The sequence below is a fragment of the Acetobacterium wieringae genome, assembly GCF_001766835.1.
Classification (GTDB): Bacteria; Bacillota; Clostridia; order Eubacteriales; family Eubacteriaceae; genus Acetobacterium; species Acetobacterium wieringae.
The window spans coordinates 288356-346026 of the sequence record NZ_LKEU01000027.1 but is presented as its reverse complement, the minus strand read 5'-3'; the positions used below and the strand labels follow the sequence as shown (position 1 = coordinate 346026).

Below are 57671 nucleotides of genomic sequence, written 5' to 3'. Positions count from 1 at the left end.
ACTCATCAAAAATATAGGGCAGATAGTTTTCATCAATTCCGATGCCGGTGTCAGTAACCCGAATCTCTATGTTTTCGTCATCTTGACCAATGAATAACTCGACCTGACCCTGCTCGGTGAATTTAACCGCATTGCCAGCCAGGTTTTCCAGAATATGACGGCACTTATCGCTGTCACTGTTAATATAAACGGCCGTGTTGCCCGATCCGTTACGACAGATCACATTTTTCTCACGGGCCTGAGGTGCCAGCATTTCCACCACCTCATCGATCAATTGGTTAATATTAAAGGTGGTGATTTCAACCTCTTCACGACCCGCCTCGATCCGGGAAATGTCCAGAATATCATTTATCAGTGCCAACAGATTTTTACCATTCCGTTCGATGACTTCAAGATAGCTGTATTCTTCTTCGGGAATCTCATTTTTAAGGCGCCGGTTTAAAATTCCGGATAGGGCAATGACCGAGTTAAGCGGTGTCCGCAATTCATGACTCATATTGGATAAAAAGTTCGTTTTAAGTTGGTTCGCCTCATTGAGTTCTTTTTTCTGCATTTCCAACTCGATGTTCTGATGAATGAGTTCCACCGACTGTTCTTCCATTTCATTCTTCTGCGCATCCAGCTCCCGATTCTGATGTTCCAACTTCTGGGAAAAGGCTTTGATGGTACGATAGGCTAAAATCCCTTCAATTCGGGCACTCATGGTGCTAATGGTCTTTTCGATAAAATCAATGGCTTTTTGATTGTATTTTCCGATGGCGGCCAGGGACACCACAGCAATAACCTCACCGCCAAAAATAATCGGAATGGTGATAATTTCCCGGGGCATAAACTTCCCACTGACCGTATAAAAGACAAATCGAGAATCCTCCGGGATATCCTTGATATGGGTGTAATGACCACTGGCAAGCGATGCTCCGAATTCTCCTTCCAGGGTGTCTCCGGCAAACGCCGCCCGGCCTATTTCATCCAATCCGATTGATTCAAAATGCTCAAATTGATTCGTATCGGCGTTTCTCAGATAAACCGCCGCCACCTGGGAATCGGTATAGCGGGACAGGGTATTGAGGGTCTTTCTAAAGAAAATTTGGGCATCTTCTTCAGCTAGCATAATTTTAATAAAATTGGCTGTTCGTTCATTCAGCTCCAGGTTTTTTTGAATGTCATCAGCCAGCGTATTAAAAGAAGCCGATAGGATCCCAAATTCATTCGTGTAAGCATAAACACTTCGGGCATTGTGATTTCCGTTTTGAAATTCATCCGTTGTTCGGGTGAGCTCATTTAACGGTTCCTGAATATTTCGAAGTAAAAGAACGCTTATCAATACGGATAACACCATAATGATTAATACAATCATGACTAATTGCAGTTTTATTCGGCTATATAAGTCCGTTGTGCCCTGATAGAGTTCATCGGCTTTATTACTGGCGAAATTTTCTACCACTGCCATTTTTTCAGTTAAGGTCTCCCGATAGACTCCCACCTTTTCACCCGGCAGCAGACTTTTTCGGGCGGTTTCCAGGTCTCCGGCCAGAGCATTTGCCACGATATCGGCCCGGGCCGTTTCCCAGTTGATGTAAGCATTATAGGCCGCATCCACATCCTGTTTAGGCCCTAGATAAAGCTCCCGCAAAATATCAAATTGGATCTGGATATCGGCATCATATTGCTGCATCACTTCAATGGCGCTATTACGTTCTTCCTGGGTATTGGCCAAGAGCAGATCTCTAACGCCCACCCGCATACTCAAAATGTCCGCATCCAGCCGATCAATTGCCCGGGTAACCTTAAAGGGGTGGTCATACATGGTTTCTGCCTGATTTACAATGGTATTGGTTTGCATATAAACCAAAATCCCCAATAAAATAACAAAAAATATGATACTCACAAAACCAATCGCAAGCTGAGTCTTTACTTTTAAATTTTTAATGTTCATCTTTTCTCCCGGAACCATGACTATGAGGTGCAACAATTTTGACAACACCGCACAATGGTAGTTAGTCTTTCTTTTGTGCAAAAGAATTTTGGTATTATATTCTGTTCATCCCATTACCGACTGATCTGAAAAATAGGCACACTGGAAGACAGCATCTTTAAATCCTGATCTTTTGCCATAAAGATGGATTCAGCCTCGCCCGTGACCAAATAACCGCCTTTGGCCAGAGAGCGTTTTAGTTTTCTGATTATTGACCGTCTCACATCGGTGCTATAATAAAAAAGCAGATTACAACAAAATATGATGTCAAAATCACCAAAAATGCTATCTGGAGGATTGCTCGAATGGGAATCCAATAAATCATACTCCGAAAAATCGATTTTTTCTTTTAGTTCCGATCCAATGGCGTAAGCATCGCCCTGTTTTTCGAAATAATTTTTCAGCTGTTTCATACGAATATTTGCAATGTCATCGCCATCATAAAGGCCCGTTCTGGCGACGCTTAAGGCTTCCGATGAAAGATCGGTGGCAAAAATTCGAAATCGCCTCGGCTTTGACACAGACTTGATCCCTTCTTCTAACAAAATTCCGATCGAATAAGCTTCCTGGCCAGTGGAACAATCTGCCGACCATACTCTGATTTCCCCGTTTTCCGGTTTTTGACTGAAGAGCTGCGGCAAAATCAGCTTTTCGAGCACCGCAAAGGTCAATGCGTTTCTAAAGAACTGGCTGTAAGTGATCTGAAAAGATGCCATTAATAAATCGGCTTCCAAGCGATTTTGCTGTAAATACAAGGGGTATTCCGCAGCACTAAGCTTAATGCCTGCCATCCGCCGCTCCAGTGATTTAATCAGAAAAGCATCATCATAAATAGTCAGATCTTTTTTATAAATCTCTTTCATAATCCGAATCAGCTCAAAAATGGTTTTATTTGCCTGTATTCCCATCCGTATCCCCCTAGTATCCTACCTGATGTCCAAATCAGCAGGTGTCGCTAACGAATCATTTCCGAATGCACAACTTCAACCAGCATTTTGGCCACCAGGGGATCAAAATGGGTTCCGGCACAGCGTTTGATTTCCGTAATGGCCTCATCATAAGCCAGTGCTTTGCGATAGGCCCGATCACTGGTCATGGCATCAAAGGAATCGGCCACCGCCACAATTCTTCCCTGCAGCGAGATTTCTTCCCCCTTTAAACCTTTTGGATATCCATGCCCATCCCAGCGTTCATGATGTTCCAGGATACAATTGGCCATTTCCGAAAACTCATTTGCCGAGCTGAGAATCCGATAACCAATTTCAGGATGTCGCTTAATTTCCTGCCACTCTTCATCGCTCAGAGCGCCAGTTTTATTCAGGATTTTTTCATCAATTCCCATTTTTCCGATATCATGGATCAGTCCTGCTGTCCGGATCTGATTGATTTCATCCTGATCCAGCTTCATTCGCAAACCAATTTTTTCACAAATGTGACCAACCCGGCTTGAATGCATCATTTCCCGATTGCTTTTTTCATAAAGGGTGTTCATAATCAATTCGATGGTTTTATTGCGCATGCTGGCACTTTCGTAGAGCTTATGACGATACATATCATCTTCGGCATTTTTTAATATCTGCTGGATATTCTCTTCTTTTCTGGTTTTCGTGCGGCTACCAAAAGCAATGGAAAGTTTCAATCCGCGAATTTTTTCCCGGGCTGCCAACACTTCCAGTCTTTTGATAATCAGGGCCGCTGTTTCAGCATCCGTTTTAGTTAGAATAATAACAAATTCGTCACCACCCAGTCGGGCAATCACATCGTTCTCACGACAGCCGTTTTTGATGACATTGGACGCTTTCTGGAGCAATTCATCCCCAACAGCGTGGCCAAAGGAATCATTGATCATCTTTAAGCCATTGACATCAGCCATAACCAGGGTTAATGGGTAATTATTTTCCGTATCCAGTTTTATCAGGACTTCTTCATAAAAGCGCCGATTGAAGAGACCGGTCAGATAATCATGGTAACTCAAATACCTGATTTCTTCCTCCGTTTTTCTGATTCGGGTAATATCCTGAACGGTTCCAAAATTTCCAATATGGTTTTTCTCTTCGTCAAACTGGGGAATCATCCGCATATTGATAATTCGCTCTTCGCCATCCTGACGAAAGATCCGGAAAATAAAATCAGCCGTTGATTTTTCGACCATTACCTTATTGATATTTTCAAGAATAACAGGGATCTCTTCCGGCTGGGCAAACCGGAGAAATTGCTCTTTGGTATTTAATTCATCAACGGAAGCAACCCCAAAGATATTCAACACTTCTTCCGAACAATTGATTTTGTCATTTTTGAAATCAAACTCATAACTTCCCAGATGCGCCAGTTTTTGCGCTTCGACCAGCGCTTTCTCACTTTTTTTCCGGGCTTCATTTTCTTTTTCCAGCGATTTCAGCAGTTTGAGGGTTCGGGCATGGGCGGCCTTTAGGGCCACATTCTGCTTTCTGACCCGGTTGTTAAGCCGCTCTTTTTCATTGCGTTTTTGAAGATTGGCCCAGCGGATTTTTGCCATTGCCCGAAGCTGAGAAAGCAGTTCCTGTTCATCAATCGGCTTTGATATAAAACCTTCACCGCCGCATTCCAGCGCCAAAATCCGATGTTCCCGATCGCCTCGGGCAGCGGTCACAAAGACCACCGGAATATCGGCCAGATCGGGGCTGGCTTTTAATTGACGACACACCTCAAAACCATCCATCTCCGGCATGATAATATCCATGAGAATAATATCCGGGTCTTCCGACACCGCCATTTCAAACCCCGTTCGCCCAGTAAAAGCCATCAAAACAGTAGCATCTGAAAACACATCACGAATCATGGCTTTTAAGACAATCACATTATCCTGGTTGTCATCAATCACTAAAATCTTTAATTGTCTTGTTTCCACAGGTCACCTCGTCCATGATTTTTTATATTATTGATCACTACTGATATTCCACCCGGTTTTGCCCCTTCTCTTTCGCCCGGTTTCGGGCTGTATGGGCTCGCGAAATCAAGGTTGCCGGCAGTAAGTCTTTGCGATAGGCGGAAACCCCAAAACTGGCGGTAAGCTTGCCAACGGTATTGAAACGAGTATTTTCAAGTATTGTCCGGATTTTTTCTGCCAGTGTAACGGCACCTTTTTCATCGGTGTCGGGAAGGATCACTAAAAATTCCTCCCCGCTCCAGCGGCCCACAATATCCGTCACCCGAACGTTGTCCTTAAGCATTGCGGCCACTGCCACCAGCATCTCATCCCCAACCTGATGCCCGTAAGACTCGTTGATCGTACGGAGCGAGTCCACATCAACTAACATCACCGCAAAAGGCATTCTTGTCCGCTCGGAGCGTTCCAGTTCAAATTGCAGAAATTCATCGAGTTTTTGACGATTAAACACCTGGGTCAGTTTGTCCTTAATCGACAGCTTTTTGATTTCCTCTTCCAGTCTTTTGATTTCAGTAATGTCCCTGATGACACTCAAGATGTGCGGTTCACCCTCAATGCTGATGGCCTGGGCTGATACCAGTCCGACAAACATTTCACCATTGACATCATTTACCATGATTTCCATGTTCTCACTGACACCGGTTCGCTTCAATTCTTCAATTAGCTGATCCCGTTTATCCAATTCAAAGTATAAATCATGAATATTCGTCACACCAGTCATGATATTTTTCCCTCTGGTTGTTATCAATTTATGGAAGGCCCGGTTATAGGACACTAATTTTCCATCTTCCATGGTGGTGATAATGGTTGGGTCAGGAAATAAGTCAAAAATCATCTCAAAATGCTTTTTACAGGCACTGCGAATACCCCCGATCATCTCATTGAGCTCAATAAAATCCGGATCATTTCCGTATTTTTCTAAAACATCATTGTCCGGTTTTTCCTCCGCAACGATGCTTTTCAGGTATTTAATCAATTCTCTGATTTCAGCATTTAACATGATCTTCCCTTCACAACTTTCTGACTCATCATCGAAACGTTTTTTTGCCAATCTGTTCCCATTCATTTTATTCAGATAATAACATAGTAATACGAATCCAACAGGTAGGTTTGCTCATACTTAACCGTCATTTTCCACAGATTTTTCTTCACCTTTTTAATGGAGGCTTCCCCTTTTTCGTATTGATCCAGCAGTTTTAGAAAATACTTCTTCTCACTGGGCAAGGCAATCGTTCTGAAATACCCCCAGATATGTTGCGCCACATTAATTGAGTTGCCCATAGTGGTTTCTTTTTGAAAAGATGCTTCAATCAGATTATAAAACTCCATGCAGGGATAGCTGTCCTTATTGTTCAGCAGTTTTCGAATCTCCAGATAATCAAGGGGAGATCTTTCCAATACTGCATATTTATATTTACTCCACTCATGTTCCAAGCGATTAATTTCTTTCTTTGTGGTTATGCAATTAATGCACTTCATCGCCGATAAATTCTTGTCTTTCACTTCCAGCATGATATCCAGATCTCTGCCATCCAGCTCCTGATGAAAGGCCATAAATTCGTTTATTCCGATGGTCTTGGAATGCGAACCCGGTTTTTTATCGGGATGCTGCTGGGAGTAATGGATTTTTTGCTTACCATCCTGACTTTTCCAGGTAGTTTTGCAGATATCAATCCAATATGTATCCGGCTGCTTTTCATCACAGGGATTCACCTGATGATGCAGGTTGTCAAAAATTACCGGGATGTCCAGGGCTTTTCCAATGATTAAAACATCACTGATGGTGTATGATTTATCGTCGTTTTCAATCACCAAACGTTTTTTAACCGTTTCACTCAACCGCTGGTAATTTTTCAGAAAGCGTTTAATTGCCTGTTTTTTATCATTATATATTCCCCCGACGTGGAGGATAATCTTATTTTCCGGACCCAGTCCCAGGCTATCCATGACACAGGCATGATAGTCCAAATCGGCAATGGCATTCGCCACAATATTTTCGTCCGCCGAGTTTAAAACGGTATACTGTCCCGGGTGCATGGAAACGCGCATGCCACTTTTGGCAATTTTTTTGCTGATTTTTTTAAACTGTTTTTCAAAAACTTCCCACCAGACAATCCGGTTGACTGGATTTGATCCAAACGGAATCAGTGATGAGCTGATGCGAAACAACTCAATCTGATTTTCGATATTATAGTCAATCATCTTTTCCAGGGCGTTCAAATTGTGCTTAATCAATTCAGTCAATTTTTCTTCGGACGCATTTTTCAGCAAGCACGTTTTCAATTCCGTATTAAGCACACCCACCGTTAAACATGCATATCCTATCCTCATCATAACCTTCTTTCCTATCCGTTCCCACTACTTTAATCGCTTTTTACTTTCAAAGTGATTATTAAAGCCTAAAAAATAACCATTATCAAAAATCTCCATCCAACAGCCACTTATGTCGCATAAATAAACCCGTTCGATCCGATATCCCCAATGATTGCGTTCATTATATCAGAAATGATTGCGAAACTGAAGTGAAATGGTCGTTAAATCAATGATATTTCATTTATTTTCGACCTAAAAAAGAGCCAGATTTCAGGCTCTTTTTGCTTTTTTGTAGACAGGTAACTTTTACCTGCCGTTCTTTTTCTAATTCGGTATCCGTGATTTGCCAACAAATTATCATTTTTTAGTCAGCACTTTTTCAATAAAGATCCGTGTCACTTCCGGATCAAACTGCGTACCGGCATGCTTTTTTAGTTCATGAATGGCATCGGCCTGACTCAATCCGCTACGATAGGAGCGATCACAGGTCATGGCATCATAGGCATCCGCCACCCCAATAATTCTTGCCTGCATCGATATTTCTTCCTGCTTCAATTTTTTGGGGTAGCCTTTCCCATCCCAGCGTTCATGATGTTCATAGACATACCTTGCCATTTCGGAAAATTCACTGGAAGAACTCAAAATCCGATAACCAATTTCAGGATGCCGCTGCATTTCCTGCCACTCCTCGAAATTCAAATGGCCGACCTTGTTGAGGATTTTTTCATCAATCCCCATTTTGCCAATATCGTGCATCAGCCCAGCCGCCCCAATTTGGTTAACCGCATCCTTACTCAGGTTCATCTCGATCGCAATGGCTTTACAGATCTCGCTGACTCTCCGGGAATGAAGCATTTCCCGACAACTCTTTTCATAAAGAGTATTCATAATCAGTTCGATGGTTTTATTTTTGATGCTGGCACTTTCATAGAGCTTATGCCGATACATGTCATCTTCAGCCCGCTTATATATCTCCTGAATGTCCTGGTTTTCGCTTTCCTTTATTTCGCAACCAAATGAGATCGAAATATCAAAGGCGTCGATTTTTTCATTTGAGGTCTTTGCTTTCAGGTCATTGATCACCTCAACTGCCTGAAAAATATCCGTCTGTGGTAAAATCACAATAAATTCATCGCCCCCCAGTCTGGCAACAATACTGTTCTTTGGAACTGCTTCTGTAATCAATCGGGCGGATTTTTTTAACAACTCGTCTCCCATCGCATGACCAAAGGAGTCGTTTATCAGTTTAAGACCGTTGACATCGGCCATGATCATCGTAATAGGCAGATTATCCGGAACATCCAGCCGCTCCAGTTCCTCTTCATAAAACCGCCGGTTATGGAGACCCGTGAGATAATCATGGTAACTCAAATAGCGGATTTCCTGTTCCGCCTGTTTGCGCTCCGTAACATCTGTAATAATCACCGCAAATTGCTTGAATCGGGGTGAATAGGCAACAACTTCAAAATATTTACCCACAAACTGGTCATAAAACTCAAACCGCACTGGCTGACCGGTCATGGCTACCTGACCGTATTTTAAGATCCACTGCTTATCCATAGCCGGTGCCACTTCCAGGGCAGTCTTGCCGATAATCTCCTTCCGTTTCATACCAACCAGCTTTTCATAGCTTTCATTGGCATCCAGATATCTAAAATCCACAGGATTGCCGGTCTGATCAAAAATAACTTCGTGCACCGCCAGTCCCTGGGCCATTTGGGTGATCAGTAGCCGGTGTTTTTCTTCACTTTCTTTTAAAGCTATTTCTGCCTGATGACGATCGCTAAAATCCACCAGCATATAGCTGACCAGCTTTCGCTTAAGATCGAAATCATTTTTATTTACATAAAACCAGCGGATGGTTTCATCCGTTCTGACCTTTACCGGCGTGCGTTTATGATCCCCCCGATTTAGAATTCTCAGTATTTCAGAAACACTTTCCTTGTTTCCCGCAAAAAAAAGCCTGGCAGCGGGATTCATACAAATAATCTCCGCATCACCATTGATCAGAAAGGCGACCTCGCCGATATTCCAGAAGGTTTGTTTCCAACGATTGATTTCCAATTCAAATAAATCATTTTTTACTTCGTTTAAACCAATCATGGCTGAAATGTACAAAATCACCACTGGCGTCGGATCGACATATTTATCACCCCCCATCAGGATCACCAGTACCGCAAGCCATGACACCTGTATTGACACAAGGATGAAACGATAACTTTTTTTCAAACTTGGGGAATTCGTTTTTTGATATGCTTTGATCAATGTGACTATTAAAAACAGCAGAAAAACAATGTAGTAGGCAAGAATCAGATAATAGCCGATGTTTTTGGAGGTACTGGCAACCGAAAAACCATTAACTTTGATCAATTCCACCCAGTTAAACGCCAGATGATGAATCGGATTGGTAATATAGAGTATCCAGAGTCCCCCTGAGAGAGTTACCAGTAAATATTTAATTGGCTGGGAAATTTTGACTTTTGCAAATTGGGAAACAAATAAGATTCCAAACGTTGGAATAAATATCACACCCAGATTCGCAAGATCCCGGGCCAGGATCATCATTTCAATGTTTTGCGAGTTGAGCGACAGAAAGTACCCCAATGCATAAATTGCCGAAGAAAACATCAGGGCCGAAAAATAATTAAACTGGCCCTCGACTTTTTGCTTTAAGAGTTTTATTCCCACAACACTATAGCCGGCCGCAATGATCGGTAATGCATATACGATTAAATTTAAGAATACCTTTTGTAAATCCATCCACTTCCTCATTCCAGAACGCGTCCGAAAATTCTGCTGTTACCAATCAGCTGATAAAAAGCAGCATTATCAATCTTGACTGAACCTGTATAATACCAGACAAAGGTTAAACGAACCTTTGTCTGGTATTATTTTTTACATAAAAATATACCAAGTTTTACACCTGGTCATCCAGATATTTTATATGAATGTGGGTCGCATCACAAAAGGGCTTATTGACCGATTCGCCACAGCGACACAATACCAGGCGATTGCGCTTTTCATATAGGCTGCCATCTGCCGATTGAAGGGGAATCCCCCCCTTAACAAAAATACCACAACTGGCCCCCCGCTCCGGATCCTGAAGAATCACAATTTCGGGTTCATATTCCGGTTCAATGAATGCGCCACTTTTTTCTACTGCCACTAACCGCCCGGCCGGACACTCGCTGGCGGCTTTAATGGCTTCATTTTTGAGGGTGGGATTATCGGACTGCCTGATCAGCTCCCATGCGGTACCATCATTGCGGTGACAGAATCTGGCAAATGCACAGCGGTGGTCATCTCGCATATCCAGATCAGCCCCAATGAGCACTTCGGCCCGATCGACAAAATCGGCTTTTGATGCGGTTTCATCACCATGAAAATCACATTTTGAATGGGCGCCATCACAAAAAGGCGGATTCTTTGACTTTCCGCAACGGCACAGGGTATAGGTCTTCGCCTGCGGCAACTCCCGCCCCTCCCGATAAACATAGCCTTTTCCCTGGGACGTAATTATTTTCTCAGAAAGTTTAATATTCCCGGTAACCACATAGGGCCCGTCTTTTAAGATCTTTATTTTGCCTGTCATTTCATTTTTCATTCTTATCTCCGTGCTTATCCTTTGGTATTGAATCTAATCTTTACGATTTGTGCCCATTGGGTAATGAACGACCCTCTTAATAAAATACACACAGCCAGATACAGGGCGGATCTGTCGAGGTATAAGCGACCCGATGTTTCTGATGCGGCAGAATCAAAAGAGTATCCCCTTTTACCAACGTGACCTTCCGGTCATCTTCAAAGACTAACTGAGCCCTTCCTTCCAGCAAAACCACATATTCGTGCTCCTGCTGATCATACCAGTTTGATTGCTGCCCCGTACTGATAATCCGTTCGATCCGGATCGTCTGATTGTGCTCCAGCACCGAGATCAGTTCATCTTTGATGGGCAATTCGGGCATTTCATAAATGTTCATTACTACCTCATATAAATCATACCATAGAATCCAGTCAGAGAACAGTTCGGCTTAAAAATTCAAATTTTTTATACTCCCCAGTCTTTGCTTATTTACTGATTAGTTCTGCCATCTTTCCCGAATCACTGATATCCATCAGTTCTTCCGGAAACGGGGCCCAGATGGTCTGATCCAGAAGATAGGGATCGTTATATTTAATGACATAAGACTTAAGAACATTGATCGGTACACTGAGGGGGATTTTCCCACTTTTATATTTTTCAAAACTATCCAGTATAAAGTTTTTTTCACCGCTGGAAAGCTGTTCTGAAAAATAACCAAAAATATGCAGCATCACATTAATATAATTACTATACCGGGGAATTCTCAAAAAAGCAATGCCAAGATGGGCTTTATAGCTACTAAAGACCTGTTCGAGTGGTAGCTTATCATGATTGGCAACAATTCGGCCCAATTCTTTCTGCTCTTTCTGACTATAAGCCATCAGCAAATATTTGTTTTGGGCCTGAAATTTAACCAGCGCCGCCATTGTTTTGGCTTTTTCCACCTGGCGATAACGGCACAGCGTATAGAGTTTAGCCAGAAAATGCTCTCTAATTCTAAAATTAGTTAACCGGCCCTCTTCTTCGATGGCCAGATAAGGATAGCGTTTAAATACCTGACCCGCAAAAATGCCCTGACCTTTAATCGAACCCGTGGTCTTAGCTTTACCCAGATAAACTTTGACGTCTTTGGTACCGCAGGATGGTGAACGCCCTTTTAAAATGAAACCGTCCACGGCCTTCAGGCTGTCAAAAAAAGCATCACTAAAGGCAATCATTTCTCCGGTATATTCGGTATCCGAGGCCGGTTGATACAAAACAAGCTGCTCGTTTTCCATCACCAGGCGAACCGGGTTGCGGGGCACCCCCAGGCCAATTTCCACCTCGGCGCAAACCGGATGATAGTCCACATAGTCTTTTAGTTTTTCGACAAACTTATCCGGCAGTGTTTGTCCATTATATCGGCAGGCATCAAAGCCCATGCATTTACTGACCACAACCTGGGGTCTTAATTCCTTTTCCATTTTGGTCACCTCGTTTCTTTATCTCAAACCCTATTTACCCATTTGCCAAAAGCTTCAATCATCAAAGCTCTCAGTCCTGTTGCCGAAAAAAAACAGACACGCTCTGCGCATCTGTTTTTGGACTGCCCGGTTTAACTCAACAGGTAATTACTACCCGGTTTTTTCTTGCATTTCTTTTTAATTTTTGCGGCTGTTTCGGCCAGTTCAAAAATCGTTTTGCTGTGATCGCTGGCCACACCGGCAATTGAAACTGACAAAAAGGGGAAATTCTCCTCCACATCCTTGCGATCTTTGGAGGTGATATAGCCTTTGTCAATGTCTTCCTTACTGTAATATTTAATCACGGCCTCGTTAAAGGCATGCATGATACTGATACACAGCTGCTCGGTTTTCTTTTTGGGGACAATGGCAATAAAGTCATCCCCACCAATATGACCAATAAAATACTCGCTTGGAATCCGGGTTTTTAAGATCTCGGCAAACTCCTTCAATACCCGATCGCCATTTTCAAAGCCATACAGATCGTTATAGGCCTTAAAATTATCCAGATCAAAATATAGAATCGTTTTTTTGTCCTTGGATTTAAGGGCCTTTTCCAGCTGTTGTTCAATCATCAGGTTTCCCGGAAGTTCAGTCAGCGGATTCAGGTGTTTCGCATAGACAAACTCAATTTCGATCAGTTTTTCCATCAGGTCTTTAACCGTCACAATGCCCTGAAACTGATTATCCCGGGTTACCACAATAAAATCATAAATTTTATCAAAATCCCGCTGCATCGCATTTTTCCCGACAACATCAATGGTGGCCAGGCAATCCACGTCCATAAAATCGGTATCCATGATATTGCGAACCGGTTTATTGGCATAAAGAATGTAGCCGTATTGACCGCTAATCCGTTTATAAAGGGCGTTTCGGGTAATCACCCCGATCGGAAGCTGATCTTCAACCACACAAAAGCCGGAGCGGGTTTCATTTTCTTTAAACATTTCATGAACCTGTGAAACGAGGATATCCGGCGATATGGTTTTCTCCTGCTTACAGATGCTCTCAATCCGATCATCAAGAACCCGATTATCCAACAACTTTCTTTTCCTGGCATTCTCTTTCATAACAATTTCAAGCACATCCTTTGAGATTGAATTTAGAATTCCATTGGGCTTTTGAATAAAATAACCTTGTCCATACGAAACCCCAATTTCGATGAGTGTCAGCAGTTCTTCCTTCGTCTCGATCCCCTCGGCAATCAGTGCCGTTTCGGTATATTCTGAAAATTCGTTCAGACACCGTACCAGGGATTGTTTTGTCATGTCCTTATCAATATCCCGGATCAGTTTCATGTCCAGCTTAATATAGTTGGGATGAATATCTGAGATTAGATTCAGTCCCGAGTATCCGGCCCCGGCATCATCGATGGCAATCCGATAATCCTGTTCTTTATAATTGTCAATGGTTTTAATAAAGTCCGCCAGATGATTGATGGCCTCGCTCTCGGTAATCTCAAAAATAATGCGCTTGGGATCAATGTCAAATTTTTCCAGATACTCCCGGGTGAAGCCTTTCCTGAATTGGACATCCTGCATAATATTCGGATTTACATTTAAAAAAAGCTTAAATTCGCTCTCGATTTTAAACGCCGCCTCAAAGGCCTTTGAACGACACAAAAATTCCAACTCCCAGAGCTTATTAAATTTTTGGGCACATTTAAACAGCATATCCGGATTATGAAGCAACGAAGCAACCGGCCCCCGACTCAGCGCCTCGTAACCATGGACGGTTCCGTCTTGTAATGACACAATGGGCTGAAAAACGGTGCTGATTTTCTTCTGATAGAGTATTTCCAAGAGCTCTCCTCTCAACCGCTCTTCTTCTTTATTCTGATTGATATCCAAACACATTCCTCCCCATTGTTGATGTCACAAATTATAACCATGGGAGTTGGTCATTAATGTTATCATCCGGTTAAATTTACGTTAATTTTTATCGGATGCGGGTACCTATAATAGATAAACCTTTCTTTGATAATGATATTTTACATCAGCGAAATGTTTACAGAAAGAATTCCAACTGTTATACTTAAGTAACAGATTTTCAGACGAGAATGAGAGGTTATTGTTATGGCTGAAACCCTACTGGAACTAAGAAAATTTGTGATCCCGGAAATAATCATCGGTGTCGATGCCCGTTTGTTGATTGGTCGTTACATATCTCATTTTAATGCCAAAAAACCGCTGATTGTAACCGATAAAAATATTCATGACTTTGACTGGTATCACGAAACCATCGATCAGATCCGCCCCCATGTTGAAAAACTGTGTGTTTTCGATGAAACCACCCCTAATCCTAAGGATATCGAAGCGATGATCGGAGCAAAGCTTTTTTTATCGCTGGGTTGCGACCTGATCATTGCCATTGGCGGCGGCAGTGCCATCGATTGCGCAAAGTGCATCAGTATTGTGGCTACCAACGGCGGCAATGTCCTGGATTATGAAGGGGTCGATGAAGTTCAGATGCCCGGACCACCGCTGATCTGTATTCCCACCACTGCCGGATCCTCAGCCGATGTTTCTCAGTTTGCCATTATCAAGGATACTGCTGCCAATATTAAACGGGCGATCATCAGTAAAAAGGTGGTTCCCGATCTGGCCCTGATCGATCCGGTTCCGTTGATGTCCATGGATCCCTATTTAACTGCCTGTACTGCCATGGATGCCTTGACCCATGCCATCGAAGCCTATGTATCCAATACCCATTCAGCCCTGACTGACGTTCATGCTCTGGAGTCGATTGGTCTGATTAATCAAGCCGTCGAACAATCCGTTACCCCTACACGAAGCATTGAAACGATGTTTCAGCTGATGCTGGGTTCTCTCCAGGCCGGATTGGCCTTTTCCAATGCCAGTCTCGGTGCTGTCCATGCCATGTCCCATTCCATGGGCGGGCTTCTGGATTTACCCCATGGCGAATGTAACAGCATTCTGCTTGAGCACATTATCCGCATTAATTTTGAAACTGTACCTGACCGCTATCGGGATATCGCCAGACAACTTGGTCTGCTGGTAGATAATGTCAGTGATTATTTACTGCTTGAAATGATCACGACCCGGATCGCTTCGATGCGGCAAAACCTAAGTATTCCTGCCAGTATTATGGTGCCGAATCTCAAAGAAAGCACCCTTGACTATCTGGTAGAAAACGCTCTCAATGATCCCTGCATGGTGACCAATCCCAGAGTCTTGACAAAAGAAGAGGTGAGAATGATTTATGGACGAGTCTTGGAATCACAAAAATAAAAAAGAGATCACCCGGGAAACGATAATCGGCCTGGGGGAAAACTCTTTTAAAAAGAATTACTACTCTGAACTCCAAACAAAACTGCTGGATCTGGAACGAATCAACAGCCGAACCCGAGCTTTAATCGCCACCATCCCCGATATTCTGCTGATCAGCAATGGCGAAGGACAGATTACACCCCTTAATCCTTCGTTGAATACCGGATCGTATGCCCTTCTGGAAATCATGCGCAATCCGATTCTGATGGCCGATTTAAAGCAGGTGATTGACCTGGTTATGCGAACCCGGGTTTTATCGGATTATTATTTTTCGATGACCTTTAAAGATTCCCTTCATTATTTTGAAGTCCGGGTTCAGATTTCCAGCTTTGATGAAGTTCTGATTATGATCCGGGATATGACCGAACGGGTCATCATGGAAAAGAAACTCCGGGATCTGGTGGATAAAGATACCCTGACCCATATCGCTAACCGCCGCTTCTTTGAGGCTGAATTGGAACAGCTCAACAACCGGGACATCAAAAATTTAACCATTTTATTGCTGGATATAGACGGCCTCAAATTTGTCAATGATACACTGGGACATTTGCTGGGCGATCAGGTGATTGTCTCGGCCAGTCAGGTCATTGGCCGGAGTTTTCAACCATTGGGAATTGTGTCCCGAATTGGTGGTGATGAATTCGGGGTCATTGTCAAAAATCAGCCGTCGGATACCATCGAATCCGCACTGGAAAAAATGAATGCCCATTTAAAATGCTTAAATGAACTGCCGGATGCAACCTTTAAAATATCGCTTTCCTACGGTTATTCCTATCACCCTTGCGGTCTGGTTAATACCAACTTTCTGTTTCAGGAAGCCGACAATAATATGTATCAGAACAAACTGCTAAAAGAATCCAGCACCCGTAACAATCTGGTTAAAACCCTGATGAAGGCCCTGGAAGCCAAAGATTATATCACCGAAGGCCATACCAGTCGCATGGATACCCTGGCCACCCTTATCGGACAAGCGCTGCGGTTACCCCAAAATGTCATGGATCGGATTCAGTTGCTGACCAAATTCCATGATATCGGTAAAGTCGGCATTCCCGACAGTATCTTAAAAAAGCCCGGTGCTTTAACCCCAGATGAGTGGAAGGTGATGAAAACCCATTGCGCCATTGGCGAACGGATTGCCAATGAGTCCTCGGAACTGAAAGAAATATCCCATCTGATTTTAAAACATCAGGAGAAATGGGATGGTAGCGGCTACCCCCTGGGCCTCGCCGGTGAAGATATTCCAATTGAATGTCGGGTTTTATCAATAGTTGATTCCTACGACGCCATGACCAATGACCGCCCCTACCGGAGTGCCCTTTCCCCTGAAACAGCCATCCACGAGATTATCTCCTGTGCCGGATCCCAATTTGATCCCGGCATGGTAAAAATTTTCTGCAAAGTTATCGAGCAACATTTAAAGCCTCAGTAATAATTCATTACTGAGGCCTCTTTATGCCCTTAGCGGGTTATTTTCCTTGTATAGGTTTGCTCGTCACGAATCACTTGTTCCAGAGCGGCAACAACATCCGGATCATAATGGGTCCCTACATTCCGTTTCATTTCCTCCAGTGCATCATCAATGCTGATCGCTGGTCGATAGTCCGTTTCCGCTGTCATATCATCAAATCGTTCTCCGACTGCAATAATCCGGGCCAGCTTGGGTATTTCTTGACCCATGAGCCCCTGGGGATAACCGCTTCCATCCCAACGTTCATGGTGTCCCAAAACAATATTGGCCAAATCGACGGTATGATCAAAGGCATTAAGAATCCGAAAGCCAACCACCGGATGCATTTTCATCTCTTTATAGGTGTCATCAATCACATATTCATTTTTTCTGGCGATCTCTTTATCCAAGGCCACTTTTCCAATATCATGAAGATACGCAGCCTTTGACACCTTGTTAATCTCAGCTTCAGACAAATTCATTTTGCGGGCAATTTTTTTGCAAATCTCACTGGTTCTCCGGGCATGCTCAGCTTCGGCTGGCAATTCACCATACAGCTTATCGAGAATATTATTAAAGGTATCTTCCTTCTTTTTCCCCCGATTTATGGTTTTTTTCATATACATGTTGTCTTCAGCGCTGGCAATAATGACTTCAATATTTTCTTCCGGCTCATATTTTGTCGCAACACCCAGGGACACATTTCCCTGGATCGACTTAATTTTTTCTTTGCTGAAATTATCTTTAATTCGATCCGAAAGCCTTTGGGCATCTTTTTTTTCGGTTTGCGGCAGCAAAATGGCAAATTCGTCTCCGCCCCAGCGGGCAATAATATCATCGGCCCGACAGACCTTTTTAAATATTTCCGAAACCTTTTTGATCAATTCATCGCCAGCATCATGGCCAAAAATATCATTCGTTAGTTTTAACCCGTCCACATCACCAATAATAACTGACAGGGGCAGATTTCTTTCGGTATTGAGGCGAATCAGTTCTTCTTCAAAAAAGCGTCGATTATATAAACCAGTGAGGGCATCATGAAAACTGTTATACTCAATGGCCGCTCTTTTTTCTTTCTTTTCGGTAACATCTCTAAAGATGACAATGGCTCCGTCAATATGGCCCTCTTCGTCACTGATGGGGGCAACACTGTCTTCCAGGTGATATTTTCTTCCATCCCGGGAAACCAGCAGCACATGGGTGTCGAATTCTTTCATGGCGTTATCTCGAAAGGCTTCTGCAATATGATCCGGCACGAGATCCGCCTGTTTTTCGTCCTCCAGGACGAAAACCAGAGAATAGTGTTTCCCCAGCGCTTCTCTGACCGGCCAGCCGGTCATTTCCTCCGCCGTGTTATTAAGCATCTCAATCTTACCCAGGGGATCAACAATCATAACCCCATCACTGATTGACATCAATGTTTTTAGGTATTTTTCCCGATTCTTCTCCGACGCCGAGCGGATATAGGCCCCAACCCCAAACTTGCCGTTTAGCAGATCCACTGGAAATTTGGTGGTTTTAAAAATCTTACCCTTCCATAACATCTCATCGGTCACAAAGGTTTTGGTCGCTAAAACCTTTTTATCGGTTTCTCGCTCTTTGATCGCCATCTTTTCTTCCAGGATTTCGAAGTCATCCTGACCAATAATATCTTCGGAGTTGATCCCATAAAAATCTTCCATGGCCAGGTTGATAAAAATATAGTTTAATTGATCATCTTTTAGGGATACCGGAATCTCCTCAGACTCGATGAAGGTCTGAACCAGCTCATTAAACCGACGTATCTCCCGTTCTTTTTTTCGTTTTCTGCCTCTTTTAAGAATAAAATACAGCCCCAGACCAAATAAAAAAAGAATAATCAGGATAACTGCAATATTCAATACTGTTATATTCATATTTTTCCTTCTTCAATCATCAGGTTAACGTTTAACCGTGGTGATTTCTTCCTGTTATCTCTAATTTTATGAAAAGGTATGCTTTTGCGCAGAATATTTTACGATAATTGAATATTATATCAGTTTTACATTATGATCTGTTTAAAGAAATGGTTTTTCTTAATTATTTTTCGATTTTTGACGCAATCCAATCAGTTCTAGTATGCCATTTTTAGGCAATGATCGTCAATAGAATTAATAAAAATCAAGAAACATAACGCTGGTTTATCGATTTTTAACAACAAAAAACTGCCAATTAAGAATTGAAACCTCAATTAATTGGCAGTCAATACTGATATGCTTGAATTTTTCACCCTTCCAATTCTTCCACCATCCGATAACCGACGCCAACCTGGGTGACAATATAGCGGGGTTCGGCCGGATTATCTTCGATTTTTCGGCGAATGTTGGCCATATTCACCCGCAACGCCTGAATCTCATTGGTATAGGGACCCCAAACCTCCCTGATAATATAATCGTGGGTCAGCACTTTTCCGATATTTTTTGACAACAGCACGATAATCTTATATTCAATCGGCGTTAGATGAACCGACTTGTCACCCACCATCACGATGCGCTTATCGTAATCAATGGCCAGCTCACCGATCACCAGACTGGTACTTTCTAACGTGTTTTCGCTGCTGTTTTTAGGACTGTGCCGAATGCCAGTGCGGATTCTTGCCAGTAACTCGGCAGTGCCGAAGGGTTTGGTGATATAGTCATCGGCTCCCAGATCCAGGGCTTCGACTTTTTCCCGTTCGTGTCCCCGGGCCGATACGACGACGACTGGTATCGTTGACCATTCCCGGATGGTTTTCAACACATCCATACCGTCCATATCCGGCAAACCCAAATCCAGCAGAATCAGATCTGGCGAATAGGATGCTGTCATTGAAATCGCTTCTTTGCCAGTGACGGCCTTGATCATTTTATAATCATTTGCTTTTAATATGGCCGCAATGAAGTTGGAAATTCCTGCTTCATCCTCGACAATCAATATGACTGACTTATTATCCATTTTCCTGGCCCTCCTGCAATGGTAAGGTGAAGCGAAAAACAGCCCCGCCCTGCTCTTTATTTTCCGCTTCGATTTTGCCCTGATGGGCCTTAACGATGGAATGGCAAATGGATAAACCAATCCCCATTCCTCGGGATGAATCCGAGCTTCGTTTGCCATCCGGTACATAGGTCTCAAAGAGATAAGGGAAATCCTGGTCAGTGATCCCCTTTCCCTGATCGCATACTTCAAAGACCGCCTCATGGCTGGATTTTTTGACTTCAACCGCAATGATCGAATCTTCTGGCGAGTACTTGATCGCATTTTCCAGCAGGTTGATGAGCACCTGTTCAATCAGGGTGCCATCCATCGGGACGATCAACAGCTCCTCCGGCACCTTGACTGTAATCTTACGGCTTACAAAGCGTTTGCGAATCCGACTGATCGCTTCGGCCACAATTTCTTCGGCTGCCTCCGGTGTTTTGGTCACATTCATCGGACCCTCATTAATCCGGGTAACCGACAGCAGATTTTCCACCATCCGGATCAACCACTGGGAATCCTCCTTAATATTGCTGATTAAGGTTTCCTGGGTCTCCTGATCCATGATGTTACCGCTTTCTAGAATCGCTGAGCTTGCCCCTAAAATTCCCGTCAGTGGGGTTCTCAGATCATGAGATATCCCCCGAAGCAAATTGCTTCGCATTTTTTCTTTTTCCGATTCAACCAGTATTCGCCTTTGCTCATTGGAAAGATAGTGACGTTCCAGAGCCATCTCAACCTGTGAAGCAATCATCCTCAAAAACAGACGATTGTTCTGGTTAAGAACCCCGTTTTCGCAAGACAAGCCGATAACCCCCAACACCTTACTCCGGGCAATAATCGGCATATAAAAAGCCCTGGCTCCCATCAAAGTATCAGTTCCGGCTCCGGCACATTTTTTATTCATAAAGACCCAATGGGCTACCGCCCGCTCGCTTTCTGACTTAAGAAAAGTAGCATCGCCGTCGAGTGCCGATTGCAAAAATGTTTCGGAATCATGATCCTCCGGATCCTGACTGTAGAAAATCGCCGATCGACCAAAAATCTTGACCATATAGGCATTAATCAACCCGATGGTTTCTTCAAAATCCCGGGAGGCCAGCAATTTTTTATTGATTTCATAGAGCACTTCAGTGCGATGTTCCCGCTCCACCGCCAGCCGGGCCTGGGTTTTGATCCGAACCGTCAGGGCACTGGTAATCAATGCAACCAACAGCATAATCACAAAGGTAATCGGATACCCTTCCTGAATAGCGTGGAGGGTGTAATAAGGGATCGTAAAAAAATAATTAAATACCAGCACCGTCAGACAGGAGGCCAGAACCCCATAGAGATAGCCGACCGTGACCCGCGAAATAATCAGAACCGACAGAATATAAACCATGATAATATTCTGATCACTGATATTCAGCGCTTGAAGCATTAACGAAATTAAGGTTGCAGCCACAATGATCAGCAGGGTTTTTACGCTATCCTGCCAGGATAAGAACAGGTTCCGGCTGATCCGCAACCGCCGGTGTTGATAAAAGGTGCTCTTATTTGTCCCCAGGTTACCGGGAATGATATGAATTTCAATGCTGGGCAGCATCGCAATCAGTTTTTCTTCAAGGCTGGCTTTAAAATAACTAATCAGCGATTCTTTGTTTCGGCTTTTACCAATCACAATATTGGTAATCCCGGACAGCTTGGCGTATTCAGCAATCACCGTAGCTACATCATGTCCATTGAGGGTGACAATCTCAGCGCCCAGCCGTTCGGCAAGAGCCAGATGTTCACGAATCCTATTTTTTTCGCCATCGGTCATCGCATCGCTATCCAGATCTTCCACATAAACCGCTGTCCAGGGCGCCCGGAAGGCTTCGGCCGTGCGATCAGTCCAGCGAATACAGCGAGCTGATGAGGGTGACGCACTGATACAGACCATCAGCCTGATATTGGCCATTTTTTTTGATAGCCGGGGCTCATTCTGATTATCCGAACTGATCCGATTGGCGGCTTTTCGCATCGCAATTTCCCGGAGCAGCCGGAGATTTTCCCGGGTGAAAAAATTATCCAGGGCTTTCTGGGTCCGTTCTGGCCGGTAAATTTTGCCGCTTTCAAAGCGCCTTAGCAATTCATCCGGTTCAATATCAATCAGCCGGATCTTATCGGCCTGATTAAAGACATAATCCGGAATGGTTTCTTTGACACCGACGTGGGTAATTTTCTGAACCACATCGTTGAGGCTCTCCAAATGTTGCACATTAACCGTTGTAAAAACATCAATTCCGGCATTGAGCAGCTCTTCAATATCCTGGTATCTTTTTTTATTGCGCATTCCTGGGGCATTGGTGTGAGCCAGTTCGTCGACCAGAATCAATTCCGGCTTTCGTTCCAGGGCGGCATCCAGATCAAACTCTTTAAGATGAAGCTTGCGGTATTCCACCATTTTGGGTGCCAGAGTCGGCAGGCCACTCATGATCTGAATAGTTTCCGGGCGGGTATGTTCTTCCACATAGCCCACCAGGACATCAACGCCGCAGCGCAGCTGCTCCTGGGCATCATCGATCATCGCATAGGTTTTTCCTACCCCAGCAGCATACCCGAAAAAAATTTCCAGGCGCCCTTTCTTATTTTGTTCTTTGATAAACAAATCTTCTAGAATATCATCCGGATTGGGACGGGTATCACTGAAATCCACCATTTAATTCCCCACCTTCATCGCGTTATTTTACGGAATGCGTCCATCCAGAGCCAGATTCACCTTCAAGACATTGACTGCGTCTTCTCCCCAGAGGCCCAGCAGTTTCCTGGTTGTATAGCGGTCAATGATTTCACGGACGGCTGCTGCTGAGATGTTTCGCACCCGGGCAATCCGGTCAACCTGATATTCGGCTGCTTCCAGAGAGATATTGGGATCAACCCCGCTTCCCGAAGCCATTACCAGGTCACCGGGAATCGCCCTGCTATTTTCAGGATCAAGGGCCTGCCACCAGACCACCCGCTCCTTGATCAGCGCCTGTTGTTCTTCGCTGACCGGTGATAATTGCGATGTTCCCTGGGGTCTGCCAATCAGATATTGTGGCGCAGTAAAGGTCTGGCCAATCAGGGCTGAGCCCACATCAATGGTCGTTCCGTTTTCTTGTACTACTGTTATGATACTACCATTTGCCTGATTTGGAAATGCCATTTGTGCAATACTTGTTACGATAGCCGGATAAACCACACCACAAATCAGGGTAAGTACCACAAAACCAACCAATGCTGGCCGCAATTTTGATACGATCGATGCGCTTTTGTTTTTTTCCATCTTCTTTCACCTCACCCCAGACCCAGGACGGTTAATAGCATGTCCAATAATTTAATCGCCATAAACGGTGCCACTAAACCGCCCAAACCATAAATCAGCAGATTCCTTTGCAACAGTTTTCCCGCTGCTACCTCCCGATACTTGACCCCTTTTAAAGCCAGGGGAATCAAAGCGACAATAATCAAGGCGTTATAGATGATCGCCGATAGGATCGCACTTCTGGCGCTGGTCAGCCCCATTATGTTCAGTCCCATCAATTGTGGATAAATACTGAAAAACAAAACCGGAATGATGGCAAAATATTTGGCCACATCATTGGCCACACTAAAGGTTGTCAGGGCCCCTCTGGTCATCAGCAGCTGTTTGCCGATCCGGACAATGTCAATCAGTTTGGTGGGACTGGAATCCAGATCGACCATATTCCCGGCTTCTTTGGCGGCCTGGGTTCCGGTATTCATGGCCACCGCCACATCAGCCTGGGCCAGTGCCGGGGCATCATTGGTGCCGTCGCCGGTCATCGCAACCAGATGTCCCTTGGCCTGATAATCCCGGATCAGAGTCAGCTTGGCTTCCGGCGTTGCTTCAGCCAGAAAGTCATCCACGCCCGCCTCAGCGGCAATGGCCGCCGCTGTCATCGGATTGTCGCCGGTAATCATAATCGTTTTGATTCCCATCTTTCGCAAATCTTCAAATCGTTCCTTAACCCCATTTTTGACAATATCTTTGAGATAGATCACACCCAGCACCTGATTATTTCTGGCTACCACCAGTGGCGTTCCCCCGTCATTGGCAATCTTTTTGACAATCTCATCACATTCATCGGGAAATTCGCCGCCGTTAGCCAGGACGAAAGATTTCACTGCAGCGGCAGCCCCTTTGCGAATCTGATGGCCCTGAAAGTCAATCCCACTCATTCTGGTTTTGGCTGTAAATGGTACAAAGCTGGCTCCCAGGGCTTTGATGTCCCGACCCCGCAAATCAAACCGTTCCTTGGCCAGCACCACAATACTCCGCCCTTCCGCCGTTTCATCAGCCAACGATGACAATTGTGCCGCATCAGCCAGCTCTTTTTCGGAAACGCCGGTGATCGGGATAAACACACTGGCCTGACGATTTCCCAGGGTAATGGTTCCGGTTTTATCCAGCAATAGCACATCCACATCACCGGCTGCCTCAATGGCTCTGCCGCTCATAGCCAGCACATTGGCCTGATTGAGTCGACTCATCCCGGCAATCCCAATGGAAGAAAGCAGCGCCCCGATGGTTGTGGGTGCCAGACAGACCAACAATGCGATGACATTGGTGACCGAAATCCCAGTACCAATACCGGCCTGTTTACTGGCAAAGTAGGAAAAAGGAAGCAAGGTCGCACTCACCACCAAAAAGATGATTGTCAATGCGACCAGCAAAATCTGCAGGGCGACTTCATTAGGGGTTTTTTTTCGCGATGCCCCTTCAACCATGGCGATCATTTTATCCAGAAAGCTTTCACCTGCCGCTGCCGTCACCTGAATCACCAGCCAGTCTGATAGTAGCGTGGTGCCCCCAGTGACAGCACTGCGATCTCCGCCGGATTCCCGAATCACCGGTGCCGATTCTCCGGTAATGGCACTTTCATCTACTGACGCTGCCCCTTCAATCACATCGCCATCCATGGGAATCTGCTCTCCGGATTTGATATAAACGATATCACCCTTTTTCAGGCTACTTGACGGAACCTCACTGTAAAGGGCTATATCAGCGGGATCTTTTAGCTTGTGCGCCGTCACATCTTTGCGGGCCCGGCGCAAACTGTCAGCCTGGGCCCGACCACGACCTTCAGCAATGGCTTCAGCAAAATTTGCAAATAAAACCGTAAACCAGAGGATTAAGGCAATCGCCAGAGTATAGCTGGCCCCTTCATCATTAAGCTGGGCAAAGCTCAGAAAATAGAGGGCGGTCGTCATAATCGCCCCGACAAAAACCACAAACATTACCGGATTTTTAAGCTGTACCCGGGGTGATAATTTGATAACAGCTTGCCTGATGGCATCAATCATAATATTTTTCTTCAAATCATTATTATCCACATCATTCAACTCCCATCAGCCTCATGTTATAGCTGTAAAATAATCAGCAATCGGTCCCAGAGCCAGTGCCGGTAAAAAACTCAGCGCCCCAATTAACAACACAATCGCAATCAGCAAACCGACAAACAGGGCATTACTGGTCGACAGGGTTCCCTCGGTTTTGGCAACCAGCTTCTTATTCGCTAAATTTCCAGCCAGGAAAATCACTGCCACCAAGGGCACAAACCGCACAATCAGCATGATCAATCCACCAGCCACATTGCTAAACAGCGTGTTGGCCGCAAATCCGCCAAATGCACTGCCGTTGTTATTGCCCATTGAGCTAAAGGCATACAGAATTTCGGAAAACCCATGGGGGCCCGAGTTTGTCAACCAATCACTGGCCTGAGGTATTGTGACCGCCACTGCGGTTCCCAGTAGCGTGAAAACCGGTGGTACCAAAACAATCAGACAGACCATCTTCATGTCAAATGGTTCAACTTTTTTGCCCAGATATTCAGGCGTCCGTCCAACCATCAGTCCGGCAATAAAAACGGTCAGGATCACAAAGCCAAGCATACCATACAAACCACTACCAACGCCGCCGAAAACAACTTCGCCGATCTGCATTAAAAACATCAGAATCAAACCGGCCAGTGGGGTAAAGCTGTCGTGCATGGCATTCACCGAGCCATTGGACGCTGCCGTGGTGGCAGTTCCCCACAACGCCGAGGTTCCAACCCCGTGAATGATTTCTTTGCCTTCCAGATTACCAGAAGCCAGCACGCCCGGAACCAGTGGTGCCCCAATGGCTTCGCTGACAGTCACAGCCGCCAATGCGCCGACAAACAGAATCATCATAACCAGATAGATGGCCCGCCCCTGTTTATTGTCGCCCACTGCTTTGCCAAAGGCCACACAAAGCGATGCCGGAATCAGCAGAATGGCTAAAAGTTCTAAAAAGTTGGTGAGAGTGGTGGGGTTCTCCAACGGGAAAGCAGAGTTCATCCCGAAAAAACCACCGCCATTGGTACCCAACTGCTTGATCGCAATCTGACTGGCTGCCGGTCCCAACGGGATGCTTTGGGTGATCCCGGTTTCCAGTGCCACAATTTCATGATAGGGACCGATTGTCTGAACAACGCCCTGAGCTACCAGCACCAGTGAAAACATCAGCGACAAGGGAATCAGTAGATAAAAACTGATTCGAATTAAATCGACCCAAAAACTACCAATCGTCGTTTTTTTAGTCCGGACAAACCCTCTGATCAGGGCAAACAGGACTGCGATTCCAGTTGCCGCCGACAGAAAGTTCCATACCCCCAAAGCCAATGCCTGGGTCAGATAGGACATGCTTGACTCCCCGGAATAAGCCTGCCAATTGGTGTTTGATACAAAGCTGGCGGCGGTATTAAAGGCCAGATCCCAGGACGGGGCGGTCAAATTTTCGGGATTAAAAGGCAGTCCTCCTTGAAGCATTTGCAATGCATACACAAAAATCAGCCCCAAACTACTAAAAAAGATCACCGCCAGGGCATACTGTTTGGGACTCATCTCATCTTCCTCCCGGATGCCCATGATGCGATAAATCATTCTTTCAACGGGTCGCATCACTGCAGACAGAAATACCTGCTGTCCGGTCATCACTTTATCAATATAAAAACCCAGAGGAATCGAAAGCACCACCAGAATCACCAGATATAGGCTGTCTGCGATGATTATCTGATTCATCGTTCTTCCCCCTTAAATAATATCACTACCAAATAAATCAGTAACATCAATACAATGAGTCCTGAAATTACCAACACCACATTCATTCTGATCACTTCCTGTCTTTTTTTCGCAAATGCCCGACATGATTCCGGTTGTATTCAATAATATATACGTCTTCCCCGTCCTGTTCCGACGTATCTCCAAAATCAACATGAGCTTTTCTGGCATGTTCAGCGAAGGTCGAAATTCTTTCCAGATTCCGCATCGCTGGTGCATAGGCGGGATCGAGCGCAATGGCAGCCCGATAGTGTTTATGGGCCAAATTATCTTCATTCAACAATTCTTCCAGAATCCCATAAAGGTTATGTACCCCTGGAGAATGGGGATTCTCATTCATAGCTTGCTTTATTTTTGCTTCTGCCAAAATATAGTCGCCTTCTTTTAAAGCCTTTTTTGCTGAAGCACTATATTCTTCAAAGGCATTCATTTTATCCATCTTCTTTTCCTCCTGAATTCAAACATTCTTTGTAGTTTAATTATATTTATTTTGCAATTAATTTAGTATATTGAATCGCCGTCAGAAGATAAAGATTCCATTAAGATATTACCACTCCAATTCGAATGACTGCAGGATTTTTTTCTCGCGGTTATCGATAATCAGAACTCCCTCGTCTGATCGTGCCTCAACTGTCTTTACCTGGAGTGCGAACGTTCTGGTCAAAGTCACTTGCTGCAAAAAAAACAAGTGTTGTTTCTTAAACAACACCTGTTTTGTATTAATACCATTGATTTATTTAGTTATTCGTGATATTATAAATAATGCGCATACAAATATCCCATTTTATTTTTTATATAATCATAATAGCACATCTTGCCAGTTTTGTCAATAGTCAATCTATTTTTTTGTATGCCAGGGAGGTACCTCTATGTCGTTTGAACTGATGCTGTTTGATAATTTTTTGATCGAAAAACAGGCCGTTTCGGAAGTGTTGTTATGCAATAAAATTACGGCTGATTATGCGCTGGTATTATCCGAAGAGCAGGCGCTGGAACTGGTTGAAACTCGATCCGATTCACTGAAAAATGTTGGCCGGGTCGAGTTTGGCGGCGGAATTATTGAAAAAGTCATTCTGACCTTTGCCAATAGCCCCTACATCTCCCAACACTACTATGCCGAAATAATAAACGATCTGGTTGAAATCTTTTATTATTTCAAAAATGAAACCCTGGATTTAATGAGCGATGATGATCTGATTGGCACGATGAAAAAGTATTTCGACGGGGTCTGTCAGGGTTCTCTGGATCAACTAAAATTTCGGGAACTGGAGCGGGTGGCTAGAAACGTGCGGCTGGGAATTGATCCTGATTATAACGATCTGTATGATAGTGAAAAATTAATGGAAGACGAGGATGAAGATGAATAATAAAATCAAAAAACAGACTGTAATTGATGCCGACAAACTCAGTGGCGAATTTTATTTTCAGTCGCTGCTCCAGGAGGCCGCTATCAAGGGCGTACTCAGTCCCAAAGAAGCCGAACGTATTCAACTGGAATGTCTTAAACTACTGGCTGACTCTACTGAACGCTTTACCCGGGGCCAAAGCAGCTCGGTCCGGGTTGAAATTGCCCAGGGCATCATGGCCTCCAATCTTTTTACCATCGGCATCTACCTTAAATCACTGCCCAATCTAGACACCGCCCTCTTCCAGGTTGAAAATGAACCCCTTGAGAAACTCTATGAACAGGGTTTAGCAGTACTGAAGCGAAAAATAAATGTAGCCCATTATTTTTTTAACCAGGTTTGCAAAAGCAAGTTAAAAACCGCCAATCATGCCTATAATATCACCATTGACCAGGGTTTCAAGCCCTTTTTTGAAAGCTATGAAATCAATTTTCATGCTCACGAAATCCCCAGTGACATCGACTATCAGCTGATCCATCCAGTTACGGATCTGGCCGGGGTTGAGTTCGTCATCAAATATCTGGAAAGTCTGTATTATGAAAATTTGTTTTGTTTATATTTTGATGCCGATATCATCCATGAAGTGATGAGCGGTTATGATAAGGCCTATCAAAATCTACTTGAAAACATCTGTGCCCAGATTTTTCAAAATGCGCTGGGTTGTCAATTGTTAAACGTACCCTGGCATCTGTTAAATTTTAGTCCGGCTGATCTCAATAGCCTGGATAAAAAATTACGCAGCCATAACCAATTAGAACTCCAAACGCAATTAAAAAGAGCGACCGAGGAGCTGATCACTGATCTGGCACTAACCAATCGGTCTCTGAAAAAATACCTGCTTGCCAGTCTCCCGAAAATCACCACCACCGTTTATCAGGGGCTGGTCACCAATTCCCTTAACAAGGTTTTTGTGCCCCGGTTCAATCCCAAAACCAGACCCCTTGTCTGTTACAACATGGGCCTAAAAATGGATGATAAAGCTTATCGGGAACTAGTGACAGAATTTTTGTCCTGCCGCTTTTTTGAGGATAAACTGGCCATCATTAAAGAACAGATTAAATCCCTGGCCGACATGGAAGACCTGCTCATCGCCACCGAACTGGAGTCTGCCGAAGCAGCCAAAATCTTTGCGCTGCTGGAGGACATTGAGCTGGCCGTGCTAGCCAAACGTCATCCCCTCCATCCGACCATTGACGCCATTGATTTTTCCGCTTCCGAAGTCCGGATGCAGCACAATCTGGACGCTTATCTGCGGACACTGCCCCAGGCTCGGTTGGCTAAAATTCTTGACATGACCACCACCATTGAGGTCGTCTGATGCTAAAAGGGCTTCGTCCCGCTTAACCAGCCCTGAGCTTCCCAGTGATTACGATCGGTGGGATTCCAGTCATTTTTTTTCATCATATTCTTCATCATCACAAACATGATTTTTCGAAACAAGGGCGCTGTGCTGTGTTCAATATTAGCCACCGCTGCGGTGGCTTTTTTAGCCAACTGAACCATGTCTTTATCAATTTGACTGCGCTTTTTGTCGGATATCTCACTCCATTTCGTGGCGGCCACTGCCTGCTTACTGGCAAACCGTTTTTTTACCCCCCAGAATTTCAGACTGTTCTGCATCGTTTTGGTGGTATGGGAAAGACCCGCTCCGGCTGTGGTGGCAAAACTGATCCCCACCTTATTAAACATCTTCGGATTGGGCCGGTGGCTAAGCCACATAAAGCACAGATGATCCAGTAAGGCTTTTAACTGACCGCTAACATCCAGCCCGTAAACTGAAGAGGTCAGGATCACCAGATCGGCCTCTTCCAGGGCGGCAACAATAGGCTTAATCTGATCGGCATGAGGACAGGTGTCTTCCCCCTTTAAAAAGCAGGAAAAACAGCCACTGCAAAAATTGGACATGTCTTTGGGCAGATAAAACTCCCTGACCTTGGTTTCTTCCAATTGTGAAATTTTTTCCAGTAGCAAATCCTTACAGTGCCAGGTGCTGCCATGGCGCATGGTTCCATTGATTACTGTTATCTTCATTTTTCCATCCCTCTCTCAAAATAACCCCTCGTTTACCTCATTATAGCGAAGGGCCGTTAATTTTTCAACGCCTATCCATTAATATTAAATTTATATAAGTCCTCCACTTCTTTATACAAACTTTATAGGATCTGTGATAATTTTTTAGTAGGGTAAATAAAAACTAGTTCGTTTATCCATCATCTTGGCTTCATATTAGGAGAAAATTATGTATATCATTATTATTGGCTGCGGCAAGCTCGGCAGCACCTTGGCCAAAGAGTTATCCATCACCGGATACGATGTTTCGGTCATCGACCACGACAGCGAAAAATTAAATGTACTGGGGAGCGGTTTTAATGGTTCCAAATTTAGAGGCATTGAATATGACAGTGATCGCTTACAAGAAGCTGGCATCAAACAAGCTGATTTTGTTTTAGCGGTAACTGCTGATGATAACATTAACATCACCGTGTCCCTGATCGCCAAAAAAATCTATAATGTCCCCCGCATCATCGCCCGGGTCGGGGATCCCAGCCGAAAACATATTTATGACATGCTGGGTATTGAAACCATTTGTCCCACCCAGCTGGGGGTGGAGATCCTTAAACGGAAGATCTCTGAAAAAAATGTGGAGGTGTTGGCGGTTATTCAACCGGACACTGAAATTATTGAACTGACGGTAAAAAAACATAAGCCGTGTACGGTAAAATGCATCGAAGAAAAATATAACTGTATCCTGTCCGGCTTAATGGTGGCTGATCGCTTTGTTTTTCCTGAAAACGATGAGCTGGTTCCCTATGGTGCAAAAATAATCTGCACCATAGGGAAAAAAGATAAAGAAAAAATTATTGCCTCACTGGCTAAGGAGATATCACGATGAAATCAATCATTATCGGGGGCGGAAAGGTCGGCTATTATCTGGTTCACACCCTTAAAAAAAGAGGCTATCATGTCGTCTTAATTGAACGAAACAGTGTGATTTGCCAAAAAATCGCTGAAGACATTGACATTGAGATCATTTGCGGCGACGGTACCGATCTGGAAGTTTTAAAAGACGCTGGCATCCAGGAAGCTGAAATCATTGCCGCCGTCACCGGAACCGATGAAGAAAATCTGGTGATCTGCGAGATTGCCAAGGTCAGTTTTAACATCAGTAAAACCATCGCCCGGATCAATAATCCCAAAAACATTGCCATGTTCAAGGCTCTGGGGGTGGACAAAACGGTTTGCAGCACCGAGGTGATTGCCAATCTTATCGAATATGAATTTGATAAGGATAATTTTAAATTGATCCACACCTTTGAACGCGGCGCCATGATTCTCGTCGAAATCATCATCCATGCCGATGACCGCTGGTCCAATCAATTTATCCAGGACATGGATTTGCCAGCCGAATGCGTCATTACTTCGATCCTCCGGGATGAACAGGTCATTTACCCCCGCGGCGATACGCGGTTTCTGGAAAATGACAAAGTGTTAGTGATTACCAATAAGGCGGCTTTAGCCAAATTAAAAAAATTTCGATAAGAGGGAGGAAATCAAATGGAATCACGAAAAAATGAACTGCTAGGGTTGATGATGGAGCTGCTGTCGGTATCGGCCTATGTCCTACTGTTTTTTATTCTAACCCTTGTGATGATTTAGAATTGCCATGAATACTTTTAACGGACGCTTTTACAGTATCTTTATCATCAGTTACTATACCGGCTATGTTGTTCTGGGCATCGCCCTGCTCATGGTTCTCCCCATTTTGACAGCAGTGGGTCTTCAGGAATGGAATCCCTTTTGGGATTTTATCATCACCATGGCGATTTCTATTATTCTGGGACTGCTCCTTATTATCATCGGAAAACAGACCCGCCACAACAAAAGTTTTGTCCAGTGGAAACACGGTTTTGTGGTGGCATCACTTTCCTGGATTATTTTGATGTTTTTGTGTGCTATTCCCTATTTGCTCAGCGGCCATGTCAATTCAATTCTGGATGCCTGTTTTGATGTCATGAGCGGTTTTACTACCACGGGCATGGTGTTGACCCAAGATTTGGATCATATCTCGCTCAGTTTAAATCTATGGCGTCATATGCTCACCTTTATTGGCGGTCAGGGTATGATTGTGCTGGCGTTGACCTTTTTATTAAAAGAAACCGGTGGTGCCTACATCTTTTATGTCGGGGAAGCCAAAGATATCGACCTGGTTCCCAATGTCAAGGGCACGGCCCGGATTATCTGGAAAATCAGCATGGTTTATCTGGTCATCGGAACGGTGGCCTTGTGGATTGACGGCTTGGCCATCGGACTGACCCCCTTGTCAGCCTTTTTTAATGGACTGTTTATTTTTGCCTCCTCCTGGAGCACCGGCGGTTTTGCCCCCTATACCCAGAACATGATGTATTACCATAGCTTTTCTTATGAAAACCTGACGATCATCTTTTTTATTCTGGGTTCGTTGAATTTCGGACTGCATTATGCGATTCTTTCTGGCAATAAAAAAGAATTGCTCAAAAACATCGAAACCCAGAGTTTTTTTATCAGCTCGTTTTTGGCCAGTATCCTGGCCGTCATGTGGCTTGCTCGAACCGGCGTTTATCATGATGCCATCGCAATGTTTCGGCGGGTTGTTTATAATGTCTTGTCCGCTCATACCACCACCGGATTTGGTTCGGTTTATGCCCGACAGTTCGCCCTGGAATGGGGTGACTTCGGAATCCTGATTCTCGTCATTGTGATGCTGATTGGCGGCTCGGCCTGTTCTACCGCCGGCGGTTTTAAAGGGCTGCGGGTTGGCATCATCGGTAACAGCATCCTTGCTGATGTGAAACGCCTTCTGGCTTCAGAACGCAATGTCAAAGTCTTTCGTTTTCACCACATCAAGGATCAGATTCTTTCGGATGGCCTGGTCAAGGCAGCGGCCCTGATCATCATTTGTTATCTGATCACCTTTGCCATCGGAACGCTGATCGGCACCTATTATGGTTACCCACTGGCCAGCGCCGCCTTTGAAGCAGCCTCAATTACTGGCAATGTGGGGCTATCCATCGGCATCACCGCCCCGGGTATGCCCGCCGTGATGAAGGTCTACTATATTATTGCCATGTATCTGGGTCGACTGGAATTTCTTTCCGTTTTCGCCCTCATCGGTTTCATCATCGGAGGTATAAAAAAATGTTGGACAAAATAATAAAACTGCTTATGCTTACGGTGAGCCTGCTTTTCTGCCTGAATGGAAGCGTATTTGCCGCTGATGTGATCGAACTGAATCAGCTGGTGGAAAATGCCGAAGCTATGGACGGTCAAACTGTCACTGTCACCGGCGAAGCCATTGGTGAAGCGATGGAGCGGGGTGATCACGCCTGGGTCAATATCAATGACGGCACCAATGCCATGGGCATCTGGATGCCGCTTGACGATGCCGAGAGCATTAGGGTATTTGGTGATTACAAGCATCACGGTGACCAGCTTCAGGCCACCGGGGTATTTAACCGGGCCTGTGCCCAACATGGCGGCGATGTCGATATTCACAGCGACTCGATCACCGTGGTGACGGCCGGTTATGCCGCCGCTGAAGCGGTTCCAACACTAAAAATTATCTTTGGCCTCGTGCTGGTGTGTCTAGCTTCAGCGCTTGGTATGATCTATCTTAACGTTATCAAAAAAAAGTGACGGCTAAGCCATCACTTTTTTTTACTTTCTATTGAACAGAGTATATTATGAACGATACTTGTCCGTGTGCGTTATTCAAGGCATTGGTTTTTTTGTCATCTGTGATTTAAGACGAACTTGATCCATCTTTCACGTAAATATGTAAGACATTTTTCAATTATTCATAACCTTAACTCGACTTTATTAATTGACATCTCATGAACATCATGAAGGGCTTCCATGATCGCTTCGGACAGCGTTGGGTGCGGGTGGATCACATCGCCCAGTGCTTCTGCCGTCAACCCAAGATGAACCGCCATCGTTAACTCTGCCAAAAGGTCGGTCGCCTCCGGCCCGACAATCGAAGCGCCAATAATTACATCTTTTTCATCCACAATAATTTTAACCTGGCCCTGGATTTTCCCGATAATTTGCGCTTTTCCCAATGATCTGAAGTCAAAACTGCCGGTTTTATAAGCAATTCCCCTTTGCTGTGCTTCTTTTTCGGTTAACCCCACCGCTGCTACCTGGGGATCGGTATACACACATCGGGGGATCGCTTTATGAACAGCGGTTTTATTTTTACCCAGCATGTTTTCAGCAGCAATAGTGCCTTCCTTCGAGGCGACATGAGCCAAATATGGCGTATTGATAAGATCTCCTACAGCATAAATCCCTTTAACATTGGTTTCTAGCAACTCATCAACTTCGATCTGTCCCTTTGAATTCGTGCTAATCCCTAATGCGTCCAAGTTAAGTTCTTTTGAAAAGCTCGCTCGTCCGATTGAAAGCAGGACCATTTCTACTTCCAATGTTTTACCACTTGACAGGTTTACTGTAATTCCGGTATTCTGAACGTTCACATCAGTAACACGAGTGGCAGTCAAAACTTTTATTTTTTCCCTTTTGAATTGTCGTAACAGTTGTTTTGCAACACTCTCATCCTCATTACTCAAAATTTGCTCAGCCATTTCCACTATCGTTATCTGAGTTCCCATCCGACTAAAAAATTGCCCCAGTTCGCACCCGATGACGCCACCGCCAATAACAATCATCGATTTAGGTGGCGTTTTTAACGACAAAGCTTCCGTGCTGGTAATCACTTTCACACCATCATAATGAAACATTTCCGGACAGATGGGAACTGAACCGGTCGCCAATAAGATTTTATCACTTACCAGTTTTTCAGATCCTCCATCATGACGCTTTACTTCTACCGTTTTCGAGTCGATCAGTTTGCCAACACCCTGAATCAAATTTACACCGTTTGACTCAAAAAGAAATTCAATCCCCTTGACTAAACCGGATACCAGCTTATCTTTTCGTTCGATGATCTGCGCTGGATCAACGACTGTCTTATCGTTAAAAACCCCAAACTTCTCGGCTTCCAATGAAGTTGTCAAAACTTCTGCCGATGCCAGTAATGCTTTGGTCGGAATACACCCCACATTCAGACAGGTTCCGCCAACCTTATTTTTTTCAACAACGGTCACCTCTGCCCCTAATTTAGCTGCCATAATGGCAGCTTCATAGCCGCCTGGACCACCGCCGATAATGGTAATTTTCATTTTAACCATCCCTTTCGTTTCACTTAGATCACAAAATTTTGTGCCTTGAATGCTTTTATTAATTTTTCTTAAATTTTGAATGCCGTCTCACCAAAAAACATCTTCCAAAACTTTAGAAGATCACTTGTCATCTTAATTCCTACAGAAGAAATAAAAACCACTTCGGTTTCGTCAATTGGCCGATTCCAAGGATTCATCACCGCAAAGTCATTGACACAGCTGACCTCAAATACACCTTGTGTTGTTCGGACAAATCCTTTGATCCGGTGGGTTGAATACTTAATTTCCTGAAGAAAACCACTGAATTTTTCAAAATCCAGGATCGCTTCAGTTTTTAATATTTTCGTTTTTGGCCGGGATTCCCAGGTATTTGTCGATGGCTGGGCTACAATTTGTTTTTCATTCATCCCTAAAACCATTTCCCGAATCGGTACATTGCAAAATGAGGTTTGATAAATGCTGACATCCACATTAATTTTTCTGATTTTTTCTTTGATCTCCATCAACACTGCCGGTGTTTGCAGATCTGCCTTGTTGATAATCACAGTACTGGCGTATGCAATCTGCTTTTCTAAGGCCGGAATAACATCAAACTGCTTCAAAAAATAAAGGCCATCGACAATACAAAGTGATCCAGCATAATCGTAGGAAGCCCCTGAAATCTTAGTTACGGTTTCTAAAACCACACCCATATTTGACGGATCAGCAACGCCTGATGATTCGACGAAGACAATTTCCAGATCCCGCGTTAAAAATTCTGCCATTCCTTTAATGAAGTTCTCCTTCAGACAAGCGCAAAAAATAGAACCATTCGTCAGCTCAATCAGATCAAACTCCTCAGTTTGGATCAATTGTCCATCAATACTGGTTTCTCCGAATTCATTCATCAGGACACCAATTTTTGTATCTTCAAATTCTTTTAACAATCTTTTGAGCAGAGTGGTTTTTCCGGAACCTAAAAACCCCGTCAAAAGAATAAGCTTCATATTCTTCTGCGGATTACGGCCTGGTAAATCATTCGTTGGGAACATTCCTTCACCTCTTAGTTGATTCTTTTTCGAAAACGACATGTTTTTTGCTGACACTGTCGGCAATCGTGATCATTTATGCTGCATTCCAGAGTCTGATCCGCACCATAAACATATCCCAGCGTTTTTGAAGGTTTATACATATATTTCTTGGTAATTTCAATCTTCTGTTTCATGATCTCATCTAAATTGTCCAAAATTTCTTTCTGATAGGATAGACAAATCCCTTCATCGCCCGGGGAGTAACGACGAGTCAACCCATAGCCTCTTTTCTGATGAACATCATCCCGAATACGCTCATAAAAGCGCTCACTAGAGTCAAATAAAAGTTGATTGGCCATGGCATCAAGTAACAGTCCTTTAAATGAATCATTTTCGCAAAACAGTTCCGTGCTTCTTTTACTAACCGCATCTCCAAGAGTGATCAGGCAAAAAACCACATGGGTCGGCGAATCAAAATCCTGATGAAAATCTTTCCCCAGGATATTGGTCTTCAGTTGGTAATACCCCTCAGGCCTTACCAGCATTTTAAATTCCGGCAGCAATTCCTCATAGCTATTTAAATAATAATCATATTGGGCTGCGCCTTCATAAAGATCCAATCGATTAAATATTTTCTGCCGATCAATTTCTATTTCAAAATCTAAATAATCGTTCATCGATCTATATCTTTACGAAGTTCACAGGGTTGCCACACTGATCCAAAAACTTTTTCAGTCCAGCAGTAGTAAAATTGATGGTGGCGGTATTATCATTGGGATGGCAGTTGATCATGGCGTGCTTCATCATGGCTTCGTCAATAAAAACTTCCACATCGTGAGCTTCATTATTGATTACCCCAAAAACCGAAACCGCTCCGGGCGAAACCCCCAGGTGTTTTTGAAGTCGCTCTTCAGATGCAAAGCTCAGATTACTGACATCGATTCTTTTACCGAAACTCTTAATATCCACTTGTTTGGATTCTTCCAATATCACCAGAAAATGACGGTTTCCCTTTTTATTTCTTAGCAGTAAATTTTTGCAATGGGCACCTTCCAATCCCCCGATATATTGCTCAAGCTCCTCACAGGTATAAACCGGTGGATGATTGATAACCTGATAGTCTATTTCCAGTTGGTTCAGCACATTAAAAACTTTTTGGGCATTCTCACTCATTGATTTTTCCTTTCTTTAATAAACACCTTTTGGGGTCATTATAAAATAACCATGGGAATCGTTCACTTTGAATCTTGCCAGCTAAAACCGCATGGCCATCAAGTATTCATCCTGAAAGTCAGGATTCATTGACAGTTCAATATGGGTGGCTGAACTAGCCAGCAGTTCAGCCTCCTTCCGGCACTGCATCGATAACAGGGCCATGCTGGCCCCGGAACCGGCGGCATTACCAACGCTGTATATTTTATCAATTCCGATATCTGGAAGCAATCCAATTCTTAGCGCACTCTGCTTGTCAATGTAGTTGCCAAAGGCACCAGCAATCAGAATTCGATCAACATCATCCATTGAAAAACCATTGTATTTAACCAAAGTACACATCCCCGCCAGCATTGCTGCCTTTGCCAATTGAACCTCACGAATATCACTCTGATTGATCAGAATGGTTCGACCATTGTTCTGATAAAGGACAAAGGCCATCCCCAGATCCGATTTGATCAGTCGATCACAGAGTTCTTTTTCAATTCCTGCTTCAATGGCTTCTTCCTTTGTAATAATCCGGCCATTTTTTGTGATTATATTGACATTTAACAATTCTGCAACCGCGTCAATCAGTCCTGATCCGCAAATTCCGACTGGCTTATCCCCATCGATGATTTTAAGAATAATCTTACCATCCTTAATTTTCACACCTTCAATGGCACCTTCTGCCGCCCGGATCCCGTGATGAATGCTGGCACCTTCAAAGGCCGGGCCAGCAGCCGTTGAACAAACCAGTATTTTACCATCATGTATAAAAGAAACCTCGCCGTTAGTTCCAATATCTATGGCCAGGGTGATGCCTTTAAGCTTTTTGATATCCGTTGCCAACATCCCTGCAACAATATCCGATCCCACATGTCCGGCAACGTTTGGCAGAACGTAAACATTCGCCAGGGGATTAATACCCAAACCATAATCTTTTGCCAATCCGTTAACACCTTGACAATAAACTGGCGCAAAGGGTGTCCGAGCCAGTGATTCAGGATCAACGCCCTGGAAAAGATGGCTCATAGTTGTATTCCCTACTACAGTCACATCATAAATATTTTCCGCATTGATCTCATTTTTAATGCTGAAGGCCTGAATCATCTCATTAAAGCACTGGATGATCTTCTTCTGCATAAACAACAGATTCCCTTCCCCTTCTTTCGTAAACTGAATCCGCGTTATTACATCTGCCCCAAAATTGCTCTGTGGATTCGTCCTGGCCTCAATATCAAGTAATTCTCCGGTGTTGAGATTCCAGAGTAAGGCAACCACCGTAGTGGTGCCAATATCAAAAGCCAGGCCATAATGATGCTCCTCAGTATTACCAGCCTCCAGAGCAATCAGCAGATCGTTTCTCAGTACTGCTGTTACTTCGCCCTTTTTTTCCTGTAACCTTGGATGAAGTTGCGGTAAGAGCTGGGAATCAATCGTCAGCTTTTCAACATCAAGGGATTCTTCAAGCCGTTTCAGATCATTCTTCTGATACTTTATCGTCGCTTTTCTGACTTTGACATGACGTTTCAATAAACGAATATCCGATTTGAAGCCGACCGGCAATTGGGTTATATCTTTTTTTCTGCCGGATCCGCCATTAATTAACGGGACATCGACAACCATATCCGTTTTTACCAGTGTCTTACAAGCCAGTCGAAATCCAACCTCAACCTCTTCAACGGTCAAAATTTTCTTCTCAGCGGTATCCAAACCTTCGGTTTTTCCTTGAGCAATCCGCACCTTGCATTTTCCACAGGTTCCCGATCCATTGCAGCTGCCATCAATAAGCACGCCAGCAGCGGCAGCGGCTTCCAGCAAGGTGATATTGGGGGGGACATCGATTGATTTTTCCCCCGGATGGAACAGTATTCTCATTGTCGCATCTCCTGTATTTGAACAAAAGAACCGCTTTTTGTCAATTAATCCAAAAGGAGGTTCTCAGGTATTTTGTCGCATTTAAAATAAATATCGCAGTTTTGGGTTTCTGGCAGCATTCAGTTCATCCAGCCGTCGAACCGCTGTTTTGATGGGTGCCTGATGTAATGCCTCCGCATTTTCATGAGATTGAGTGAATAAACGTTTCAGGATACTGATGGCATGATCCAAAACTTCCTTGGACTCTGTTTCAGTGGGTTCAACCATCAATGCTTCTTCGACTATCAATGGAAAATACATGGTGGGCGGATGAATGTCATTATCCAATAATCCTTTTGCAATATCCATGGCTGAAATGCCTGTCTCCTTTTTTAACTGTGACAGACTCATTACAAACTCATGCATGCAGTGTTCCTCATAGGCCATATCGTAGCAGTCAGCTAATTTTGCCATCATGTAGTTGGCATTTAACACTGCATGTCGGCTGGCCTCTGGAATCCCTGACTTGCCCAGGGTCAACATATAGGTTAATGCCTTGACAACAACCAAAAAATTTCCGTAAAAATTTTTCATATTGCCAATGGTTTTTTCCGGCTTAAAAAATGCAAAGAATTCTTCCCCGGTAACCATCAATCCCGGTAAAAATGCTGCCAATTGGCTTTTACAGCCTACCGGTCCGGAGCCCGGTCCACCGCCGCCATGAGGCGTTGAAAAGGTTTTATGCAAATTAACATGGATCACGTCGAAACCCATATCGCCGGGTCGGACGATTCCCATAATCGCATTAAGGTTTGCCCCATCATAATAGTTCAGTCCTCCAGCCTGATGGACAATCTTTGTAATTTCCAGAATATTTTTATCAAACAACCCCACCGTATTCGGATTTGTGAGCATCAGTCCGGCAGTATCCTCACCTACCACTGCTTTTAGTTTTTCCAGATCAACACAGCCATCAGCCAACGAAGTGATACTGATCACTTCAAATCCAGCCATGGTGGCACTGGCCGGATTGGTGCCATGGGCTGAATCCGGGACGATTATTTTTGTTCGCTTTAAATCACCCCGGTTTTCATGATAAGCCTTAATTAGCATTAATCCAGCAAATTCGCCATGCGCTCCGGCCGCGGGCTGCAACGAAACAGCATCCATTCCGGTAATTTCACACAAACAGTTTTCAGCTGTTTTCAATACTTCCAGACAACCTTGAACCGTGGTTTCCGGCTGCAAGGGATGAATGTTTGTAAAGCCGGATAACCCCGCAATTTCTTCATTGATTCGAGGATTATATTTCATGGTGCATGAGCCCAGGGGATAGAAGCCATCATTAACACCATGGGTCTTTTTCTCCAGTTGGGTATAGTGCCGACTGATATCATTTTCAGAAAGCTCCGGCAGATGCAAGTCTATTTTTCGACTTTGCGCTACTGGCAATTCTATGATTGGCACATCACATGCCTCAAAAATGGTTAATCCCCGTTCCTGGATGCTTTTTTCAAAAATCAAACTCACCTTTATACCTCCTTGAGAATCTGGATCAATGCGTCGATCTCATCTTTACTATTCACCTCCGTGCAGCACCAGAGAATTTGACCAGTGTGTTCTCCGGTTAACGGCAAACCACCAAGAATGCCATTCTCGACCAGCACTCCCATAATTTCTTCTGCTTTACCCTTGTCCGCCGTGACAAATTCATTAAAGAATGGTTTGTCATAAACCGTATCATAACCAATTTCTGCCAGCCGCGTTTTTAGATAGGCTGCTTTTGACATGCTCTGGTTTGCCACTTCCTTTAGACCCTTGGGCCCCACTGCGCTCAGATAAACTGCGGCCGTCATCGCACACAAAGCCTGGTTGGAACAAATATTACTGGACGCTTTTTCCCGGCGGATATGCTGTTCCCGAGCCTGCAACGTTAGTACAAAAGCCTGTTTTCCTTCCAGATCGGTGGTTTCTCCAACTATTCTGCCAGGTAATTTTCGAGTCATATCAGCCTTACAGGTCATAAAGCCCAGGTAGGGACCGCCAAACCCCAGGGGTATCCCCAATGGTTGACCTTCGCCGACGGCAATGTCGGCCTGACATTCAGCTGGTGTTTTCAGAATTGCCATGGCAATGGGATTAACCCCCATAATCAATTTTCCATTTGCTGCATGAACCCGTTGTCCAATCTCCTCAGCTGCTTCGATGATTCCAAAATAGTTGGGCTGTTGAAGATATAGACAGGCAACCCCATCATCCAATTCTTTTTCCATCAATTCAATATCGGTTTCCCCATTTTTTTCCGGAATCACCACTACTTCCATGCCATTTCCATGACAATAGGTTGTAATGGTATCAATAACCCCCGGATTTACTGTCGCCGATACCAATGCCTTATTTTTTTTTCGCATTTTACACATCGCAATCGCTTCTGCGGCTGCCGTTGCGCCATCATAAACCGATGCATTGGAATCGTCCAAACCGGTTAATTCGCACATCATCGTCTGGTATTCAAAGATGGTCTGAAGAATGCCCTGACTGACCTCTGCCTGATAAGGCGTGTATGCGGTCAAAAAAGCTTCTTTAGCGGTAATTGACTTCACAATCGATGGAATATAGTGTTGATAAGCGCCAGCTCCCCGAAAAATGGATTTAAAAACCTGGTTTTTCTCAGCCATAGCAGTCATTTTTTTATTAATCTGCGTCTCAGACATGCCTTCTGGCAATTTAAGACCATCTTTAATGATCATTTCCTCCGGTATTTGACCAAAAAGGGTATCGATTGAATCAATCCCGATTGCTCGCAACATTTCCTTTTTTTCGTTCTCAGTAGCTGGTATATAGTTCCCCATTAATTTTCCTCCTCAGATCAGTTGCTTAATGTTCTTCCGTTTCGATGACTTGTTCATAAACTGCAGCTTCCAGCAATTCCCCTTTTTCGGTAATAGCTTCCAGTTTAACCAACCACATCCCATAGGGGTCTTTATTGATCAGTTCTGGTGAATCCAGCAGTTCTTCATTAATTTCCCGAACCATGCCGCCAACTGGAGCATAGATATCTGCGACCGATTTGACCGATTCCACCTCTGCAAAGCCTTTTCCAATTTCCAGCAAATCGCCAATTTCCGGGAGTTCCACAAAGACAATGCCGCCCATTGCATGCTGGGCAAAATCAGAAATACCAATGGCTGCAGTACCGTCATCTTCAAATTTAATCCATTCATGGGATTTTGCATAAAGCCGATCATTTAATATAGTCATTTTTTCTCCTCCTAAACGGTTAATGCCTGGCCCTTTTTATAAAAAGGCAGGGCTACAATTTCTGCGACCACTTTTTTATTACGTACTTCCACTTCAACTTTTGTTCCGATCTGAGTACAGGAACTATCTAACAAGGCCATTGCAATCGGATAGCCTAAATAGGGACAATGGGTGCCGGAGGTAGTATGTCCCACTTCGACTCCATCGAGTAAAACACGTTGTTGCTCCCGGATAATCCCTCGGCCAACTACCTTCAACCCTACCCGCTTGATTGCCGGATCACCCTTTTCCATGATGGCTTTTTTACCAATAAAATCTTCCTTTGTCATTTTTACAGCAAAGCTCAGACTAGCCTCCAGCGGATCGACTGTATCATCCATTTCATGACCATAAAGCGGCATGGCGGCTTCCAGCCGTAGGGTATCTCTAGCCGCCAAACCACAGGGGATTAAGCCTTCTGGCTGCCCAGCTTCCAGTAAAGCATCCCACATTTTAGGACCATCCTCTGCAGCTGTGAAAATTTCGTAGCCATTTTCTCCGGTATAGCCAGTCCATGAAACGATACAGGGAATCCCCGCCACCAGACAATCAAAGACCGCATGATAATATTTTTGCGGAATGTATTGATCAGCTGTTAGTTTAGCAAGGATAGCTGGCGCCAAAGGGCCCTGAATAGCCAGCTGAGCCACTGATTCGGAAATATCTTTAAATTCAGCCGCACCAAATTGATGGGCGACCATCCAATTAAAATCCTTATCTTTATTAGCCGCATTAACAACAATGTAATAGTCATCTTCGCCGCGCTTGTAAACAATCAAATCATCCACCATACCGCCGTTTTCATGACACATTGGGGTATAACGGGCTTGTCCGACAACCATGTCGGTGAAATCATTGGTCATGATCTGATTCAGATTCTTAAGGGCATCTTTCCCTTGACAGGTCACTTCGCCCATGTGGGATACATCAAACAGACCGGCCTTCGTTCGAACGGCCATATGTTCTTCAATAACGCCTTGTTCATATTGTTCAGGTAAAAGGTAGCCAGCAAAAGGAACCATATTTCCATGATGCTGAATGTGCTTGTCATATAAAGGGGTTTTTCGTTCCATTTTTATTCCTCCATTGTTTTATGAATTGACCGCAATCAATTTTGCCTCTGTCCTTTTACCTGAAAGATTCCCACTACTACTGGTTGCTTCTTCGGTACATCATTGTTCTCCAGAGTTTCGTCCAAATTTGATCCTTTTGCCTGAGAGTTTTCGCATTTCACCTTCGGCGCTGTTTCCAGTCTCTCTCAAATTCTTCAACCGAACTAGTTTAGATTTATGTATCCATTCATTTTATTTGTTCTATTACATTAATTCCTTGATCGCAGCAATCAATTCTTCACGAGGTGGAATGATTGAAGACCACCGCACTTCACCATTGATATAAATGGAAGGAAGATGCTGAACACCCATTTTTTGAGTCCGGGCAATATCTTCTTTTATATTGTATTTATATTCTGCCATATCAAAATCATCGCCCATAATTTCTTTAACATCTTTTACGGCATTTACCATATAGGTACAGGCTGCACAGGTATCGGCATCCAGGGTAAACAGTTCTACAAAAGGTTTCGTCAGGGCCTGATAATCTGGCAACTCGATATCCATGAGCGAACCGGCCGTTTCATGATTCTTGACCATTTCTCTGGATTCATCAGTATGTTTAATTGCCTGAACACAGGCGATGGTGTTATCCACCGGGATTTTAAATGGCATATCGCAACCCGGGCTGACAACCAGATTATGATGATCAATGCCATCCAGCATATCCACCACATATTTCATGTTATCCAACTGATTACCAAAAAGCATCACCGTGGTTAAAGGAATATTCCCGCAAATCGTCACATTATATTGATCCGTGATTTTCTTGGCTTCGACAATATTGACATTTTCATCGATGGAAATCCCATCAGCCCGTGATCGTGCCATGACATCCATCTGGTTCGTTGCATCGCCACAAACAAATAGACAGCTCAACACGCCCATGTTGCGAATTTCGTCGAAAATCGCCTGGAAAGAAGACAGGAAATGTGCCTCAATGGCAGATGGTGAAATCTGACTGATAATCGGATCGACCACGGCAATGACATCCATCCCCGCTTCAACATAGTATTTTGCCAAGGCTATATTAACTTCGGCACAGAATGCAACCAGTTCTTCGGTATAGGTTGGATCCGAAATAATATCCATAAAGAAATCCGTTCCCCGCAGATGAGAAGCCAGCGTGACCGGGCCACAAAGCAATCCATAAAGAGCAGTATCATCACCGACTGCTTTTTTTACCCGTTCACAAACTTCCATGATCATCGGAATCCGACCGTCCGTTTTCTTGGGAATCTGGCATTTGCACGGAATTTCTTTTGTTTTTCGCAGGGGGTGCTTTACAACTGATGGCGGGTTTTCATCTGACCACATCAGCTTGCAACCCAATATTTCCGCTTCAATCTGAAGATCAAACACAATAGGCATCCCATCAGGGGTATACAGTTTGTGTACATTCATTAGTGCATCAAAAAGTTTATCGCCATCAGTAAGAATTTCTGTTGCAGTATAACCTTTCATAAAAGCGGCGTGAACCCCTGTGAATGGCACCCATGCCACTTCATCTGTTTTTTCATGTCGTAATGTTTTTAGAATCGTTTCTTTTCCCATTTTTTCCTCCATTTAGCTATTCGCTGATTTTAAAATTTTTATCGCAGTTTTAGATTACCACTTGCTGTAGCACTTACTTTATAGCCCATATACAGGGGCCCGAATTCAGTTTCAGTCACCATTTCTTCATCTTTGCTATTCAGTGTCAGATTTTCGTCTGCACCGCGGTTTAACGCTTCTTCCCTGGCCTTTTCTTCAGCCAGCGCCCTGGCAAAGGCTTTTCCCTGCTCCAGATCTTTAAAGAATTGTCGTTCTCCACCGCCATATACCACGTAATCATCCGTCTCCTGATTATACGACAAATCAATATTGACCGTTGCACTGACCTTACCAATGATCGCCCCCAGAGCATTCGCTACCTTTGAATGTTCCGAAGCATAGGCCTTGGTTCCCAACATTTCGGCCACGTCTTCCAGGAAAATATGGGTGGGTGCGCCGACACCAATAAGGGCTGACGGGGTGGATAAGCGACAACCAAAGAATTCCGTATGCCCGCTGCCTTCTTTTGCCCGGATGTAGTTATTATGAATAATGCTTTCAAGCTGTGTTCCCAAACCCGTTTCTCTGATCTCAGGGAAAGCATCTTCAATCATGATTCGCACGATATTAAAATATAGTTTTTGCTTAACTGCATCATAGATCGCTTCACACAAGTCATCTGGTGTGACACCCAGTGTCCGAGCCATGATATTGACGCCACACTGGGCTGCATCGCGATTATATTTTATAAAATCGCCCCGGATATGCATCACATCGGTAGGGGTCACCCCGCATCGTATTAAAACCCCTTCTCTGACCATCCGCTCGATTTGAGAAAGAAGAATGATCGTCTCCATTTTCTTGCCTAAAGCTGCCAGACTCATGGGATTGTGGTACAGATTTGCTGCAATTTCTTTTTCCTGATGTGAGTATCCAGAACGTTCGCTGATGTCTTTTAGCCCCAGATAAATATCTTTTTGCTGATTTCGATGAAGGGCTCGGCTTTGGTTTTCCTTATCCAAATAATTGACCAACTCCGGATACTTTTTGGCTGCGATGCATAGCGGCATCACTTTTTCGTTTTCCAGCATCAGTTTACCATCATTGATAATGACACCACTGTCACCGCCCAAACCAAAGGTATCGACAAAGAGACCTTTGACAAAGGTATCCCATTTACCAATTCGCACCCCCGTTTTAACGCGCTGGGGTGTCCCTTCTTTGACAAAAGCAATATCCGTTGTGGTTCCCCCCATATCGATGATCATCGCATTTTCTTCCCGGGAAAGCTGGACAGCTCCCATTACACTGGCAACCGGTCCACATAGAAGGGTTTCAACCGGCCGAGTCGCTGTGAATTTTTCAGTCATCAGACTGCCATCGCTGCGAACAATCACAAACGGCGCTTCAATTTTTCGCTCTGCCAGCGCTTTTTCCACAGAGCTTAGAAATTCTTCAATGACTGGAATAAGCCGCGCGTTTAACATCGCACTTGCGCCCCGCTTGACGATATTATTTTCGGAGAATAGCTCATAACCGCAGACTGAAGGAATATTCAAGCTGTCCTTTATCATCTTGTGTGCTTTTTTTTCAAACTGGGCACCTGTTTTTTTGGCATACATTTCCACAATGCCCACTGCATCGCAGGATTCGAAATTTTCGTTCAGTTTTTCTTCAAACGCATCCCAATCCGGTGCCTCGACAATCTTTCCGGTTGGTTTGGTTTTACTTCCTATGAAGTAAAGACTATCATCCATCGTCAAGCCATAATTCTCACCGACCTTTGATACCGTCTCTTTTTCAATACCAAATAATACCAGTTTCGCTCGTCCACCCTTATTTTCGACACAGGCATTGGTGGCCAGGGTTGTTGATAAAGCAATGACTTCCGCCTGTTCAACACACTCCCGCGGTAATTTATCCAGTGCTTTTCCGATTCCGATTGACAAGTCTTCTTTGGTTGTTAGGGTTTTTCCATAGGCGATAATCGATTCGTTCTCAAAATTATAAGCAACAACATCTGTACAGGTGCCGCCAGTATCAATTCCAATTCCAATTTTCATTTCTCTGTCCTTTTCTTAAATCTGCGCAAAAAAAACCGGTACGATGATGAGGCACGCCGTTGTACCGGTTTTTTGGTGTGGTTTTTTATATTATTTTTATATTATTTTTTTGTTTTTTGTTCCGCTGCTGCATCGACTTCCGCTAAAATGGCATCAATCGCTGCATCTTGTTCTGGTGTTAACGCTTTTGGAACATAATTTTCAATAATATCGATCGTACGTGCTTTTACGCGTTGTTCATATGTAGTTGCGCCAGCATTTTTCCAACCTTCGAAATCAGCACGATCAGTCAGATCCGGTTTCCACATTTCTTTATTGTATTTCAGGGTGTGTGGTTCACTTAAATAATGTCCTTTTGGCCCAACTGCTTTAATGATATCCATTGCCATATGATCTTTATCCATCTGTACCCCATCAAAAATTCGACGCATCTGGCTGATGGTTTCGTTACAGGATACCAGTAATTCAAACGAGAAGGTTAATCCATAGTTTAAGTATCCAACATCATGATTTAAGTTAACACCGGCATAACCAATTGAGAAAATAAATTCAGATGCTTCCATTGTCGCCTGAGCATCAAACACTTTACTTCCTGAACAACCCGTGAAGCCCCATGTTGGCAATTCATATAAATCCCGGGCAATCTGAGCTAGGGTAATGTTATTAACAATTGCTTCTGGGGAACAATAGGTAGGCTGCATACATTTTAAATCCATGTTATACATGCCCCCACCAAATACGATCGGAGAACCTGGGTGAGCTAACTGATGAATAACCAGTCCAGCCAGACATTCGGCATTTCCCTGAATCAACGCACCGGCATTGGTGATTGGACCGGTTGCACCTGGCATCATACAAGGCGAATAGTTGGTAGGAATCTGATTTTCTGAACAATAGATCAGTTTATCCACCGCTTCAAAGGTGTGAATCAGTGGTGAGTTCGGTTCATTGTACATTAAAAACAGTGGTTTTCTGGCTAATTCTTCCATGCTGCCACGGATTGCCACAGCCATTTTTGTGATATTGCTGATCGATTCACGATCTGCAGCTGTAACAACTTGTGGTTTTGTCGAATTACGAACCATGATTGAATATTCATGTTCATAAGAAGTCACCGGGTAATCGTACATCAGCCCACAACACATTAAAAAGTCCATTTGTGGCAGGGCATCAATAATTTTTGCACCATCTTCCATGTCTTTGGTGGTGAAGTTTCGATGTTCTCCGGTGTAAACATCCAGTAATGTCGGACAGTCTGAGCCGGTGCCAAAGTACGCTTTTCTGCCGCCGAGATCCATGGCTACATCACCATCCCGGTCATAAACATGAATATGTGAAGGCGCCTGTTTTATCGCCCATTCGACCAGTCCATGAGGGAAGTAAACAGTTTTTCCTTTTACCGTACATCCGGCTTTTTTAAGCATCTCCCGTGCGCCTTCATGCTGAATGACGCTGCCCACTTCCTGCAAAATTTCAAGTGTGGAAGTGTGAATTTCTTTCATTTCATCTTCATTTAAAAACCGAAGTGGTGAGCCACATTTTAATACATTATTATAATTTGAACGATCCATATTAGTCCTTTCTTCTCTATCTCTAAATTCTTACGCTACGACGAGTTTTTTACACAACTCAACGGCTGATGGTGCATTGGTGGTATACCCGTCTGCCCCAATCTGGTCAGCAAAGATCTGATTAACTGGCGCACCGCCGATTAAAACCTTGACCCGGTCCCGAAGCCCGGCTTCTTCCAGTGCTTCAATCGTTTCTTTCATGGCATACATGGTTGTGGTCAACATCGCCGACATTCCCAGGATCTGAACATCATCATTTTCCTGAATCGCTTCGACAATATCATCCGGTTCAACGTCCATACCCAAATCAATGACTTCAAACCCGGCGCTTTCAAGCAGCAGCACGACCAGGTTTTTGCCGATATCATGCATATCACCTTCCACGGTGCAGAAGACGGCTTTTCCCAATACTTTTACATCTCCAGCTGCCAGCAGCGGTTTAATCCGATCGACACCCATTTTCATCGCCTTTGATGAAATCAACAGCTCAGGTACATAAACCTCGCCCAGTCGGAATTTTTCACCCAGTACATTAATGGGATCAATCAATCCGGCATTTAAAATGTCCATCGGCGCATTTCCTTCTTCCAATGCAGCCTCTACGGCTGCGACGACATCGTCAATTCTTCCTTCTTCGACTACTACAGCTAACTCTGTGATTTTTGACATGTTTTTCTCCTTTTACTTGTGTGAGTTTTTTAATTTTAAGCATGTGATCAATAAAAAAGAAGTCGACCCAACAAATCGTTGAATTCAGACTTCTTTGTCTTTTCCAATAGCTTGGAATAACTTATTAAGTTGGTATTATTTTACATATTTACAGACATTGGGTCAAATCGGTTTAGTTTCGTTATAAGAAATATTCACAGTCCCTTGTTTCTTTAGAGTGTTCATTTTTTATATGCAATCCTATAATTTTTGATCAAAAAGGTTGTATTTCGAAATTTTAATATGTAATTATATTTAAACGAAACTTTTTTTGTTAATATCGCTGAATTTTAAAACGCCACAAAAGCCCAGGAATCCTGGACTTTTGCAAATCGAAATAATGCACTCATTGATATTCTATTCTTCTACGATAGTAATTGTTGAATTAAGTTTAGCCAACTCACTTTCCAATTCGGGTAACCCCGTATCTTTAAAATCAGTCACACTGTTTTTCTCAGTTGCTTCCTCATAACTGGAATCCGTTCGTACCAGCTTAACCAGTGCAAAAATCGCCCCGATCATAACAAACGCAAATGGAAATGCCCCAACAATCGAAATGCTCTGCAACATCGATAAGCCGTTTTCAGTTCCAACCAGTAATACCAATGCCAGCGCTGACTCGAGCAATCCCCAGACTACCTTAATCTTATTGGAAGGATCCAGATTTCCATCGGAGCTGAATACGCCCAATACAAAGGTTGCGGAGTCTGCTGAGGTAATAAAGAAGGTACAAACCAGTACAAGGGTGATCAACGAAAGTAGGATTCCCAATGGATAATGGCTAAATACCACAAAGCATGCGGTTGACGTCGTACTAATCGCTTCTGCAGCAATTTCTGGCCCCAGATTTATCCCCATGCTGCCAAAGACGGAGAACCAAATAAAGGTTAATAGTGATGGCACCAGTAAAACACCAGCCACAAACTCGCGAATCGTCCGACCTTTGGAAATTCTGGCAATAAACGAACCGACAAATGGCGCCCAGGCAATCCACCATGCCCAGTAGAAAACGGTCCATCCACCATACCATTCCGATTCACCAAAAGCTCCAATGGCAAAGGTCTGCCCAATGATATTCTGGAAATAATTACCAATTCCTTCGGTGAAAAATCCTAACGCCATAACCTTTGGTCCAACCAGGAAGGCAAGAATGACAATAACTCCCGCTAGCGCCATGTTCGTATTTGAGAGAATCTTAATCCCTCTGCCGATGCCTGAGACTGCCGATGCAATAAACAAACAGGTAACAATCACAATAATGGCGATCTGAACCGTTTTTGATTCCGGTACCCCAAACAGGTAATTGAGGCCACTATTAATCTGCATGGTGCCCAAACCCAGTGAAGTGGCAACCCCAGCAACGGTGGCAAAAATAGCCAGCACATCAATGGTTTTACCAAACCAGCCATTGACCTTTTCTTCACCAACAAGCGGTATGAAAATACTGCTGATTTGGCCTTTTTTATTTTTTCGGAACTGCATAAATGCCAAGGCTAACGCCATTACCGCAAAACAGGCCCAAGGATGCAGTGCCCAGTGTAAAAATGATTTTTCAATGGCAAATTCAGCCGCTGCCCCAGTACCCGGCTCAACATACAATGGGCTGAGGTAATGGTTAAGTGGCTCAGCTACACCCCAGAAGATTAAACCGATTCCCATCCCAGCTGAAAACAACATAGCAAACCAGGAAGTCGTGCTATACTCCGGCTTAGAATCATCAGCCCCCAAACGAATATTTCCGTACTTGGAAAACCCGATCCAGAGACTGAATAATAAGAATGCTGCAACCGAAGCTGTGTAAAACCAGCCAAACTGTCCTGTTAAAACACCGAATGCCAGGGAGCCCACAGCTTCAAAATTCTCTGGTGCAAAAACACCCCAGGCAACAATGGCCAGTGTGATCAAAAGTGACACGATAAATACTAAATTTGATTTCTTTTTAACTGTTCCTTGCGAATTCATAATACCCTCCTTAATAAGTTATCTGTGATAATGCGTGTTATCTGTTTGAGGATCATTTCGATTTTATTTTTTCTCGCTATTTTTTCTTGTTTTTGCCGATCCGTTCTACCGAAGCTTTGTAAATGTTCTCTATTTTTTCCACAATCTCCGGATCCAACGGTTCAGGGCTGTGCGTTTCCAGAATATTTGCTACCCGTTGCTTCATCCGCTCATACATTCGGGTTGGTTTAATGGCCGGATCATAGATGGTGTGATCAAACAGGGTCGATTCCCATACTTTTCTGAAGTTTTTCAATGTATGCATTTCTGTAATAAATGTTCCGCCAGCACCGACACTTCGGATCAAATCAAGTGCCAGGGTTTCTTCATTAATAGTCATCCCTTCTCTGACGCGTCTGGCATAACTGATAATCTCATTGTTCATGACAATCTGTTCCAGTGCTGCTGACATCGCCCCTTCAATGAAACCGGCATCATGAATCAGATGCGCACCATTTAGACAGGAGGTCAGACTGGTCATCGAGCCTTCAATTGCCGCCTGTTCATCCACAAATTTAGAGTCAGTAATGTTGGCAGTTCCCCAGATTGGAAGATTCAGATAATGGAGCACATCATAGCAGGCACCATTTCCCAGACAAAACTCAGGGCTACCATAACAAACATTAACTGGCTTCATATCCACACTGAGGTTAATCACCCCACCCACATAAACACAGCCTTCATTGACCAACTGACTAATCACTAACCCGGTTAGCACTTCCGCCAGCCCAACAACAACCGACCCTGCAAGGGTAACCGGGGTCAATGTTCCCAATTGGGAATCCGACAGGTAAATCGCGGGAATATTGTTTTCACAACAGTACAACAGTTTTTCCAAAGAATCTTTGGGATGAGTCAAAGGGGTCACCGGATCTCCAACGTAAATTCCCACAAACGGCTTTTCCTTAAAGGCTTCCACACTTCCGGCAACAGCACCGCACATTTCAATAATCTCAGCGATCCCTTCAGGTGAATTTCCCCAGCCAATAATGGGTTTAGTTGTATTCTGGAGCATCATCTTCATTTCCATAACTTCGGCATTATTTGCTGGCCCGTCATTTGAACCGGATAATGACATGACAAAATCAATATTTGGCAAAGCATCTGCCACTATCATACATTTTTTTGTATCATCTGAAACGGATGTCCGTCGCTCTTCTGACTCGAAGTCACAGAAATAGGGATTCGTCGGGCCCAGACCAAAATAACTGTTGGTTCCGCCAATCTCCATCGCTGGCTCCCCATTTCGATTATAAAGTGTAAACGAGCTGGGAGCTGTTTCAATTGCTTTAAGAACCAGCTCCCGGGGTATCGTTACCTTTTTTCCATTTACTGGACAACCAGCCTTTTCCAAAATTTCCAGAGTTCTTTTTTCCCCAATTATCTGTTCTGCGGTCTCCATAATTTCTAAAGTTGCTTCGATAATTACTTCGCATTCTTCTTCTGTGATTGTTGTATATTTTGCCTTGTTGGCAGAGTAATAGGATTTAATTCCTTCGATGGCCATTTAATTTCCTTCCTTTTCTGTATAGCCAAAAATAATTACGCCATTGTAATTATTTTTGGCTTTATCATTGTGTCTATTGTTGTTCCAGTTCTCGTTCTCTTGCATCGGCAGCTTCCAGTATCGCCACGACTTTGTCATCCAACTCTTTTGGTAACATGTTCAGTTCGCCGTTTTCAATGATATTTCTAACCATCTCATTAGCCCGCTGACCCATCGTTTTTGAACCCAGATCCCGCCAACGATCATATTCGTTTCGGTCTTCGATTTCCGATTCCCACATCTCGCTGTTGAATTTTCGAGTCGAAGTCTGTCCCAAATAATGGCCTTTTGGACCCACCTCCTTGAGATCCTGCATACACAGGTATTCAGGTGTCATATTGATGCCGTCAAATAGGCGTCGCACCCGACCGATCACATCGTTCATCATAACCACCAGATCCAGCGAGAACGCCAGACCAAACGCCGTGTAACCGACATCATGGATAACATTGGCACCTGATAAGCCAGCCAGGGTAATATATTGCGTTCCTTCTAAAACAGCCTGTTCGTCAGGTAGCTTTGAACTGGTACAACCAGCGGTACCCCAGGTTGGCAACTGATAAAAATCACAACCCATTTCTGACATCGCCAGTGACTCCATCATCGTTTCTGGTGAAGCATAGGTTGGCTGGAGACTCTTCATATCCATATTGGTGATAATCGCCCCGTATAGGAATGGTGCACCTGGTCTGGTCACCTGGGCAATAACCAGTCCCGCCAGACATTCCGCATTAGCTTGGATCAATGAACCGGCACAGGTCATTGGCCCAGTAGCGCCATTCATCGGGATTGGTGCATAAAGAACCGGCAAATTGCTTTCAGCCATGTACATTACCTTTTCAACCGATTCTTTGGTGCAGACAAGTGGGGAGGTTGGTTCACAATAGAGAATAAACATTGGTTTTTTAACCAGCTCATCCATTCCACCTCTGACAACCGAAGCCATTTCGACCACATTTTTTGTCGATTCCAGATCAGCTGTAATAACTACCTGAGGTTTAGAACTATAACGGATCATCGCTGCATACTCATGCTCATAGGAACTTTTCTGATGCCCATAAACCTGAGCCATTGACATCATATAATCAATATAAGGCATGGCATCCGCTACTTTGACACAATTTCTATTATCTTCTTCATTACAGAGTCTGATTTCACCGGTAAAGCTGTCAACGATGTTCGGACAAGCTGAACCGACTCCGTAATAAGAGTTTTTTCCACTGACATCCATAGCAAATTCACCGCCACGGTCATAGAGTAGAATTCGTGAGGGCGCCTGTTTAATCGCCCATTCGACTAAACCAGGTGGCATCGATACCCGCTTTTTATTAACGACGCATCCGGCTTTTTTTAATAATTCGATCGCACCTTTGTGTTGTACTTCAACGCCAACTTCTTGCAGCAGTTCTAATGTACAACTATGAATTTTTTCCATTTCTTCCCGTGTCAGAAAAGATACGCCTCGTGCGCCCATAAATCGTGTGTTAAATTCTTTCATAATTTACCCTTCCTATTTTCCAGTTTCGATAACTAAGCAACAACCAATTTTTTGCACAGCTCAACGGCTGATGGTGCATTGGTGGTATACCCGTCTGCCCCTATCTGGTCAGCAAAAATCTGATTGACCGGTGCACCGCCGATTAAAACCTTGACCCGATCCCGAAGCCCTGCTTCTTCCAGGGCTTCGATGGTTTCCTTCATGGCATACATAGTCGTCGTTAACATCGCCGACATCCCGACAATCTGAACATCATCATTTTCCTGAACTGCTTCTACAATATCATCCGGCTCGACATCCATCCCCAAATCAATGACTTCAAAACCGGCACTTTCAAGCAGCAGCACGACCAGGTTTTTGCCGATATCATGCATGTCACCTTCCACGGTGCAAAAGACGGCTTTTCCCAATACTTTTACATCCCCAGCTGCCAGCAGCGGTTTAATCCGATCGACACCCATTTTCATCGCCTTTGATGAAATCAGCAGCTCGGGTACATAAACCTCGCCCAGTCGGAATTTTTCACCCAGTACATTAATGGGATCAATCAATCCGGCATTTAAAATGTCCATTGGCGCATTTCCTTCTTCCAATGCAACCTCTACAGCTGCGACGACATCGTCAATTCTTCCTTCTTCGACTACTACAGCTAACTCTGTGATTTTTGACATGTTTTTCTCCTTTTACTTGTGTGAGTTTTTTTATTGATCATGCTTGTGGCTAAAATTAAACGACTGAAACAATAAGTTTTTCACAATCCTTTGGGATTCCTTCCTGAATTTCTCTTGAACAAAAAAAGATCCATCATTTAATTTTGAATTAAATTGATAGACCTCTTTGTCTTGATCATACCGTATTCTTTTTCAAGGACGTTCAGAGAAGTGTTTATTTCATCTTAATAACTAAGATAACTTTAATTAGGGGGCTAATCCACTTCTCTGATTACCTAAAACAATGTTTCTTCTCTGATGATCTCAGAAATATCTGAATCCTGGTTATTCACAAATTACAAAACACTTAAACAAAAAAAGCCACCTAATTCGCTAAATTAGAGTGACCTCCTTGTCATTTCGTATAAAATTATCTGCGTTTAATTCATTTGTTTTTTAAATATTAACTCATCCTTTAACATATGTCAAACAATGGTAGTTTCGTATTAAGAATCTTATCGTAAATATAGTTTCGTGATATGATTTTTTTTATTCTAATTTTTAATCTTTTACTGATTTGGTACATAATTTTTACTAATATTAATCTATAATTATATTTAAAAGAAAACTTTTTCAGTTTTTCATCATTAAAGTCAATTGCCGTATTTACAAATTGTAAAGGAAGTGCAATCATTAATGCGTTGACAGGATTTAGTATTCTGTATACAATACCACATAATGAAATTCTAATAATTAATAAACAAAATTGTGCATTTTAATTTTTTTTCTGCCCCTCATTTTTAGGAAGAACACTTCTCCGGAAAGGAAAGGTACTATGGAATCTATTTCAGTTTATGTCGGCAAAAAAATTAAATTTTACCGAAAACAAATGAATTTATCAATAACACAATTTTCAGACTTGATCAACAAGAGCAAATCCACCATATCCAAATATGAAAATGGACAGATCTCTATTGATCTGCAGACCCTTTATGAAATTGCCCAAGCCTTGAACATTGGCATTCATCAGCTAATCGATTATCAAACTGACACCCTGCCTCTTCCTAGCAATTCAAATAGCCCTTTCGGCGGACAGCGACATATGCACCTCTATTTTTACGATGGACGAAAACGACGGATTGTAAAATCATTTCTAACAATTAATCCCAGTTCAAATGAAAATGATTTCTGTTGTAGTTTTTACATGGACATTCCATCTTTTGAAAACTATGAAAAATGTTCCTTTTATTATTTAGGTTCCGTAGAATCATATGATCTGGTCACCTATGTCAACCTTATTAACCAGGCAAATCCGATCGAGAAAATGAGTTTTTGTATTTTAAACTCTTTGTACTATCAATCAATAACCTGGGGATTGATGTTTGGTATCTCATATCGTCCCATTGCACCGTTTACATTAAAGTTTTTGATGTCATCTTCCCCCTTAAAAAACGAGGAAGTTACTATGGATCGCTTAACGCTAACTCCTGATGAAATTAAAACCATTAAATCCCTAAATATGTTTATTCTTGATTCCATTTAGAAGGGAGCTCTTAAAAAATGCTTACCAAAAAACACATCTTTACGATTCCGAAAGCAGAATTAACCCAGGTCTATACTTATTTTAAAAAGCATACGAACATTGATTACCCCAACGTTCCAAAAAAATATGTCACACCAGTGACAAGTGCCTATGATTTTTTAGCTGAAGACCTTGAGATTGATATTGTACTCCAAAGCTTTGATCTCTCAGCAATCCAGGAAGATCGGGTAATTCTACAAAATGGAGAACATTTTTCCGGAAAAATGCCTGGTAGAATTCTCGAAAATTCCGAGAAAGTCATCTGCTTTGTCTCAAGCATCAAAAATTTTGATGCCAAATCTCA

Annotated in this window: 44 protein-coding genes, 1 pseudogene and 2 riboswitches (2 of these 47 running past the window's edge); of the genes and pseudogenes, 10 read left to right on the top strand and 35 right to left on the bottom strand. The window is 43.6% G+C overall.

Annotated elements, in window-relative coordinates:
* The 10 genes from ACWI_RS08395 to ACWI_RS08350 all read right to left on the bottom strand — a co-directional run.
* A protein-coding gene (locus ACWI_RS08395; RefSeq protein WP_070370972.1) for a response regulator crosses the window boundary here: on the bottom strand, nucleotides 1–1936 show its 5' portion. The gene continues 1055 nt to the left of window position 1, outside the view; the window shows 1936 of its 2991 coding nt (coding positions 1–1936); its start codon is at nucleotides 1934–1936; the stop codon falls past the left edge of the window.
* A gap of 113 nt (nucleotides 1937–2049) precedes the next feature.
* Complete coding sequence (locus ACWI_RS08390; RefSeq protein WP_070370971.1) at nucleotides 2050–2883, bottom strand: CheR family methyltransferase; 834 nt, start codon at nucleotides 2881–2883, stop codon at nucleotides 2050–2052.
* Between the two features lie 47 nt (nucleotides 2884–2930).
* A complete protein-coding gene (locus ACWI_RS08385) occupies nucleotides 2931–4862 on the bottom strand; it encodes an HD domain-containing protein (protein WP_070370970.1) in 1932 nt (643 codons plus the stop codon).
* Nucleotides 4863–4899: 37 nt separating this feature from the next.
* Nucleotides 4900–5901, bottom strand: a complete 1002-nt coding sequence (locus ACWI_RS08380; protein ID WP_175440920.1) for a sensor domain-containing diguanylate cyclase — start codon at nucleotides 5899–5901, stop codon at nucleotides 4900–4902.
* Nucleotides 5902–5972: 71 nt separating this feature from the next.
* Nucleotides 5973–7235 carry a UV DNA damage repair endonuclease UvsE gene (gene uvsE, locus ACWI_RS08375; RefSeq protein ID WP_338076090.1) on the bottom strand — a complete coding sequence of 421 codons (1263 nt, stop codon included), beginning with the start codon at nucleotides 7233–7235 and terminating at the stop codon, nucleotides 5973–5975.
* A gap of 336 nt (nucleotides 7236–7571) precedes the next feature.
* Nucleotides 7572–9974: an HD domain-containing phosphohydrolase gene (locus ACWI_RS18485; RefSeq protein ID WP_242871599.1), complete on the bottom strand. Its 2403-nt coding sequence runs from the start codon at nucleotides 9972–9974 to the stop codon at nucleotides 7572–7574.
* Nucleotides 9975–10131: 157 nt separating this feature from the next.
* On the bottom strand, nucleotides 10132–10818 hold the full coding sequence (locus ACWI_RS08365; RefSeq protein WP_070370968.1) for a CDGSH iron-sulfur domain-containing protein: 687 nt from the start codon (nucleotides 10816–10818) through the stop codon (nucleotides 10132–10134).
* A 76-nt stretch (nucleotides 10819–10894) separates the two neighbouring features.
* Nucleotides 10895–11194 carry a cupin domain-containing protein gene (locus ACWI_RS08360; RefSeq protein WP_070370967.1) on the bottom strand — a complete coding sequence of 100 codons (300 nt, stop codon included), beginning with the start codon at nucleotides 11192–11194 and terminating at the stop codon, nucleotides 10895–10897.
* An 88-nt stretch (nucleotides 11195–11282) separates the two neighbouring features.
* The gene (locus ACWI_RS08355; protein ID WP_070370966.1) at nucleotides 11283–12260 is read right to left on the bottom strand and encodes a YbgA family protein; all 978 of its coding nucleotides are present in this window, start codon (nucleotides 12258–12260) and stop codon (nucleotides 11283–11285) included.
* Nucleotides 12261–12391: 131 nt separating this feature from the next.
* Entirely contained in the window at nucleotides 12392–14149 is a 1758-nt protein-coding gene (locus ACWI_RS08350; RefSeq protein ID WP_084633577.1) for a GGDEF domain-containing protein, read from the bottom strand.
* A 225-nt stretch (nucleotides 14150–14374) separates the two neighbouring features.
* Between ACWI_RS08350 and ACWI_RS08345 the strand changes: the two genes are divergently transcribed.
* Entirely contained in the window at nucleotides 14375–15550 is a 1176-nt protein-coding gene (locus tag ACWI_RS08345; protein WP_070370964.1) for an iron-containing alcohol dehydrogenase, read from the top strand.
* Nucleotides 15522–17018, top strand: a complete 1497-nt coding sequence (locus ACWI_RS08340) for a bifunctional diguanylate cyclase/phosphohydrolase (RefSeq protein ID WP_070370963.1) — start codon at nucleotides 15522–15524, stop codon at nucleotides 17016–17018. Before ACWI_RS08345 ends, ACWI_RS08340 begins: the two co-directional genes overlap by 29 nt.
* A gap of 29 nt (nucleotides 17019–17047) precedes the next feature.
* Here ACWI_RS08340 and ACWI_RS08335 read toward each other — a convergent pair whose 3' ends face one another.
* The 7 genes from ACWI_RS08335 to ACWI_RS08305 form a co-directional block, all read right to left on the bottom strand.
* A complete protein-coding gene (locus ACWI_RS08335; RefSeq protein ID WP_070370962.1) occupies nucleotides 17048–18931 on the bottom strand; it encodes a sensor domain-containing diguanylate cyclase/phosphohydrolase in 1884 nt (627 codons plus the stop codon).
* Nucleotides 18932–19280: 349 nt separating this feature from the next.
* Nucleotides 19281–19988, bottom strand: a complete 708-nt coding sequence (locus ACWI_RS08330; RefSeq protein ID WP_070370961.1) for a response regulator — start codon at nucleotides 19986–19988, stop codon at nucleotides 19281–19283.
* On the bottom strand, nucleotides 19981–22692 hold the full coding sequence (locus ACWI_RS08325) for a sensor histidine kinase (RefSeq protein WP_070370960.1): 2712 nt from the start codon (nucleotides 22690–22692) through the stop codon (nucleotides 19981–19983). Before ACWI_RS08325 ends, ACWI_RS08330 begins: the two co-directional genes overlap by 8 nt.
* 27 nt (nucleotides 22693–22719) lie before the next feature.
* On the bottom strand, nucleotides 22720–23298 hold the full coding sequence (gene kdpC, locus ACWI_RS08320; protein ID WP_070370959.1) for a K(+)-transporting ATPase subunit C: 579 nt from the start codon (nucleotides 23296–23298) through the stop codon (nucleotides 22720–22722).
* An 11-nt stretch (nucleotides 23299–23309) separates the two neighbouring features.
* On the bottom strand, nucleotides 23310–25337 hold the full coding sequence (kdpB, locus tag ACWI_RS08315; protein ID WP_070371045.1) for a potassium-transporting ATPase subunit KdpB: 2028 nt from the start codon (nucleotides 25335–25337) through the stop codon (nucleotides 23310–23312).
* Between the two features lie 51 nt (nucleotides 25338–25388).
* Entirely contained in the window at nucleotides 25389–27077 is a 1689-nt protein-coding gene (kdpA, locus tag ACWI_RS08310) for a potassium-transporting ATPase subunit KdpA (protein WP_070370958.1), read from the bottom strand.
* Between the two features lie 91 nt (nucleotides 27078–27168).
* The gene (locus ACWI_RS08305) at nucleotides 27169–27555 is read right to left on the bottom strand and encodes a hypothetical protein (RefSeq protein ID WP_070370957.1); all 387 of its coding nucleotides are present in this window, start codon (nucleotides 27553–27555) and stop codon (nucleotides 27169–27171) included.
* Between the two features lie 430 nt (nucleotides 27556–27985).
* Between ACWI_RS08305 and ACWI_RS08300 the strand changes: the two genes are divergently transcribed.
* Both ACWI_RS08300 and ACWI_RS08295 read left to right on the top strand, forming a co-directional pair.
* Nucleotides 27986–28483 carry a DUF6323 family protein gene (locus ACWI_RS08300; RefSeq protein ID WP_070370956.1) on the top strand — a complete coding sequence of 166 codons (498 nt, stop codon included), beginning with the start codon at nucleotides 27986–27988 and terminating at the stop codon, nucleotides 28481–28483.
* A complete protein-coding gene (locus ACWI_RS08295; RefSeq protein WP_070370955.1) occupies nucleotides 28476–29840 on the top strand; it encodes a DUF6179 domain-containing protein in 1365 nt (454 codons plus the stop codon). Before ACWI_RS08300 ends, ACWI_RS08295 begins: the two co-directional genes overlap by 8 nt.
* Before the next feature lie 2 nt (nucleotides 29841–29842).
* On the opposite strand, the gene ACWI_RS08290 is transcribed toward ACWI_RS08295, so the two are convergent.
* Complete coding sequence (locus ACWI_RS08290) at nucleotides 29843–30553, bottom strand: flavodoxin family protein (RefSeq protein ID WP_070370954.1); 711 nt, start codon at nucleotides 30551–30553, stop codon at nucleotides 29843–29845.
* Between the two features lie 208 nt (nucleotides 30554–30761).
* Between ACWI_RS08290 and ACWI_RS08285 the strand changes: the two genes are divergently transcribed.
* The 4 genes from ACWI_RS08285 to ACWI_RS08270 all read left to right on the top strand — a co-directional run bounded on the left by ACWI_RS08285 (nucleotide 30762) and on the right by ACWI_RS08270 (nucleotide 34195).
* On the top strand, nucleotides 30762–31415 hold the full coding sequence (locus tag ACWI_RS08285) for a potassium channel family protein (protein WP_070370953.1): 654 nt from the start codon (nucleotides 30762–30764) through the stop codon (nucleotides 31413–31415).
* Nucleotides 31412–32062: a potassium channel family protein gene (locus tag ACWI_RS08280; protein WP_070370952.1), complete on the top strand. Its 651-nt coding sequence runs from the start codon at nucleotides 31412–31414 to the stop codon at nucleotides 32060–32062. Before ACWI_RS08285 ends, ACWI_RS08280 begins: the two co-directional genes overlap by 4 nt.
* 124 nt (nucleotides 32063–32186) lie before the next feature.
* Nucleotides 32187–33713, top strand: coding sequence for a TrkH family potassium uptake protein (locus ACWI_RS08275; RefSeq protein ID WP_070370951.1), 1527 nt, complete (start codon nucleotides 32187–32189; stop codon nucleotides 33711–33713).
* Nucleotides 33698–34195 carry a hypothetical protein gene (locus ACWI_RS08270; RefSeq protein ID WP_070370950.1) on the top strand — a complete coding sequence of 166 codons (498 nt, stop codon included), beginning with the start codon at nucleotides 33698–33700 and terminating at the stop codon, nucleotides 34193–34195. The genes ACWI_RS08275 and ACWI_RS08270 overlap by 16 nt, the downstream gene beginning before the upstream one ends.
* A gap of 161 nt (nucleotides 34196–34356) precedes the next feature.
* Here ACWI_RS08270 and lpdA read toward each other — a convergent pair whose 3' ends face one another.
* From lpdA to ACWI_RS08185, 17 genes and pseudogenes are all read right to left on the bottom strand, one after another.
* Nucleotides 34357–35793, bottom strand: coding sequence for a dihydrolipoyl dehydrogenase (gene lpdA, locus ACWI_RS08265; protein WP_278278289.1), 1437 nt, complete (start codon nucleotides 35791–35793; stop codon nucleotides 34357–34359).
* 17 nt (nucleotides 35794–35810) lie between these two features.
* Nucleotides 35811–36773, bottom strand: a complete 963-nt coding sequence (locus ACWI_RS08260; protein ID WP_242871598.1) for a CobW family GTP-binding protein — start codon at nucleotides 36771–36773, stop codon at nucleotides 35811–35813.
* Between the two features lie 11 nt (nucleotides 36774–36784).
* Nucleotides 36785–37429, bottom strand: a complete 645-nt coding sequence (locus ACWI_RS08255; protein WP_070370948.1) for a hypothetical protein — start codon at nucleotides 37427–37429, stop codon at nucleotides 36785–36787.
* Nucleotides 37430–37433: 4 nt separating this feature from the next.
* Nucleotides 37434–37925: a prolyl-tRNA synthetase associated domain-containing protein gene (locus tag ACWI_RS08250; RefSeq protein ID WP_070370947.1), complete on the bottom strand. Its 492-nt coding sequence runs from the start codon at nucleotides 37923–37925 to the stop codon at nucleotides 37434–37436.
* Between the two features lie 81 nt (nucleotides 37926–38006).
* Nucleotides 38007–39824 (bottom strand): ASKHA domain-containing protein, encoded by a 1818-nt coding sequence (locus ACWI_RS08245; protein ID WP_070370946.1) that lies wholly within the window; start codon nucleotides 39822–39824, stop codon nucleotides 38007–38009.
* An 81-nt stretch (nucleotides 39825–39905) separates the two neighbouring features.
* Complete coding sequence (gene gcvPB / locus ACWI_RS08240) at nucleotides 39906–41333, bottom strand: aminomethyl-transferring glycine dehydrogenase subunit GcvPB (protein ID WP_242871597.1); 1428 nt, start codon at nucleotides 41331–41333, stop codon at nucleotides 39906–39908.
* Between the two features lie 2 nt (nucleotides 41334–41335).
* Complete coding sequence (gene gcvPA, locus ACWI_RS08235) at nucleotides 41336–42655, bottom strand: aminomethyl-transferring glycine dehydrogenase subunit GcvPA (RefSeq protein ID WP_070370945.1); 1320 nt, start codon at nucleotides 42653–42655, stop codon at nucleotides 41336–41338.
* 25 nt (nucleotides 42656–42680) lie between these two features.
* A complete protein-coding gene (gene gcvH, locus ACWI_RS08230; RefSeq protein ID WP_070370944.1) occupies nucleotides 42681–43064 on the bottom strand; it encodes a glycine cleavage system protein GcvH in 384 nt (127 codons plus the stop codon).
* An 11-nt stretch (nucleotides 43065–43075) separates the two neighbouring features.
* Nucleotides 43076–44176, bottom strand: coding sequence for a glycine cleavage system aminomethyltransferase GcvT (gene gcvT, locus ACWI_RS08225; protein WP_070370943.1), 1101 nt, complete (start codon nucleotides 44174–44176; stop codon nucleotides 43076–43078).
* 45 nt (nucleotides 44177–44221) lie between these two features.
* Nucleotides 44222–44291: riboswitch (glycine riboswitch) on the bottom strand.
* Nucleotides 44292–44294: 3 nt separating this feature from the next.
* Nucleotides 44295–44374, bottom strand: a riboswitch (glycine riboswitch).
* A gap of 45 nt (nucleotides 44375–44419) precedes the next feature.
* Nucleotides 44420–45769, bottom strand: a complete 1350-nt coding sequence (locus tag ACWI_RS08220; protein ID WP_070370942.1) for a uroporphyrinogen decarboxylase family protein — start codon at nucleotides 45767–45769, stop codon at nucleotides 44420–44422.
* 38 nt (nucleotides 45770–45807) lie between these two features.
* A complete protein-coding gene (locus tag ACWI_RS08215) occupies nucleotides 45808–47811 on the bottom strand; it encodes a hydantoinase/oxoprolinase family protein (RefSeq protein WP_070370941.1) in 2004 nt (667 codons plus the stop codon).
* Between the two features lie 101 nt (nucleotides 47812–47912).
* A pseudogene (locus ACWI_RS08210) lies at nucleotides 47913–49385 on the bottom strand (trimethylamine methyltransferase family protein); the annotation flags it as partial.
* Between the two features lie 27 nt (nucleotides 49386–49412).
* Entirely contained in the window at nucleotides 49413–50051 is a 639-nt protein-coding gene (locus ACWI_RS08205; protein ID WP_070370939.1) for a cobalamin B12-binding domain-containing protein, read from the bottom strand.
* Between the two features lie 396 nt (nucleotides 50052–50447).
* Entirely contained in the window at nucleotides 50448–52052 is a 1605-nt protein-coding gene (locus tag ACWI_RS08200) for a BCCT family transporter (RefSeq protein WP_070370938.1), read from the bottom strand.
* 76 nt (nucleotides 52053–52128) lie between these two features.
* Nucleotides 52129–53598 carry a trimethylamine methyltransferase family protein gene (locus ACWI_RS08195; protein WP_070370937.1) on the bottom strand — a complete coding sequence of 490 codons (1470 nt, stop codon included), beginning with the start codon at nucleotides 53596–53598 and terminating at the stop codon, nucleotides 52129–52131.
* Nucleotides 53599–53671: 73 nt separating this feature from the next.
* The gene (locus ACWI_RS08190; RefSeq protein ID WP_084633575.1) at nucleotides 53672–55135 is read right to left on the bottom strand and encodes a trimethylamine methyltransferase family protein; all 1464 of its coding nucleotides are present in this window, start codon (nucleotides 55133–55135) and stop codon (nucleotides 53672–53674) included.
* 32 nt (nucleotides 55136–55167) lie between these two features.
* Nucleotides 55168–55806 (bottom strand): cobalamin B12-binding domain-containing protein, encoded by a 639-nt coding sequence (locus ACWI_RS08185; protein ID WP_070370936.1) that lies wholly within the window; start codon nucleotides 55804–55806, stop codon nucleotides 55168–55170.
* Between the two features lie 814 nt (nucleotides 55807–56620).
* On the opposite strand from ACWI_RS08185, the gene ACWI_RS08180 reads away from it, so the two are divergent.
* Nucleotides 56621–57328 carry a helix-turn-helix domain-containing protein gene (locus tag ACWI_RS08180; RefSeq protein ID WP_070370935.1) on the top strand — a complete coding sequence of 236 codons (708 nt, stop codon included), beginning with the start codon at nucleotides 56621–56623 and terminating at the stop codon, nucleotides 57326–57328.
* Between the two features lie 17 nt (nucleotides 57329–57345).
* On the top strand, nucleotides 57346–57671 hold the start of the coding sequence (locus tag ACWI_RS08175; RefSeq protein WP_070370934.1) for a vitamin B12 dependent-methionine synthase activation domain-containing protein. The gene runs 364 nt beyond the window's last position; 326 of the gene's 690 nt are visible here — the first part of the coding sequence; its start codon is at nucleotides 57346–57348; its stop codon lies beyond the right edge, outside the window.

Bases quoted from the DNA above. Each gene is read 5' to 3' on its own strand.
- ACWI_RS08390 (WP_070370971.1), bottom strand. From the start codon at position 2,883: ATGGGAATACAGGCAAATAAAACCATTTTTGAGCTGATTCGGATTATG.
- ACWI_RS08380 (WP_175440920.1), bottom strand. From the start codon at position 5,901: ATGTTAAATGCTGAAATCAGAGAATTGATTAAATACCTGAAAAGCATC.
- uvsE (WP_338076090.1), bottom strand. From the start codon at position 7,235: ATGATGAGGATAGGATATGCATGTTTAACGGTGGGTGTGCTTAATACG.
- ACWI_RS18485 (WP_242871599.1), bottom strand. From the start codon at position 9,974: ATGGATTTACAAAAGGTATTCTTAAATTTAATCGTATATGCATTACCG.
- ACWI_RS08365 (WP_070370968.1), bottom strand. From the start codon at position 10,818: ATGAAAAATGAAATGACAGGCAAAATAAAGATCTTAAAAGACGGGCCC.
- ACWI_RS08360 (WP_070370967.1), bottom strand. From the start codon at position 11,194: ATGAACATTTATGAAATGCCCGAATTGCCCATCAAAGATGAACTGATC.
- ACWI_RS08355 (WP_070370966.1), bottom strand. From the start codon at position 12,260: ATGGAAAAGGAATTAAGACCCCAGGTTGTGGTCAGTAAATGCATGGGC.
- ACWI_RS08345 (WP_070370964.1), top strand. From the start codon at position 14,375: ATGGCTGAAACCCTACTGGAACTAAGAAAATTTGTGATCCCGGAAATA.
- ACWI_RS08340 (WP_070370963.1), top strand. From the start codon at position 15,522: ATGGACGAGTCTTGGAATCACAAAAATAAAAAAGAGATCACCCGGGAA.
- ACWI_RS08335 (WP_070370962.1), bottom strand. From the start codon at position 18,931: ATGAATATAACAGTATTGAATATTGCAGTTATCCTGATTATTCTTTTT.
- ACWI_RS08330 (WP_070370961.1), bottom strand. From the start codon at position 19,988: ATGGATAATAAGTCAGTCATATTGATTGTCGAGGATGAAGCAGGAATT.
- ACWI_RS08325 (WP_070370960.1), bottom strand. From the start codon at position 22,692: ATGGTGGATTTCAGTGATACCCGTCCCAATCCGGATGATATTCTAGAA.
- kdpC (WP_070370959.1), bottom strand. From the start codon at position 23,298: ATGGAAAAAAACAAAAGCGCATCGATCGTATCAAAATTGCGGCCAGCA.
- kdpB (WP_070371045.1), bottom strand. From the start codon at position 25,337: ATGATTGATGCCATCAGGCAAGCTGTTATCAAATTATCACCCCGGGTA.
- kdpA (WP_070370958.1), bottom strand. From the start codon at position 27,077: ATGAATCAGATAATCATCGCAGACAGCCTATATCTGGTGATTCTGGTG.
- ACWI_RS08305 (WP_070370957.1), bottom strand. From the start codon at position 27,555: ATGGATAAAATGAATGCCTTTGAAGAATATAGTGCTTCAGCAAAAAAG.
- ACWI_RS08300 (WP_070370956.1), top strand. From the start codon at position 27,986: ATGTCGTTTGAACTGATGCTGTTTGATAATTTTTTGATCGAAAAACAG.
- ACWI_RS08295 (WP_070370955.1), top strand. From the start codon at position 28,476: ATGAATAATAAAATCAAAAAACAGACTGTAATTGATGCCGACAAACTC.
- ACWI_RS08290 (WP_070370954.1), bottom strand. From the start codon at position 30,553: ATGAAGATAACAGTAATCAATGGAACCATGCGCCATGGCAGCACCTGG.
- ACWI_RS08285 (WP_070370953.1), top strand. From the start codon at position 30,762: ATGTATATCATTATTATTGGCTGCGGCAAGCTCGGCAGCACCTTGGCC.
- ACWI_RS08280 (WP_070370952.1), top strand. From the start codon at position 31,412: ATGAAATCAATCATTATCGGGGGCGGAAAGGTCGGCTATTATCTGGTT.
- ACWI_RS08275 (WP_070370951.1), top strand. From the start codon at position 32,187: ATGAATACTTTTAACGGACGCTTTTACAGTATCTTTATCATCAGTTAC.
- ACWI_RS08270 (WP_070370950.1), top strand. From the start codon at position 33,698: ATGTTGGACAAAATAATAAAACTGCTTATGCTTACGGTGAGCCTGCTT.
- ACWI_RS08260 (WP_242871598.1), bottom strand. From the start codon at position 36,773: ATGTTCCCAACGAATGATTTACCAGGCCGTAATCCGCAGAAGAATATG.
- ACWI_RS08255 (WP_070370948.1), bottom strand. From the start codon at position 37,429: ATGAACGATTATTTAGATTTTGAAATAGAAATTGATCGGCAGAAAATA.
- ACWI_RS08250 (WP_070370947.1), bottom strand. From the start codon at position 37,925: ATGAGTGAGAATGCCCAAAAAGTTTTTAATGTGCTGAACCAACTGGAA.
- ACWI_RS08245 (WP_070370946.1), bottom strand. From the start codon at position 39,824: ATGAGAATACTGTTCCATCCGGGGGAAAAATCAATCGATGTCCCCCCC.
- gcvPA (WP_070370945.1), bottom strand. From the start codon at position 42,655: ATGGGGAACTATATACCAGCTACTGAGAACGAAAAAAAGGAAATGTTG.
- gcvH (WP_070370944.1), bottom strand. From the start codon at position 43,064: ATGACTATATTAAATGATCGGCTTTATGCAAAATCCCATGAATGGATT.
- gcvT (WP_070370943.1), bottom strand. From the start codon at position 44,176: ATGGAACGAAAAACCCCTTTATATGACAAGCACATTCAGCATCATGGA.
- ACWI_RS08220 (WP_070370942.1), bottom strand. From the start codon at position 45,769: ATGGGAAAAGAAACGATTCTAAAAACATTACGACATGAAAAAACAGAT.
- ACWI_RS08215 (WP_070370941.1), bottom strand. From the start codon at position 47,811: ATGAAAATTGGAATTGGAATTGATACTGGCGGCACCTGTACAGATGTT.
- ACWI_RS08205 (WP_070370939.1), bottom strand. From the start codon at position 50,051: ATGTCAAAAATCACAGAGTTAGCTGTAGTAGTCGAAGAAGGAAGAATT.
- ACWI_RS08200 (WP_070370938.1), bottom strand. From the start codon at position 52,052: ATGAATTCGCAAGGAACAGTTAAAAAGAAATCAAATTTAGTATTTATC.
- ACWI_RS08195 (WP_070370937.1), bottom strand. From the start codon at position 53,598: ATGGCCATCGAAGGAATTAAATCCTATTACTCTGCCAACAAGGCAAAA.
- ACWI_RS08190 (WP_084633575.1), bottom strand. From the start codon at position 55,135: ATGAAAGAATTTAACACACGATTTATGGGCGCACGAGGCGTATCTTTT.
- ACWI_RS08185 (WP_070370936.1), bottom strand. From the start codon at position 55,806: ATGTCAAAAATCACAGAGTTAGCTGTAGTAGTCGAAGAAGGAAGAATT.
- ACWI_RS08180 (WP_070370935.1), top strand. From the start codon at position 56,621: ATGGAATCTATTTCAGTTTATGTCGGCAAAAAAATTAAATTTTACCGA.